Annotated in this window: 52 protein-coding genes, 1 tRNA gene and 2 pseudogenes; 22 read left to right on the top strand and 33 right to left on the bottom strand. The window is 67.4% G+C overall.

Going from position 1 to position 56,385, the window contains the following annotated elements; translation table 11 throughout:
- The 3 genes and pseudogenes from ABD848_RS20835 to ABD848_RS20825 all read right to left on the bottom strand — a co-directional run.
- A pseudogene (locus ABD848_RS20835) lies at positions 1-370 on the bottom strand (hypothetical protein); the annotation flags it as partial.
- A gap of 207 nt (positions 371-577) precedes the next feature.
- On the bottom strand, positions 578-919 hold the full coding sequence (locus ABD848_RS20830) for a DUF6507 family protein (RefSeq protein WP_344975339.1): 342 nt from the start codon (positions 917-919) through the stop codon (positions 578-580).
- Positions 920-976: 57 nt separating this feature from the next.
- On the bottom strand, positions 977-1,330 hold the full coding sequence (locus ABD848_RS20825; protein ID WP_344975337.1) for a hypothetical protein: 354 nt from the start codon (positions 1,328-1,330) through the stop codon (positions 977-979).
- Positions 1,331-1,537: 207 nt separating this feature from the next.
- Here ABD848_RS20825 and ABD848_RS20820 point away from each other — a divergent pair, with 207 nt between their 5' ends.
- From ABD848_RS20820 to ABD848_RS20790, 7 genes are all read left to right on the top strand, one after another.
- Positions 1,538-1,873: a hypothetical protein gene (locus tag ABD848_RS20820; protein WP_344975335.1), complete on the top strand. Its 336-nt coding sequence runs from the start codon at positions 1,538-1,540 to the stop codon at positions 1,871-1,873.
- 27 nt (positions 1,874-1,900) lie between these two features.
- Entirely contained in the window at positions 1,901-2,206 is a 306-nt protein-coding gene (locus tag ABD848_RS20815; protein WP_344975332.1) for a pore-forming ESAT-6 family protein, read from the top strand.
- Positions 2,207-2,333: 127 nt separating this feature from the next.
- A complete protein-coding gene (locus ABD848_RS20810) occupies positions 2,334-3,404 on the top strand; it encodes a TNT domain-containing protein (protein ID WP_344975329.1) in 1,071 nt (356 codons plus the stop codon).
- The gene (eccD, locus tag ABD848_RS20805) at positions 3,401-4,726 is read left to right on the top strand and encodes a type VII secretion integral membrane protein EccD (RefSeq protein ID WP_344975326.1); all 1,326 of its coding nucleotides are present in this window, start codon (positions 3,401-3,403) and stop codon (positions 4,724-4,726) included. Before ABD848_RS20810 ends, eccD begins: the two co-directional genes overlap by 4 nt.
- A gap of 34 nt (positions 4,727-4,760) precedes the next feature.
- Complete coding sequence (locus ABD848_RS20800) at positions 4,761-5,669, top strand: MinD/ParA family ATP-binding protein (protein ID WP_344975323.1); 909 nt, start codon at positions 4,761-4,763, stop codon at positions 5,667-5,669.
- Between the two features lie 801 nt (positions 5,670-6,470).
- A complete protein-coding gene (locus ABD848_RS20795; RefSeq protein ID WP_344975320.1) occupies positions 6,471-6,854 on the top strand; it encodes an ArsR/SmtB family transcription factor in 384 nt (127 codons plus the stop codon).
- The gene (locus ABD848_RS20790; protein ID WP_344975317.1) at positions 6,851-7,489 is read left to right on the top strand and encodes an SRPBCC family protein; all 639 of its coding nucleotides are present in this window, start codon (positions 6,851-6,853) and stop codon (positions 7,487-7,489) included. The genes ABD848_RS20795 and ABD848_RS20790 overlap by 4 nt, the downstream gene beginning before the upstream one ends.
- Positions 7,490-7,916: 427 nt before the next feature.
- On the opposite strand, the gene ABD848_RS20785 is transcribed toward ABD848_RS20790, so the two are convergent.
- From ABD848_RS20785 to ABD848_RS20765, 5 genes are all read right to left on the bottom strand, one after another.
- The gene (locus tag ABD848_RS20785) at positions 7,917-8,318 is read right to left on the bottom strand and encodes a hypothetical protein (RefSeq protein WP_344975314.1); all 402 of its coding nucleotides are present in this window, start codon (positions 8,316-8,318) and stop codon (positions 7,917-7,919) included.
- 503 nt (positions 8,319-8,821) lie between these two features.
- Positions 8,822-9,688 carry a sugar ABC transporter permease gene (locus ABD848_RS20780; protein ID WP_344975311.1) on the bottom strand — a complete coding sequence of 289 codons (867 nt, stop codon included), beginning with the start codon at positions 9,686-9,688 and terminating at the stop codon, positions 8,822-8,824.
- Entirely contained in the window at positions 9,682-10,686 is a 1,005-nt protein-coding gene (locus tag ABD848_RS20775) for a carbohydrate ABC transporter permease (RefSeq protein ID WP_344975308.1), read from the bottom strand. Before ABD848_RS20775 ends, ABD848_RS20780 begins: the two co-directional genes overlap by 7 nt.
- 6 nt (positions 10,687-10,692) lie before the next feature.
- Positions 10,693-11,973: an extracellular solute-binding protein gene (locus ABD848_RS20770; RefSeq protein WP_344975305.1), complete on the bottom strand. Its 1,281-nt coding sequence runs from the start codon at positions 11,971-11,973 to the stop codon at positions 10,693-10,695.
- A gap of 421 nt (positions 11,974-12,394) precedes the next feature.
- Positions 12,395-12,676, bottom strand: coding sequence for a hypothetical protein (locus ABD848_RS20765; RefSeq protein WP_344975302.1), 282 nt, complete (start codon positions 12,674-12,676; stop codon positions 12,395-12,397).
- A gap of 816 nt (positions 12,677-13,492) precedes the next feature.
- On the opposite strand from ABD848_RS20765, the gene ABD848_RS20760 reads away from it, so the two are divergent.
- Positions 13,493-14,350, top strand: a complete 858-nt coding sequence (locus ABD848_RS20760) for a patatin-like phospholipase family protein (RefSeq protein WP_344975299.1) — start codon at positions 13,493-13,495, stop codon at positions 14,348-14,350.
- A 15-nt stretch (positions 14,351-14,365) separates the two neighbouring features.
- Here ABD848_RS20760 and ABD848_RS20755 read toward each other — a convergent pair whose 3' ends face one another.
- The 4 genes from ABD848_RS20755 to ABD848_RS20740 form a co-directional block, all read right to left on the bottom strand.
- A complete protein-coding gene (locus tag ABD848_RS20755) occupies positions 14,366-15,064 on the bottom strand; it encodes an FkbM family methyltransferase (protein WP_344975296.1) in 699 nt (232 codons plus the stop codon).
- 410 nt (positions 15,065-15,474) lie between these two features.
- Complete coding sequence (locus ABD848_RS20750) at positions 15,475-15,867, bottom strand: VOC family protein (RefSeq protein ID WP_344975293.1); 393 nt, start codon at positions 15,865-15,867, stop codon at positions 15,475-15,477.
- Between the two features lie 16 nt (positions 15,868-15,883).
- Complete coding sequence (locus tag ABD848_RS20745) at positions 15,884-16,798, bottom strand: NAD(P)-dependent oxidoreductase (protein ID WP_344975290.1); 915 nt, start codon at positions 16,796-16,798, stop codon at positions 15,884-15,886.
- A 359-nt stretch (positions 16,799-17,157) separates the two neighbouring features.
- Positions 17,158-17,514 (bottom strand): STAS domain-containing protein, encoded by a 357-nt coding sequence (locus ABD848_RS20740; RefSeq protein WP_344975288.1) that lies wholly within the window; start codon positions 17,512-17,514, stop codon positions 17,158-17,160.
- Between the two features lie 691 nt (positions 17,515-18,205).
- Between ABD848_RS20740 and ABD848_RS20735 the strand changes: the two genes are divergently transcribed.
- Both ABD848_RS20735 and ABD848_RS20730 read left to right on the top strand, forming a co-directional pair.
- Complete coding sequence (locus ABD848_RS20735; RefSeq protein ID WP_344975285.1) at positions 18,206-19,021, top strand: SAM-dependent methyltransferase; 816 nt, start codon at positions 18,206-18,208, stop codon at positions 19,019-19,021.
- Positions 19,022-19,200: 179 nt separating this feature from the next.
- Positions 19,201-19,479, top strand: coding sequence for a GlsB/YeaQ/YmgE family stress response membrane protein (locus ABD848_RS20730; RefSeq protein WP_344975282.1), 279 nt, complete (start codon positions 19,201-19,203; stop codon positions 19,477-19,479).
- A gap of 105 nt (positions 19,480-19,584) precedes the next feature.
- Here the strand turns inward: ABD848_RS20730 and ABD848_RS20725 are convergent, their stop codons facing one another.
- The 4 genes from ABD848_RS20725 to ABD848_RS20710 form a co-directional block, all read right to left on the bottom strand.
- Positions 19,585-19,842 (bottom strand): hypothetical protein, encoded by a 258-nt coding sequence (locus tag ABD848_RS20725; RefSeq protein WP_344975279.1) that lies wholly within the window; start codon positions 19,840-19,842, stop codon positions 19,585-19,587.
- Positions 19,843-20,074: 232 nt separating this feature from the next.
- The gene (locus tag ABD848_RS20720; RefSeq protein WP_344975276.1) at positions 20,075-21,004 is read right to left on the bottom strand and encodes a Rieske (2Fe-2S) protein; all 930 of its coding nucleotides are present in this window, start codon (positions 21,002-21,004) and stop codon (positions 20,075-20,077) included.
- Positions 21,005-21,125: 121 nt separating this feature from the next.
- The gene (locus ABD848_RS20715; protein WP_344975273.1) at positions 21,126-21,509 is read right to left on the bottom strand and encodes a hypothetical protein; all 384 of its coding nucleotides are present in this window, start codon (positions 21,507-21,509) and stop codon (positions 21,126-21,128) included.
- A 226-nt stretch (positions 21,510-21,735) separates the two neighbouring features.
- Positions 21,736-23,244, bottom strand: coding sequence for a hypothetical protein (locus ABD848_RS20710; RefSeq protein WP_344975270.1), 1,509 nt, complete (start codon positions 23,242-23,244; stop codon positions 21,736-21,738).
- Between the two features lie 263 nt (positions 23,245-23,507).
- Here ABD848_RS20710 and ABD848_RS20705 point away from each other — a divergent pair, with 263 nt between their 5' ends.
- Positions 23,508-24,749, top strand: a complete 1,242-nt coding sequence (locus tag ABD848_RS20705; RefSeq protein ID WP_344975267.1) for an LCP family protein — start codon at positions 23,508-23,510, stop codon at positions 24,747-24,749.
- A 109-nt stretch (positions 24,750-24,858) separates the two neighbouring features.
- Here ABD848_RS20705 and ABD848_RS20700 read toward each other — a convergent pair whose 3' ends face one another.
- A complete protein-coding gene (locus ABD848_RS20700) occupies positions 24,859-25,065 on the bottom strand; it encodes a hypothetical protein (protein ID WP_344975264.1) in 207 nt (68 codons plus the stop codon).
- 640 nt (positions 25,066-25,705) lie between these two features.
- Here ABD848_RS20700 and ABD848_RS20695 point away from each other — a divergent pair.
- Together ABD848_RS20695 and ABD848_RS20690 are read left to right on the top strand one after the other, a co-directional pair.
- Positions 25,706-26,449, top strand: a complete 744-nt coding sequence (locus ABD848_RS20695) for a TenA family protein (RefSeq protein WP_344975261.1) — start codon at positions 25,706-25,708, stop codon at positions 26,447-26,449.
- A gap of 78 nt (positions 26,450-26,527) precedes the next feature.
- Positions 26,528-27,391 (top strand): hypothetical protein, encoded by an 864-nt coding sequence (locus ABD848_RS20690; protein ID WP_344975258.1) that lies wholly within the window; start codon positions 26,528-26,530, stop codon positions 27,389-27,391.
- Positions 27,392-27,733: 342 nt separating this feature from the next.
- Here the strand turns inward: ABD848_RS20690 and ABD848_RS20685 are convergent, their stop codons facing one another.
- The 3 genes from ABD848_RS20685 to ABD848_RS20675 form a co-directional block, all read right to left on the bottom strand.
- Entirely contained in the window at positions 27,734-28,738 is a 1,005-nt protein-coding gene (locus tag ABD848_RS20685; RefSeq protein WP_344975256.1) for a hypothetical protein, read from the bottom strand.
- Positions 28,739-28,904: 166 nt separating this feature from the next.
- Positions 28,905-29,657: a hypothetical protein gene (locus ABD848_RS20680; protein WP_344975254.1), complete on the bottom strand. Its 753-nt coding sequence runs from the start codon at positions 29,655-29,657 to the stop codon at positions 28,905-28,907.
- 361 nt (positions 29,658-30,018) lie between these two features.
- On the bottom strand, positions 30,019-30,924 hold the full coding sequence (locus ABD848_RS20675; protein WP_344975251.1) for a hypothetical protein: 906 nt from the start codon (positions 30,922-30,924) through the stop codon (positions 30,019-30,021).
- 911 nt (positions 30,925-31,835) lie between these two features.
- Here ABD848_RS20675 and ABD848_RS20670 point away from each other — a divergent pair.
- A complete protein-coding gene (locus ABD848_RS20670) occupies positions 31,836-33,530 on the top strand; it encodes a sensor histidine kinase (RefSeq protein ID WP_344975248.1) in 1,695 nt (564 codons plus the stop codon).
- Between the two features lie 172 nt (positions 33,531-33,702).
- Here the strand turns inward: ABD848_RS20670 and ABD848_RS20665 are convergent, their stop codons facing one another.
- The 5 genes from ABD848_RS20665 to ABD848_RS20645 all read right to left on the bottom strand — a co-directional run bounded on the left by ABD848_RS20665 (position 33,703) and on the right by ABD848_RS20645 (position 39,516).
- A complete protein-coding gene (locus ABD848_RS20665; protein WP_344975246.1) occupies positions 33,703-34,158 on the bottom strand; it encodes a pyridoxamine 5'-phosphate oxidase family protein in 456 nt (151 codons plus the stop codon).
- 38 nt (positions 34,159-34,196) lie between these two features.
- Positions 34,197-34,862: a response regulator transcription factor gene (locus ABD848_RS20660; RefSeq protein WP_344975243.1), complete on the bottom strand. Its 666-nt coding sequence runs from the start codon at positions 34,860-34,862 to the stop codon at positions 34,197-34,199.
- A gap of 213 nt (positions 34,863-35,075) precedes the next feature.
- Positions 35,076-36,539, bottom strand: coding sequence for an amidase (locus tag ABD848_RS20655; RefSeq protein WP_425567630.1), 1,464 nt, complete (start codon positions 36,537-36,539; stop codon positions 35,076-35,078).
- Positions 36,540-36,597: 58 nt separating this feature from the next.
- Positions 36,598-37,578, bottom strand: coding sequence for a D-2-hydroxyacid dehydrogenase (locus tag ABD848_RS20650; protein ID WP_344975240.1), 981 nt, complete (start codon positions 37,576-37,578; stop codon positions 36,598-36,600).
- Between the two features lie 366 nt (positions 37,579-37,944).
- Positions 37,945-39,516 carry a cytochrome P450 family protein gene (locus ABD848_RS20645; protein ID WP_344975238.1) on the bottom strand — a complete coding sequence of 524 codons (1,572 nt, stop codon included), beginning with the start codon at positions 39,514-39,516 and terminating at the stop codon, positions 37,945-37,947.
- Positions 39,517-40,170: 654 nt separating this feature from the next.
- On the opposite strand from ABD848_RS20645, the gene ABD848_RS20640 reads away from it, so the two are divergent.
- From ABD848_RS20640 to ABD848_RS20625, 4 genes are all read left to right on the top strand, one after another.
- Entirely contained in the window at positions 40,171-40,653 is a 483-nt protein-coding gene (locus ABD848_RS20640) for a DUF3830 family protein (RefSeq protein WP_344975342.1), read from the top strand.
- Between the two features lie 64 nt (positions 40,654-40,717).
- Positions 40,718-41,635, top strand: a complete 918-nt coding sequence (locus ABD848_RS20635) for a maleate cis-trans isomerase family protein (protein ID WP_344975235.1) — start codon at positions 40,718-40,720, stop codon at positions 41,633-41,635.
- A 31-nt stretch (positions 41,636-41,666) separates the two neighbouring features.
- The gene (locus tag ABD848_RS20630; protein WP_344975233.1) at positions 41,667-42,419 is read left to right on the top strand and encodes a maleate cis-trans isomerase family protein; all 753 of its coding nucleotides are present in this window, start codon (positions 41,667-41,669) and stop codon (positions 42,417-42,419) included.
- Positions 42,420-42,508: 89 nt separating this feature from the next.
- Positions 42,509-43,216 carry a GntR family transcriptional regulator gene (locus tag ABD848_RS20625; protein ID WP_344975230.1) on the top strand — a complete coding sequence of 236 codons (708 nt, stop codon included), beginning with the start codon at positions 42,509-42,511 and terminating at the stop codon, positions 43,214-43,216.
- A 199-nt stretch (positions 43,217-43,415) separates the two neighbouring features.
- Here ABD848_RS20625 and ABD848_RS20620 read toward each other — a convergent pair whose 3' ends face one another.
- Positions 43,416-44,891, bottom strand: a complete 1,476-nt coding sequence (locus ABD848_RS20620) for an NAD-dependent succinate-semialdehyde dehydrogenase (RefSeq protein ID WP_344975228.1) — start codon at positions 44,889-44,891, stop codon at positions 43,416-43,418.
- Positions 44,892-45,110: 219 nt separating this feature from the next.
- Between ABD848_RS20620 and ABD848_RS20615 the strand changes: the two genes are divergently transcribed.
- Both ABD848_RS20615 and ABD848_RS20610 read left to right on the top strand, forming a co-directional pair.
- On the top strand, positions 45,111-46,376 hold the full coding sequence (locus ABD848_RS20615) for an aspartate aminotransferase family protein (protein WP_344975225.1): 1,266 nt from the start codon (positions 45,111-45,113) through the stop codon (positions 46,374-46,376).
- A gap of 268 nt (positions 46,377-46,644) precedes the next feature.
- Entirely contained in the window at positions 46,645-47,013 is a 369-nt protein-coding gene (locus ABD848_RS20610) for a hypothetical protein (RefSeq protein WP_344975223.1), read from the top strand.
- Positions 47,014-47,255: 242 nt separating this feature from the next.
- Here the strand turns inward: ABD848_RS20610 and ABD848_RS20605 are convergent, their stop codons facing one another.
- The 3 genes from ABD848_RS20605 to ABD848_RS20595 all read right to left on the bottom strand — a co-directional run bounded on the left by ABD848_RS20605 (position 47,256) and on the right by ABD848_RS20595 (position 50,904).
- A complete protein-coding gene (locus tag ABD848_RS20605; RefSeq protein ID WP_344975220.1) occupies positions 47,256-48,200 on the bottom strand; it encodes a 5'-methylthioadenosine/S-adenosylhomocysteine nucleosidase family protein in 945 nt (314 codons plus the stop codon).
- A 44-nt stretch (positions 48,201-48,244) separates the two neighbouring features.
- Positions 48,245-50,005, bottom strand: a complete 1,761-nt coding sequence (locus ABD848_RS20600; protein WP_344975217.1) for a hypothetical protein — start codon at positions 50,003-50,005, stop codon at positions 48,245-48,247.
- A gap of 224 nt (positions 50,006-50,229) precedes the next feature.
- A complete protein-coding gene (locus ABD848_RS20595) occupies positions 50,230-50,904 on the bottom strand; it encodes a hypothetical protein (protein WP_344975214.1) in 675 nt (224 codons plus the stop codon).
- A gap of 270 nt (positions 50,905-51,174) precedes the next feature.
- On the opposite strand from ABD848_RS20595, the gene ABD848_RS20590 reads away from it, so the two are divergent.
- Complete coding sequence (locus ABD848_RS20590) at positions 51,175-51,930, top strand: NUDIX domain-containing protein (RefSeq protein WP_344975212.1); 756 nt, start codon at positions 51,175-51,177, stop codon at positions 51,928-51,930.
- A 256-nt stretch (positions 51,931-52,186) separates the two neighbouring features.
- Positions 52,187-52,259, top strand: a tRNA-Arg gene (locus tag ABD848_RS20585).
- Between the two features lie 65 nt (positions 52,260-52,324).
- Here the strand turns inward: ABD848_RS20585 and ABD848_RS20580 are convergent.
- From ABD848_RS20580 to ABD848_RS20565, 4 genes and pseudogenes are all read right to left on the bottom strand, one after another.
- Positions 52,325-53,587 carry a tyrosine-type recombinase/integrase gene (locus ABD848_RS20580; RefSeq protein ID WP_344975209.1) on the bottom strand — a complete coding sequence of 421 codons (1,263 nt, stop codon included), beginning with the start codon at positions 53,585-53,587 and terminating at the stop codon, positions 52,325-52,327.
- Positions 53,587-53,790 (bottom strand): helix-turn-helix domain-containing protein, encoded by a 204-nt coding sequence (locus ABD848_RS20575; RefSeq protein ID WP_344975206.1) that lies wholly within the window; start codon positions 53,788-53,790, stop codon positions 53,587-53,589. The genes ABD848_RS20580 and ABD848_RS20575 overlap by 1 nt, the downstream gene beginning before the upstream one ends.
- A complete protein-coding gene (locus ABD848_RS20570; protein WP_344975203.1) occupies positions 53,787-55,517 on the bottom strand; it encodes a replication initiator in 1,731 nt (576 codons plus the stop codon). The genes ABD848_RS20575 and ABD848_RS20570 overlap by 4 nt, the downstream gene beginning before the upstream one ends.
- Positions 55,517-56,385: pseudogene (locus ABD848_RS20565) on the bottom strand (hypothetical protein); the annotation flags it as partial. The pseudogene ABD848_RS20565 and the gene ABD848_RS20570, both read right to left, overlap by 1 nt.

The following is a 56,385-nucleotide window of genomic DNA, read 5'->3' as shown; positions in this document are numbered from 1 at the left end:
GCTGGCTGCGCCAGTCCTCATGCTCGACGACGAAGGCCGCCATGTCCTGGGCGTCGGCCTTGAGCGTGTGCCAGCGCGCCAGCAGAGGCCGGATCGCCGCGGCGAAGTCCACCAGCGCCTGGCCCGCGGTCACCGCCGCCGATTCCACCTCGTCGCCGGCGGTAGCCACCGGATCGATCGCGGCCAGCAAAGTGTCGGCCTCGGGGGCGTGATAGACCTCGGCCAACCCCGCCCAGGAGGCTGCGATGTCGTGGCCCGCCTGAGCGATATCGCTCCCGTCGGCCTTGAGCGCCTGGCCCGCCGCCTCGATCGCATCCGGGTCCACATCCGGAATCACGATCTTACTCGGATCGATCACACCCTCGCTCACCCAACAACCTCACAAAGGATTCGACTTATTCATCTGTCATGGGTTATCGCCGGCACACGAAACCGGTCGCCCATCCGAGTGAGAGGGACGCGAACCCGTTCGGGTTCCGTTCCGTCGCGCGCCTTATTCGACAGCGGAGATAGGCACGCCCGGCCACCGGAACAGGCACATAACGCCCCCTACCTTCCGAAATCAGGCTCAGGAATTCTAAAGATCGAGATCAGAGATATCTCCAGCGTTCTGTTGCGCCTCGGCCGCCATTTCCAGATCGCCGTCCAGATACGCCTTGGTCGCGTTCGAGCAGCCGACCACCGCGCTCGACCCTTTGGCGACCATGCTTTTCAGCGTGGATTCGTACTCTTCGGCGAACTCGGTGAGCGCCAGCGTGATCGGGCCGCTGCCGGCCTCGCCGGCGGCGGTCTCGACGTGACCGGCGAACGTGTCGATCAGAGCGACCAGACCGCCTTCCCCGTCGCTGCCTCCGAGCTGTTCGTTCACCTCGGTCATGATGCTGCTGACCTCACCGGCCTGAATGTCCCATCCGGACATGCGCGTGCGCTCCCCTCTCCCCAGCCGCTGCGTGCGGGCGGTTCCGGATGCGTGGTGTCAAGCGATTCGTGGCGGGTGCTGACGGTCGGACGCGGCGAACACGTCCGCTCGAAAGTTGGCGGGCGGGGGCGGCGGGGCAGAGTGACCGGAACCGGTCAGCCTCGCCTCCTCCGCGGTCAGCCGCTGCCGCAGCAGCGCCAGACTCTCGCCGGCGCGAGCGGCATCGCCCTTGGTGTAGCCGGCCAGCCGCGCGGTGAAAGCGTGCAGCCGGGCGCGGGGCGAGCGCTCCGACTGCTCTTGTGACGTGCTGTCTTCCACCTCGCCACTCTGTTGTCCACCCTGGTCGCCAGTGTCGTCGAGCGACGATTGGACACCGTTCCAGTCGGTGGTATCAACCAATTCGAACTTCATGCCTATTATGCCCCGATACGCCCGCCGGACTGACTCCGTATCTCCCGTGCTATCTGCTGTATTATGCATATCACCGGAAGCGCAAGGAAATTCTGCCGCCCCAGCGAAAAACAGTAGCGAACCACGGAAACCAATCGCTCGCCGGGTGCGTCTATGAATCCGGTTATCATCCAACCGCCCGATAGGCGACCGAGGAACAGGTGAACAATGTCACGATGGGACTATGGCGACCAGACGCTGACCACCCTGGCCCGGAATACCTCGGGATCAACAGATGAACTGGGAAGTCTGATCAAGGAGCTGATCAGCGCGGCCGAGCCGCTGGTCGGCAGGTTCAACGGTGCCGGGAAAGCGGCGTTCGACTCGTTCAAGGCGCGTTCGGAGCAGATCACCGCCGACCTCAACGCCGGCCTCGGATCGATCAATGAGGGTCAGTACGGCATGGAGACGGCCTTCTCCTCCGGCAACCAGGCCATGGCCGACGAGGCCCAGCGCAACATGGCCGCGGCCAACTTCGACGCCGCCAAGTTCAAGACCGCCTGAAACCGCATCGATCCGCTAGGAGTCCCGATGAGCGGCACCGGACGCAACAGCTACGACATCGGCGCTTCACAGGAGGCTCAGACCAACATTCACGCCGTCATGGCCCGCCTGGAGAACCTGATCGGCGAGCATGACGTCGACGTGAGTAACGCTATGGCCGATTTCGAGGCCTCCGGCGTTTCCGACGAGTACAGCGCCAAAGAACTCAAGTGGCACAATGCCGGCAACGAGGTCCGAGAGATCATCCGCCTGGTGCGCCAGACGCTGGAGAACAACGACGGCACCGCCCAGACCGCGCTGAGCCGGGCGAGCGCCGCCGTACAGGGCATCTGAGCGGACCCGACTTACGACACACTCCACCCGCGGGAGGGGAACCCCGCCATACGGGGCGCCCCTCCCGCGGCGCGCGGAGGCGGACTCTTCGTGACCGACCGCGTTCGAGGCGTGGAAAGGAACCGGGATGGCACGCGACTACGACAGCCAGCTCCTGGAGTCGGTCGCGGTGCGCCGGCAACGGCTTCGGGAGGCCGTGCTCTTCGGTCGGCAACGCAGTCGCCGCCGGTTGGACGAAGGCGTCGGCAAGGTGATCGCGAGCGTGTGCCTGGCGGCGGTGGCGTGCGCGGGCACGGTCGGGTGGTCGTTCGTCAGCAGCCAGCTCACCAGCCAGCGTGAGGCACGGGAGCAGGCCGAGGCGGGCCCGCCCAACGTCGCGCCGCCGCCGGTACCGGCCGAGTGGGTGGGCGCGCGGGTCACCCTCACGATGCTGCGCGAGGAACTGCGGCGAGCCGAGGTGCCGCGCGACCTCTACGTACTACCGGGAGACCCGCGCCCGCCGGAGGGCACCCTCGCCAGCTACTACCTGCTCACCGAAGACGAAGACAGCTTCTCTGTGGGCATCATCGAGTTCGGGCAGGGACGCACCGGCGCGGAGTTCACCTCTATGAACGAGGCCGCCCGATGGCTGCACCGCCAACTGGTGCTGGAGGAGGCCGAACCCGACCAGCTCAGTGCCGCCGAGGAACGGCAGGCAGCAGCGCGCAGCGCCGAACTGATCGAGGAAGTCGAAGGCAAGCTCGCTGAGGCCAGCGGCGACTCCGTGGCCCACACCCTGGCCGTGGGAGAGATCGTCGACGCTTTCGGCCCCGAGAGTGGCTCGCTGCTCTTCCCGGAGGAGGTGCCCTTCAACGAGCGCGGCCTGCCCGACTACGTGCGCTCCCCCCGCAACGAGCCCGCGGCGGCCGACAGCGAGGACGTGGCGCGGAGCCGCCACCGCTACCGGGTCATCCACCCGTTCCAGGTGACCGCCTCGCTCGCGCCGAGCACAGCCGAACACCCGGGCGGCGGGGTCCGGTTCAGTGTCGAGCCGGGCGGGTTCTCCCGCCCGGTAGAGCTGCCCAGCATCCGTTGGCTGCTGGGCAACGGCTATCTGGAGCGGATCGCGGCGGGTGGGCAGGCAGCCGCGGGTGCGGCGGACGGTTCGGGGGGTGCCGCAGCGGCGACTGGAACACGGCAGGGGCTGGAGGAGCCATGACCGCGTGGAGCAGGGTGACGCTGGTGGGGCCGGAACGCAGAGTCGACGCGGTCCTCCCCGCGCGCGAGCCGATCGGGGAGCTGATGCCCGAGATGCTGCGGCTGTTGGGCGATACGGCGAGTGGCCCGGCACGATTACTGCACCTCACGACGGCCTCGGGAAGCATCCTCACCGGCGACACGACGCTGGCTGAACGCGACGTCACCGATGGCGCGGTCCTGCGCCTGGTCCGTAGCGACGAGCCGCTGCCGGCTCCCGTGGTGCACGAGGTCCCCGAAGCGGTCGACGAGGCGTTGAACGGCCATCCCGGCCACTGGAGCCCACAGGCGGCCCGCTGGACCGCTACCGGCGCGGTCGGCGCGCTGTGCCTGGCGTTGGGGGCACTGGTGTGGAACGGAACGCACGACGGCGCGGGCGCGGCGGTCATGGCGGTACTGGCCGCAGTGCTGCTGGCCGTGGGCCTGGTGTTGGGGGTGGTGGGCCGTGAACCGCTGGGCACCGCCCTGGCCCTTGGCGGCGGCGCTATAGGCGTGCTCGCGGTGTGGTTCACCGCCGACCTGTACGCCTGGCCGGGGTGGCTGCGATGGGGTGGCCTCGCCATGCTGCCGGGGCTGATCGTTCTGGGACTGGGCGTGACCTCGCCATTGGGCAGGGGCGGTGTGGTCGGCGGAACGGTCGCGCTGGCGCTGGCGCTGGTGTGGCTGGGGTGTGGTCTGGCGGGGTTGAGTATCGCCGACACCGGGGTGGTGCTGGCCCTGGCCTGCGTGGTGCTGTTGAGCCTGTTCCTGCGGGTCGCGTTGACCCTGTCGGGGCTGACGGTGCTTGACGACCGGCGTAGTGCGGCCGGCACGGTCGCCCGCACCGATGTGGCCAGCGCACTGGCCAACGCGCACCGCAGCGTGACCGTGGCCACCGCGGCGACAGCGATCGCGGCGGCCGTTGCAGGCTGGGGGCTGGCCACAGAGTTCACGTGGTGGACGGCGAGTCTTGCGGTGCTGCTGGCGGTGGTGGTGGCCAGCCGGTCGCGGATGTTCCCGCTGGTCGCGGAGAAGGCGGCGCTGCTGGCTGCGGCCGTGGTGATCGTGGCGAGTTTCGCGCTGGCCTGGTCGGGTCAGGCCCCATGGGCCGGCTGGCCGGCGGCCGGCCTGCTGCTGGTGACCCTTGTCCTGCCTGTGACGGTGCTGAGCGTGCAGGCCCCGGAGCACATCCGGGCGCGGCTGCGGCGGATAACCAGTCGAATCGAGGCGGTGGCGGTGGTGCTGTTGGTTCCCGTCGCGGTCGGGGCGTTGGGCACCTTCGAGCGGCTCCTCGCCACCTTCTGATCACCGCCGCGGCGTAAGGAACGGGATGCGGGCAATGCAGGTACACACCGGGCGGCGCGGCGGCGAGGTGACCGTCTCCGACACCCGTGGAGATACCCTGCTGCACCGGGTGGGGCGCAGTGTCCTCCGCGCCTTCCGGCCCGCCGATGAGGTGTTGGCCGCCGTAGCCGCCGGCCAGGCGTTGCAGCGGCCGATCACCACTGGCCGTCGGATCGTGGTGACGGGGCCGCGGGACGAGGTCGGCAGGAGCACGCTGGCAGCGCTGCTGGCCATGACCTTCGCACACTATCGCCGCGACCGGGTGCTGGCGGTGGACGCCGCGGCGGGAACGGGCACGCTCGCGTCGCGGCTGGGGGTACGGCCGCGCGTGTCGCTAGGCGATCTCGTCGACACTGCGATCGGTGCGGGTGGCTTCGACGACGTCGAACCGCACCTGGCCGGTGTCCGCGAGCGGCTGTGGGTGCTACCGAGCGAGCGTGCGAACAGCCGGGGTGGCCGGCTCGGAGATCACACCTATTCGGGCACGGTTTTACCGCTGACGCGATTCTTCGGGCTGACGCTGGTCAACTGCGGCTCCGACATGTTCGACGGAATCAACCGGGCCGCGATGCTCAGCGCGCACGCCTACGTGATGGTGGAGTCGGCCACGCGCGAGGGCGCGGCGAGCATGAGCCAGGTAATCGACCGGATGGTCGCTGTAGGAAACCGAGCGTCGGTGGAGCGCACCCTTGTCGTGTTCGTGGCCGGCGCCGCCCGCGCGGACGCGGGATTCGACTTTGCCGCCACCGCGGAGCGGATACGCAACAACGGAGCCGAGGTGACCCGGGTGGGCTATGACCGCCACCTCGCCGAGACCACGGCGATCGACCCGAGGCGACTGGCCGAGAGCACCCACACCGCCGTGACGCGGGCAGCAGGCGAGGCCCTGCGCCTCTCGATGTGACCACCATGTGCGGGGCGGTAGTTGGCCGCGGCCCCGTAGCGGGAGAGCGGCGTGTTCGGCACCGTTCGCGTGGTCGCCGGGTTCACCGGGCCGGAACGTGCCTCCGTCCTGCCGTCATCCCAACGACAGGGCAGCGTCGACCTGGGCAAACGCGAAAAAATCAGTGATAAGCACAAAATATAAACAGCGTGATTGACAACACAAAAAACATACTTCTACTATGGGAGCGCTCCCAAACATCCCCCACGCATGCGAGAGGGAGGCCCGATGCCAGGCCGGCTCGTCAAAGGGCGTGAGCACCCAGCCGCTTCCCCGGTGCCATCCCCCGTGTCTCTCTGCGCTGCGGCTACGCCAGCAGCCCGTGCCGGCCTCTCCCCTGGCGTCGAGGCCACGCTCCCTGCGCGGGGAATCCACTGCTGCTAAGACTTTCCCTAAGCGCGCGGGATCCCCTCCTCTCCCCACGCGCACCCGTGAGCGCCCGCGCCTTCCCCTCACCGGCGCGGGCGCTCACCACTCTCTTGTCACATCAGGACATCGGCGCAGTCGGCCCCTCTTTCCCGACGAGTGACGCGCAACGGCCGGGAAAGGGCATTGCACGTGGCCAGCGACCATCCCCGGGGCGCAAGGGGAGATCTCCTCGACGGATGTCTGGTTGCTGGCCGAGAAGCCCCGGTGTGTCGACAGTCAGGCAGTGGTAAGGACAGCTAACCCTCGACCTGCCGCATGGCGGGTATCAACAGGCTCGCCATACCCTTTTTATAAGCATTGCCTTATATAAGGCAACGTTGATAGCTTGACGGCGTGCATGCGTTCGATGTGCTTGGCGACCCGGTGCGGCGCAGGATTCTCGAACTGCTCGCCGAAGGTGAGCGGACCTCCGGGGAGGTGTGCGCCGTCGTTCGCGAGGAGTTCTCGATCTCCCAGCCGGCCGTGTCGCAGCACCTCAGGGTGTTGCGTGAGTCCGGCTTCGCGACGGTGCGCCCGGAGGGGGCCCGGCGGTTGTACGCGGTCAACTCCGAGCCGCTGCGCGAGGTCGACGTGTGGCTCGACCGGTTCCGACGCTTCTGGACCCCGCCGCTGGAGGCGTTGGCGACCGAACTCGCCCGCGGCAAGCGCGAACGGCGCCGGCACGACTCCGATGACGACTCCGGACGAGAAGCACCGGACCAAGGGGGAAACCGATGATCGACGTCACCCACCAGATCAACGCCGTACGGCGCCGGGTCGGCACGCGCGTACTCGAAGCGGGCGAGGCGCGCGTGGTGACCATCAGCCAGACCTACGACGCCACCATCGATGACGTTTGGGACGCCTGCACCAACGCCGAGCGCATCGAACGCTGGTTCCTGCCCATCTCGGGTGAGCTGCGGCTGCACGGCCACTACCAACTCGAAGGCAACGCGGGAGGCACGATCCAACAGTGTGATCCGCCCAAAAGCTTCACCGCGACGTGGGAGTACGGCGGCGACGTCAGTTGGATCGAGGTTCGGCTGTCGGCCGATCCCGAAGGCGGCACCCGCTTCGAGCTGGAGCACATCTCCCACGTCGACGACGAACGGTGGGCCGAGTTCGGCCCCGGGGCCGTGGGCATCGGCTGGGACATGGGACTCGTGGGGTTGGCTACCCATCTGTCGTCGGGAGCGGCCGTGGACCCGCAAGAGGGCGCGGCCTGGGCCGCCTCCGAGGAGGGCAAACGGTTCATGTCGTTGAGCAGCCAGCGCTGGAGCGAGGCGAGCATCGCCGCCGGAACCGACCCCGAGCAGGCTCGGGCGGCGGCGCAGCGCACCATGGCCGCCTACACCGCCGAGCCCTCCGAGTAACCCGCGCCGCACCGCGACACCCGGCATGGTCACCCTCGCCGCAGGGCAGGCACTGGTGACTGCTGCCCGGCAACACCGGCAACAGTCGTCAACAGCCCCGCGCGGGCCCCGCCTTGCGGAGGGGCCATGGGCGCTTAGGTTGTTGTTTTTCGAAAAGGGCGGCGAGAGTGGACGGTTGGCGCCCGCGGGTGAACCGCCCCCGCGGGCTGGCGAGATCGCGCAGCGATCGAGGCACGAGCCAACGGAGAACGCTCCCCACGGCCCCCGACCCCAGCCGTTCAAAAAACAACAACCCAGCGGCCCCGTCCGCGGAATCTCCCGCATGCCAGCACCCCCTTTCGGGGGCTGGGCCCCCGAGCGCGCGCCGGGAACGTGCCGCCGGTGGTGCGAGCGAGCTATTTTAGTCGCCCTCCGCCGCTGAAGGCGGCTAGGAAGGTTCACCGCCTCCGCGACGCCTGAACAGCAAGAGCAGTCCCAGTGCGACGAGGCCGAGCAGGGCTCCCCAGACCACGTTGGTCAGGACGATGCTCACCGCCCCGGCCGGGGAAAACCCTTGAGCATCGGGGAGGAACACCCGCGCCACGAGGTTCAGGGCGATCGCGAAGACACCGTAGGCGGCGCCGGCGAGAGCGAGGGTGAGCACCGGCTGGGCGACCCGTCGCGCCACGACGACGCCCACCCAGACGATCGCGAGCAGCGCGGTCAATAGGAGTGGTCCCCACGGCCCGGTGCCCTCGTAGACCCCGGCCATGCTCAGCAGTGGCCGCAGAAGCTGCAAAGCCCCGAGCCCGCAGATCAGCCCCCACGGCAGTTTCGTCCCCCACGTCATCGCCGGCCCTTTCCGGTTGGCGGCGCTGGTGCCCGACAGTGCGCTACGGCCGGGAGCCCCTGACCGGGAGCGGTGACCGGCCGGAGTGGTTCGCCTACCCGGAGGCCACGAACCCAAGCGTGCGTGGTTGGCGGGCACGCTGTCCTCCTCCGTGGGAGGACAGCGTGCCTACGCTCGCCGTGGTACACGGAGGGGGTGTGTACCACGGCGAGCGTAGCGGTGCCGGCGGACAGGACGGGAAGGTTGACGTCCGCCGGCCACCGGCGGTGACGAGCCGGGGTCGCCACGAGGAGGCTAGGGTCTGTTTTTCGGACGACTGGGGTGGGGGCTGTGGGGGTGTTCTTCCGTTCGCTCGTGCCTCGATCGCTGCGCGATCTCGGCAGCCTATGGGCGGCAGTGGAGGCGCTCGCCCGTTTTGCCCACCGGCTGCCCTCACCGCCCCACACCGGGATCGACGGCCACACACCCGCCGGCCGCGTTACCAACCTCCCCGAACATCACACCTAGGTCTTGGTGCTGCCGGAGGTGAGGCCGGTGACCAGGTTGCGTTGCACGAGCAGGAATACCACGGTCGCGGGAGCGGCGATCAGCACCGAGGCGGCGCTGAGCATGCCCCACTCGGCGCGGAACTGGCCAACGTACTGTTGTAGCCCGACCGCGAGAGTGTAGTTCTCGTCGGCGGTCATGAACGCGGTCGCGTAGGCCACCTCGCCCCAAGCGGTGATGAAGGCGTAGAAGGCGACCACGGCCAGTCCGGGGCGGGCCAGCGGCAGCACCAGCCGCCGGAAGGTGCCAAACGGGGAGAGGCCGTCGACACGGCCCGCCTCGTCGATCTCGACGGGGATGGTGTTGAAGTAGCCCCGAAGCATCCAGGCACAGAACGGTACCGCCATGGTGAGGTAGGTCAGCATCAGGCCGAGGTGGTTGTTGATCAGTCCCAGCCCTGCCAGCACGTTGTAGATCGGCACGATGAGGATGGCCACCGGGAACATCTGGGTGACCAGCAGCGTCCACATCAGGGGCCGCATCCCGGGGAATCGGAAGCGGCTGATCGCATACCCCGTGGTGGCGGCGACGAATACCGCGAACAGGGTGGTGCCTGAGGCCACGATCACCGAGTTGGCGAACCAGCGCAGGAACGCGCCCGAGGAGAGCACCTGGATGTAGTTGTCCAGGTTGGGGTCGTGGAACAGTTCGATCTCGGTGGTCTGCCACGCGCCGCGCGGCTTGAGGGAGGTCAGCACGATCCACAGCACTGGGAACACCGCGACCGCACTGGCTGCTATGAGGATGGCGTGCAGCCCCACCGACGCCAGCCGGCTACGTTCGCGCCTGACGCGGGAGGCTCCCCGCTTGACGGTGGTCACCATGCCTCCCCTCCCTTCCGAAGCGCCCGTTGGTAGACGAAGGCCATCACGGTGAGCAGCAGCAGGATGAGTATCCCGTAGGCGGCCGAACCGCCGTAGTCGCGGATGCCCTCGAAGGCCATCCGGAAGGCGTAGGTCACCAGCAGTTCGGTGCTGTCACCGGGCCCGCCCTCGGTGACCAGGTAGATCACGGGAAACTGGTTGAACGTCCAGATGGTGCCCAACAGCACCACGGGGGCGCTGACCGACCGCAGGCCGGGCAGCGTGACGTGGACGAACTGCTGCCACGGGGAGGCGCCGTCAACTCGGGCCGCCTCGTACTGTTCGCGGGAGATGGACTGCAACCCGCCCAGTAGCGCCAGCATCATGAACGGCACGCCCAGCCAGACGTTGACCATGATGACCGCGATCTTGGCGGTGAAGGGATCGTTGAGCCAGGGCACCCCCGGTATGCCGATCCCGTTCAGGATCGCGTTGAACACTCCGTAGTCGTTGTTGAACAGATAGCGCCAGATGAAGGCGGTGACGAAGGGAGGCACCGCCCAGGGCAGCACGAGCAGCATCCGGTAGAGCGCGCGCCCGCGTAGGCGGCGGTTGAGCACGCTGGCCAGCCCCAGCCCCAGGCCGTAGTGGGCGGCGACGCATACGACGGTCCACACGACCGTCCACGTCAGCCGAGGCCAGAAGTTACCCACCTCGCCGGTGAGGATGGCGGTGTAGTTCTGCGCGCCGACGAAGTCATAGCTGGGCGGGATCTCGTTCATCCCGATGGTGCGTCCGACGGTGGCTTCGGTCGCGTTGGTCAGCGACAGGTACAGGCCACGGGCGAATGGGTAGCCGATGAGGACGCCCATGACGATGATCACGGGGGTGATCATCGTCCAGGCGTACCAGTGGGTGTCCCAGAGGCGACGGAGTCGGCCGTGGGGGCGGGCGCCGCGGCCACGGGGGGAGGGGTCCGTGGCCGCGGCGGCTTCGCCGGGGGTGTCGAGGACTGTCATCGCCCCTCAGTCCCAGTCGCTGAGGAAGGTCCGGTACTCCTCGGCCACGGCGTCCAATGCCTCCTGGGGGGTGGCTTCGCCGGCGATCGCCGCGGAGTACTGCGTGTTGAGCGGCTCGAACAGCAGCCCGCCCTGCGGAATCCAGGGCCGCGGGTGCGCGCTCTCGATCACCGGCTGGAAGGCGGTGACGATGTCGTTGTTCGCAACCTCGTCACGCTCGTAGGCCGAGGAACGGGTGGGCAGCAGGCCGAGTTCGGCAGCGACCTTGGCCTGGCTGTCGGTAGAGGCCATGAACTGGATGAACAGGTACGAGGCGTCGAGGTTGCCCGAGCCGGCGTAGACGGTGTAGTCGTGGCCGCCGATGGGGCCGCCCCCGCCTTCGGGGCCGGAGGGCACCGCGGCGACACCCAGGTTGTCGGGGTTGTCGGCGAAAGCCGACCCGCTGAGGTTGTCGGTCATCGACCAGGGGCCGTTGAAGATCATGGCGACCTCGCCTTCTTTGAAGGCGGTCTGCATGTTGTTGTAGGTGTCGGTCAGCGCGGGCTCGGAGGCCGCGCCGGTGTCCACCAGATCCAACGCTTGCTCCAGGGCCGCCACTCCCGCGTCGTTGTTGACGGTGATCGCCTGGGCCTCGGCGTCGAGGAGGTCGCCGCCTTGGCTGTAGAAGTGCGGCAGCAGGAAGTAGGAGTCGCCGGCGTTGAGGTAGAAGCCGTCGGCGTCGGTCTCCTCGCTCACAGCGAGAGCGGCTTCCTTGAACTCGGCCATGGTCGCGGGCGGCTCCTCGAAACCGGCCTCGGCGAGTAGCTCCTTGTTGTAGAGCAGTGCCAGCGAGTCCGTGACCTGGGGAACAGCGTAGGTCTTGCCCTCGAACTCGGCGCTGCTGAAGGGCGTCGCCAGGAAGTCTTGGCTGTCTTCGAGGGCGATGGTGTCGTCCAGCGGCGCGAGGTAGCCCAGAGAGGCGAATTCCGGTACCCAGGCGACCTCGGTGCGCATGACGTCGGGAGCGCCCGCCCCGCTTTGGGCGGCGGTCTTGAAGTTGTTCTGCGCGTCGGAAAAGGGAACGTTCTCGTAGTTGACGGTGACCTCTGGGTACTCCTCTTCGAAATCCTCGATGAGTTCCTGGAAGATCGGCGCCTCGTTGGTGGCGTCGGAGGTGTCCCAGAAGGTGATCTCGCCACTGATCGCTTCGGGATCGGCCGTACCCGATCCCTGGCCGCTGTCACCGCTGCACGCGGTGACAGCCAGTGCAAGACTCGCGCTTACCGCGCCCACCTTGACGAACCGCATTGGTTGCTCCTTACCGGTTCACGAAAGTACCCCTCGTGCGTCTGTCGCCCCCGTACGACTGAAGGATTGCGCAGAAACTAGCAAGAAATTTCAGTCTTTGAAACCTCCTTGCAAGCGCCTGTCGGACCAACCCCCAAGGAGACCGCCATGACCTGCAATAACACCAAAGCAACGAGGATGCTAACTCCTTACGAGGTCATTGCAACCGCCCCACGGAAGACACAGCAGGAAAACAAATAACAACCCTCAGCGACGTTTTCGGCGACACCGAAGACGCTGCATAAACACACGATCACAGAGGATCATCACCCGCGTGGGGCGCATCGCCCCCAGGCGAGGAGCGGGCCGAAATGACGCAGGGCGGACCGAGCGGTGCGGCGCACCGCCGAGACCCACGAGACTCGACGGTGCGCCGCCCGCCTCAGGCCGAGGGCGCGATATGGACAGTGCCGTAGCCGGTCACGAACCAGCGTGCCGCGAGCACCTCGTTGACGGGCAAGAACACACGCTCCGAGGGAAGGGTGATCTCTTCCTTGGGAGTCCGGGCGACGAAGCAGCAAAAACCCATATCCGCGACGTCGCAGACCCACCGCCGGGTTTCATGCGGAATATATATCGGCAGCTCATCGGGAAAATCAGCGTTCAAACCCCGCCGACGAGCCTCGCGACGCATTACTTCCAGCGCGTGTTCTTCAAGAGTCACGTGCCTGCCCCCGTTTTTCTATTGCACCATGCCCGGAACCACCGGGACTCAATCCTTCATCTGTCCACATTTAGGACAATTAATCATTCCCTCAGGGACCGACTGATTGCAGTTACCGCAGGTCCACGACGGGAGATTTTGGAGTCTTGGCGGACGCTGCCTCATGGGCCACTCCTAGGGCCGGGGGATGATACCCCATCGACGGTAACCCGGCCGCAGGAAAACGTCAGGATATCCGACCTCATCCGGCCACCAACCGCTCCGCCTCCGCAGAGCGCACGAGGCTTCTCCACTGTCTGCCGCAATCGTGGAGCCAGCACCGTCACGACGGCTCGCCACCGCGTCAGCGGCAGGCCCGGACCCGTGGATCGGCGGCTTCACCCACCCCCGCATCGGGGCGATCGGCTCCGAAACTCCCGGAACACTCGGCAGCGAGCAGCATCGCCGAGATCTTCAGCCGTGACATCACCCCATCTCGGTAGTAACCGGCAGCAGCCCCTTTCGACGCCCCACCCGCTGTGGGGATTTCACGCAGGAAAAGCGTCACGTCGATTGTGGAGCGGGGTGCCAGGTAACCGACCTCCCCACAACCGATCTCCGCGGAGCCATTGTCACCGCATATGGCTCAATTGCCGTAGCGCTCAATCCCGACGGTGACCGGAGTATTAGGCTGAGACCCGCTGACGCTGGATTGACGACGGGCCACGAGGCTCCCCCTCCCCCCGATAGGTCGCCGCACGAACGAGGGCGATACTGCTGCCGGGAGGGGGCCACGCCCCGGCAGACGGGGTGGCTCGGAAGTCGAGGAGGGTATGGATGGAATCGACCGCACTCGTGCTCGGCGGCGGAGGTATCACCGGAATCGCCTGGGAGATCGGGCTGCTCGCGGGGCTACGCGAGGTGGGCATGGACCTGACGACGGCCGGACTCATGGTGGGTACATCCGCCGGATCTGTGGTGAGCTCGCAGTTGGCCGGCGGCCTCGACCCGGAGTTGCTCTACGCCAGCCAGATCGAGCCACCGGTCGAGGGCGCAGAGAGCGCGGCCCCACTGGAGCTCACGCTCCAGACGATGGCGGAGATCGGCGCCCAGGCCACTGATGCCCAGCAGTTCCGCGCCCAATTGGGCGCGCGGGCGCGTACGGCCCCGACGCAGGGCACCGAGCAGGAGCACATCGACCAGTTCGCCTCCAGGCTGGCTATTCAGGAATGGCCGGAGCGCCCCCTGATGATCACCGGCGTCGACGCCGAGTCGGGTGAACCGATCGCCTGGACCCGCGACTCTGAGGTCCCGCTCCTGCTGGCCATCGCCGCGAGCTGCGCGGTGCCTCTCGTCTGGCCGCCGGTGACCATCGACGGCCGCCGCTATATGGACGGCGGGATGCGCTCCCCCACCAACGCCGATCTGGCGGTCGGAGCCGACTCGATCGTGGTGCTGGCTCCCAGCGGTCCCGACACCGCCGTGGGGGTGGGTTCGATGACCCCCTCCCAGGAGGTCGCCTCCCTGGGAGCGGGGGTGCGCTCGCGCATTATCGCCCCCGACAGCGCCGCGCTTACAGCCATCGGCCCCAATGCGCTGGACCCCGCCCGTCGCGCCGCGGCAGCCCAGGCTGGGCGGGCCCAGGCCACAACCGAACTCGCCCGGGAACTGGCCGACCTCTGGCCGGCCGCCTGAGGGGCATGCCCGCCCTCAGCGGCAGCGGAAGAGGTAGTTGCGCACCGGGGCCACGACACGTGCGATTGGGCGCCACGTCGCGCCGTGGAGAGCGTACATCCGGTACCCGCGCTGCGTGAGCCAGTCGACCACGGCCTCGGGGCCGGTCCCGTAGCGGCGCGCGTGGCGCTCCTCGATCTCGATCAGCAGGTCGGGACGGTCGCGCTCGATCGTGACGCGAGCCCCGGTGAGCAGCGCGAGCTCGGCCCCCTCGACATCGGCCTTGATGAAGTCGACCCGGTCGATGCCCGCGCTCGCGCACAGCCGATCCAAGGTGTCCACCTGGACCCGAACGTCGATGTGGGACTCGAACTCGTCGTTGGAGCCCACCCCGTGCGCGCCACTGTCAATGAACGAGCGGCCGGTCACAAGGGAGCCGCGGCGGACCGGAACCCGGATCACCGTCTCCTCCGGTGCCGCCCCGAGTGCGAGCGCGTGCCGCTGCACGTTGCCGCCGGCGCGGGGCCGCAGCACCGCGTTCCACACCGGGTGGGCGAACAGCAACGGCTCGACGCTGTGCACGGTGCCGCGCGGTCCGACGAGGTCGGCCAGCACCGCCGTGTACAGGCCCAGGGCCGCGCCGGCGTCCACGCACACCGCGCCCGACCGTACGACCGACCGCAGCCCGGCCAACTCGGGTTCCAGCCACGGTGTCGTGCGCCCGAGGGTCCGCACAGCGCGAGAGAGCGCCTTGACGCGCAACCGGTCCAACGGTGGGCGTGCGCCCCCGAAACCGCTGCGGGAGGGAGGGGAGCCTCGACCACCGGTGTTTGCGGGGGGTTGGGTCATCTGTTCGTCGGCGCCCCCGCCACCGGAAGCGCCTACCTCCCTACTTCGCTCGCTCGCGGCCGTTGCCGTCGCTCCTTGCCATGGTGGCGAGCCCCACAGCCTCGGCGGCTGCGTGCCGCCGCGCTTCGCCCTCGACCGGTGCGCCCGCGAAGCCAGGTTAGGCCCACGGGCGCGTGTTCCCCGCGGCGAGGAGCCCGCCGCAACCGCTGGGGCTCTCGCAAGTGACGGGAAGAAAGGTCAGATGGCAAAGGTACGCCGCCGCCGGAGGCGCACCAAGGAAGCCGGCGGCGCCGGACTCACGGCTGGGGCCGGTAACGCATCGGATGGTCCTCGGGCACCTGCACCACGCAGATACGCAGGCCGTCAGGGTCGGCGAGCCACATCTCCACCAGCCCCCACGGCTCGCGGACGGGCTCGCGCAGGATGGTGGCGCCGCGGTCGCGCAACTGGGTGTGGGCGGCTTCGATGTCTGCGACTTGGAGCCACAACTGGGTGGCCTCGGGCGTGGGCGCGTGTTCGCTGCGCCCGGAGACCTCCAGGAGGCCACCGCCGATGAAGAAGACCGTGGCTCGCCCGAGTCCCGTGTCGAACTCGCGGTAGATGGCGAGCCCGAGCACGTCGCGGTAGAACGCGCGGCTACGGTCGAGATCGGTGGGGTGCAGCAGAATACGACTGCTGAGTACGTGCACTGGTGTCCCTTCACGCTCACTCGGGCCGCTCGGGCGCGCCGGCGGACTCCGTGGCGAAACTGGCGTAGTATCCGGCCGCCATGTCGCGCTGGCCGTGGCCTGCACGCACGGCACGCTCGAACCTGGCTGCGCTGGCCGCGGCGAGGTCGAGTTGGATTCCACTCTCGCGCGCCGCTTCGGTGATGAGGCGGGCGTCCTTCGCGGCATTTTCGATGGAAAAGCTCGGCGTGTAGTCCTCCTCTAGGATCGCGGTGGCCTTGGCGTGCAGGTAAGGAGTGTCCAGCGGGCCGCCTGCGACAAGGTCGAGGAAGTCGCCGGGGGCGACCCCGAGAGCTTCGGCCAGCGCGACCGCTTCTCCCGCGGCTGAGGTCAACGCCAAGACCCAACTGTTGGCCACGAGTTTGAGCCTGCTGGCCGCACCCGGGTGGGGCCCCAGCCAGCGCGTGCGCGCCCCGATCGCGTCGAACACGGGGGCCAGCCGAGAGCGGGCCGCGGGGTCGCCGGAGGCGAGGATGGTGAGCGCCCCTTGCTCCGCGGGGGCGCGCGTGCCCAGGACGGGAGCGTCGACGAACGTCAGCCCCAGATGGTCAGCGAGCTCCGCCAGGTCGGCGGTGGCATCGACACCGACGGTGGTCGTCTGTGCCCAAATCGCCCCGGGCGGCGCAGCCAGGTCGGCCATGACCTCGCGCACCGTGGTGCCATCGGTAAGCATGGTGACGATAACGTCGGCCTCCGCAACCGCCTCCTGCGGGGTGGCGGCGATCCGGGCTCCGGCGTGGGCCAGCGGCTCGGCTTTACTGCGCGTGCGGTTCCAGACTCGCACCGGCACGCCGGCCTGGGCGATGTTGCGGGCCATGGGGGCGCCCATAATCCCGGCCCCTAAGACCGCGACAGTCGGATGCTGTGCCTGTGTAGTGACCGTTTCGTTCATGCGCCTCTCCTACCCGTACCTCCCCGGCTCTTTGCTGACGTGAACGCTGGACCCACTGGCACGACGCGAGGCGGGAAAACGGCAAAAATCGGACTGTGCATGTTTAACAGCGTGCGCAAGGGTAGCGGGAGTACCGAGCGGTCGTGAGGAACCGACGCCGACGAACGGGTCATTCCGGCGTGTTCCATACTCGGCTCGTCCCGTCACTGGGGGGATGATGGGACCGGAGGTGTTCGGGGGGCCTCCGCGAGGCGACCGCCGTCGGGGTCCGCGCCACAGGCGCGGACCCCCTACCTGTCTTCCGGGGATAAGGGACCGGCGGTGGAGCCGACTGCCCGTGGACAGAGACACCGATGCGTTCAGTGAGGTGCGCCACTGGTCGCGGTGAGCGCTTCGTGGACGCTGCTGTAACGCTCGAAGAGCGTGTCGGCGCCCGCCATCTCGAAGGCTCGGCACACGGTGAGGTGCGGGGTGACCAGCACGAGTGAACAGCCGCTCTCCTCAGCTCGCTGGCGTACTCGCATCAGGGCCACCAGTCCACTGGAGTCGCAGAAGACGGTGCCGGACATGTCCACGACGAGCCGGCGAAGGCCAGCGTCGAGCAATGTCGACAACTGGCTCCACACCTGGTCACGGATGTAGTAGTCGACCTCGCGGGGCATCTCGACGATGGCACCCCTGTCGATGCGGTGCTCGGTCAGCCTGTTGTCGACCATGCCGCTTGGGTGGCACCTCGCTTGCGGGTCAGGTGGCAGGGGCTTCCCCGCCGTTTCCGGATACGTAGGTGTCCAATGGTTCGGCAGCGTACCGGTAATTTCGGGGGTGAGGTACAGCGTGATCGCCTTTCGCATAGCCGCGGCGTGGTTGCGACGTCGAATCCGTTCCCGCCCTGACAGCCGCGAGCAGCGCGGCAACGCGCGGATGTAGCGGGTCGTGATCCATTAACTGGAGCACGTGCTCCAGTAACTCGTCGTCGCTGAGCGCGGCCCAATCCAACTCGCTCCGATCGGTCCGGTCCATCGTGGTTCGGCCCCTATCGGTCTACTCGTCACTGTCCAACCGGTTTACTTATCACAACACCGTCGACTCGGCGCGTCCGCGGCAGCTCGGCTGCCCTCCCGCGGGTGTGGAAGTCGCGGGGGATCGCCACCTGAAACGGTGACCGAGTCGTACTGGACTTTTATCCAAAGCACGGCTGACAAACGTGACCAGGGGATATAACGATCTCGAACGTTGGTGGAGGCCGATCCGGGACATGACGAACCAGAAATACGGACATTAAGGACAAATTAATCAATTAGTACTACTTGTATGGTGAAACCGCAAAGCAGGGTCCACGGGCGGTCTATAGTCGGTGAGAAGATGTGACCCCTCTCTCCCGCAGGAGACCGGATGTCAGATTTTCCTATGAACACCAGTCCCGCCGGCCGGGAAATACCCGATTTGAACACCGGGGTCCCCACAGCGGCCCGCGTCTACGACGTGATGCTCAATGGAAAGGACAATTTCGAGGTCGACCGGGAGGTAGCGGCCGGCAGCCTGGCAATCATGCCTGAGCTGCGAGAGATCGCCATCTACAACCGCGAGATCCTGCACCGCGCGGTGCGCCATATCGCTACCGAGGGGGGCGTCACGCAGTTCCTCGACCTCGGTTCGGGCCTGCCGACCGTACGCAACACCCACGAGGTCGCCCAAGAGGTCGCACCGGACGCGAGGGTCGTCTACGTTGACATCGACCCGATCGTCCTCGCCCACGGCCGCGCGATCCTGGCCGACAACCCTGGCACCACGGTCGTCACCGCCGACATCCGCGATCCCCGCACACTGCTCGAACACCCCGAGGTCACGGGCCTCATCGACTTCGAGCAGCCGGTCTGTGTCATGCTCTGCGGCATACTCCACCACCTGCTCGACGAGGAGGACCCCAACGGCATCGTCGCCATGCTACGCGACAACGTCCCCTCGGGGTCGTACTTCTTCATCACCAACTTCACCCGGCTGAGCGACGAGCCCTCCAGTCTCGACCTGGAGGAGCAACTCCTCGAACAGCTCGGCACCGGCCGGGTACGTACCCCTGCCGAGTTGGTGCGCCAGTTCGACGGGTTGGAATTGCTCTGCCCGGGTATCGTGCCGCTGCCGCTGTGGCGCCCCGACGAACCCGTGCTCGACGCCACGACAGTGGCCGTGCGCTTCATGACCGGAGGTGTGGCCAGAAAACCGTGATGTCCGGCCGGGTGGAGGGCGAGGCCAGTGGGAGCGGATGTCGCCGCGTGCGCCCCGATGAGTGACACCGGCCACCGACGGAAAACACCCCGGCTGCCCCGTGACCGGACAGCCGCATCGGGTAGATGGAAACGGGGAAGGACAGTGAGTAGCGCACATTGCCGACTGGGGGTGTGATCATGGAGGTCACGGGCATCATCAGCGGGCTCATCATCGGTCTGATCATCGGTGCGGTCGCCCGGCTGATCATTCCGGGAAAGCAACGGATTCCGATCTGGCTGACCATCGTCGTCGGTGTGGTCGCGGCCCTCGTGGGCACTGCCATCGCCGGCTTCGCTGGCTACGCGATAACTCCAGGCATCGACTGGTGGGAGCTGATCACCCAGCTCGTCCTAGCGGTGATCGGTATCTACATCGTCGCCGGCCTCTACGCCAGCCGCAGGAGCAGTAGGGCCTGACCTCGCGCCCGGGAGCCGCAACGGCCCTCCCGGGCACCACGCGCTCGGGGCCACCGGTGCCCGCCACAGCCTGTCGACGCCGGCCGGTGAGGCGATCGTGGCCCCTTAGAAAGGCCACTCCACCATGTCGTCCACAGGCCGCAGGGAAATCTTGATGGTGCGGCCCGCGGCGAACCCCGCGAGCCGCGCCTGAATCACGCCGGCCAGAACAGGCAGCGGGCGCCCCCTACGCGTACGGACCCGAAGCTCCACGGTCCCTGCGGCCACACCCTCTCCATCGGCCGTGATGACGGCGTCCACCACATCGGGTATGGCACGAACACGTGAGATGACGTCCTCGCCCGGAAGGTGCGTATGGGCCATCGTGTCTCCTGTCCAGCTAGGGAAAGTCCCAGAGCGTCCCCGGAGGGGGACGCTCTCTTTCCTTGAAGACAACGGAGACACCGCATTCTTACGCCATCGGGCACATGCTCTAAGTCACATGTATCCGCAGGTCAAAGCCGCACTAACGACCTGTTAGCGTCCACAGCGGCGCAGCCGCAGGCCGGCCACGGCTCCACCGGGAACCACGACCGGCCGCTTCAGGTGAGTGAAATCACTTTCCTGCCTGCGCCGTTCCCGAGACAGCGGACCGCTCGATGTCGCGCTCTCGCTGACGTTGGCGCGGCACCATCGCGCCGCCGCGGGAACGCCGCACGCTGACCCGACCATCACGCACCCGGGCTTGCAAAGTGGGCTGGGAAGCGCTCGCCGGCCCTCCGACGACCTCGCCGTCGGAGAGGCGGAAGGCGCTGCCGTGCCAGGGACAGACCAGGCAAGCCCCCCGCAATTCGCCCTGGGACAGCGGTGCACCCATGTGGGCGCAGATGTTCACGAGCGCACTCACTTCGGTTCCGGAACGCACGACGACCACCGGCACGTCGCCGACGGCCGTGGCGGTGGGCCGCCCCTGGGGAAACTCCGCCAGAGCACCGATGTCACGCCACTGACCAGGCAACCGCCCTACAGCGTAGGCGGCCTGGTTGGCTCCACCCGCCATGTGGTAAGCGATGTGGCCGCCGAGAAAGCTCGACACCCCCACCGACGTCAGCCCGGCAAAGGCCAGTGCCCGTCCCCATCCTCGCCGTCCGCGGATACGCGCCAGCGACGACGCCAAGTACAGCCCAAGAGCAGTGCCGTTGGCCGCGGCGTGGACCAGCCCTACTCGCTGGTGGGAGCGGTTCTGGCGAGACCAGTCCGTTGTCCCCGCCAGCGCGGCGGGCAGCGCCGTCACGATTCCCACGTTGATCAGGGCAGTGGCGGCGCGGTGGGTGCGCGGGAACAGGTCGAGCAGTGCCGCCGAGGTCCACGCCCCGATCGGAACCTGCACAAGCGGTGGATGCAGCGGGTGGCCCAGGGGGACGCCATGCAACATGTCGCGGAAGCGCCCCTCAGGTATGCGGTCCACACGATGCTGCACTGCTGTCACAGCTCGGTCCAGCCCCGTCGCCCGTTCGATTCGGTGAATCGGTTCTGCCAGTCTCATGGGCGCCTCCACTACCCTGCCGCTACCGGATGAATCGAAACGGTGTGGCTCAGCTCCGCCGCCCCTGAGAGCGTTCAGGGGCATGCTAGGCGGCGGCGTAGGTGGGCACAGCTTGGTGGTCTCACTTACCGGGGTCGGGCGAAACACCGCTCCGGCGCTGGCGGGCTGTCTCGGGTTCGGTAGCGCCGGAGGGGGCGCCGCGAGGCTGGTGCGTAGCGGGGGACGGCCGTACCGGTGGGTCGTTGAGATCGTCGAACTCGATGAGGACCCCGGCGCGGGTTTCGGTGATCGTGGTGTGGCGCTTGAGGCGCCTACCCGCCACCTTTCCCGCCGCGATGATGCGCTGCCGGTCGCGCTCGGTGAGCGCGTCGATGATGATGCGTCCATGCGTGCGAAGCCCCGTGGTGAGGCGCTCCACGAGAACGGGCTGTTCCTCGTGGGCATGGGAGGCGGGCAACCGGACCGGCTCAGCGGGAGAGCCAGGTGGGTCAGGCGAAAGGGGCATTGGATGTTCGCCTCGTTGCGAGAGCTGGGCGGAGAGGACATGGCCGCGAGGACACCAAGGGGAGCGGTGCACTCAGTCGTGACAGTGAAAGATTCTCGCGTTACCAGGAGTGACCCTAGTAGCCGAAGCCCCCTGGTAAACGGTTGCGTCGGATTTCGTGATCAACTTGCGACCGTATGATTATGTGCTGCTACGAATAGTGGTAACTCGCAGTTCGCGTGCTGTTTCACGAGCCCGGTTCCGTCACTGGACAGGGGGTACTCCCGTCCCCCGCCGCCGGGGTCCACGGCGGGATGTGCACCCTCCAGTCCTTGCCCGGCATGCGGTCGGACACGGTGTAGTTGTCCCAGTCTTGTGCCCACTGCGGCGGCGCTTCGCCCTCGGTCAGCAGTGCGGCCGGCCTGCGGCAGGTGAGAGCACGCAACTGCGCATGAGTATGGGTGGCGTTATGGCCGGCGGGAGCCGCCGACATGCACCCCGCGTGGTAGGCGATGGGGATGGCCTCGGCGCCGGTGAGCACGCACGGCGGGCGCACCCCCTTGTCGGCGAGGAATGCGGCGACCGTCGCGTAACTGCGGCGAATGCCGATGTGGGTGTCGGCCCAATGCCACAGGATGACCCCCTGGATCGCCAGGTGCCCGGTCACCCCCACGGCTAGGGCCACCGCCAGTACCGGGCGGGCTCGGGGTCGCCCCGCCCGCACGAGCGCGAGCGCGCCCAGTGCGGTGGGCAGAAAGAGCAGAGCATAGGTAGGCAGCAGGAACCGGGGAGCGGAGTAGTCGATGAGGAAGAGGTAGGTGACCGCGAGCGACGCCGCGACGGCGAGTGGGAGCCACCCCACGGCGGCCCGGCCGGCGCGCCCGGCGCGCACCACCCCCACCGCCGCGAGCGGGGGCAGGGCGAGCCACCACAGCAGAGCGGGCCAGTGCAACTCCCCCGACACGCACGGGCGGCACAGCAGCGGCCCGTCAAGGGTCGAGGCCACCTGGCGTAGCGAGAACGTGAGCCCGGTACCGCCCTGGATCTCGCTAGCTCGCTCCAGCCGCTGCCCTAGCCCACCAAAAGCGAGGTAGGACTCGACCACCCATGGCACCGCCCCAGCGGCCAGGCCGCAGCAGAGCGCGACCGCCAGCGACGTTTGCCTCCACGCTGGGACGATCGCCATAGCAGTCAGCAGCGCGACGCCGAGCCAGAATGTGTCGCTGGGACGCGTCAACCCGGCCAGGGCCAAGGCCACGGCCAGCCATAACAGCGGTCGCACCCCCCGCCCCGTCACCGGGACACGGGTCGCGACCAGGAACCACCCCACGGCGGCCACCGCAGCCATCGCCAGGTAGTGGTTGGGCATCGCGGCGGCCGTATAGAACAGCGACACCCACAGGCCGGCATAGCCCAGCGCCGCGAGCGGGGCCGCCCATGGAGTGGGCAACAGCCGCGCCCACGGCCAAAACGCGGCGAACATGGCCAACGCCGCGGCGAGGGCGAGAAAGCAGCGCAACGCGACCACCGAACCGGTGGCCAGCACAATCGGCGCCGCCAGCAGGGAAACGCCGCGGGCCCGTGGCGCGCTGAAGTAGGCGGCGGGCCGGCGGGGGTCGTACTGACTGACGTAGACCACCTCGTCCCAGCCCAGAAGAGTGGCCGGTTGGATCGCCACCAACCCCACCACCGCATAGCCGAGACACACCGCCCCCAAAGTGGCCGCGACCGGCCATGAATGACGCTGCGTTTCCATCGGCCCCAGTCTGGTGACCTACGGCGTTGTGGTGAAGCCTCCACACCAGCGCACAGGGGTGCGCGACCGCGTTTTCACGGTGCGTTGACAATCGCACCGCGAGGTCGGGAAATGTCCTCCGCACAGTCGCGCACGACGATTGTCCTAAGATCGGAAGATACCCCCACGGACACGTCCTCTCCGGTGCTGCCCTCGCACCCGGTTGCCCCCGGACGTCTCTCCCGATCCTTTTCACGTGAGCCGATTAGAAGGCGCCCCCTTTCATGTCCACCGAAGACGCAGCCGCCCAAGCCGTATCCGAGCCTCGGCAGCCGCGCCGACGACGGTGGCGACGGATTCTGGCGTGGACCTCGGTGGGCGTGGTGGTGCTGCTCGTGGCGAGTCTGGGCACGGCTTATGCCTACTACCGCACACTGCGCGCCAACATGGTCCAGCACGACCTCGAAACGGCCCTGAACGAGGAAGAGCGCCCGCCCAAGATCGGCGACGACCTCAACATTTTGTTCATCGGCTCGGACAAGCGCACCGGTGACAACGCCAAGTACGGCGGACGGGACTTCGTGGGGGAGCGTTCCGACGCCCTGATGCTCGCCCACATCTCTCCGGACCAGGGGGTCACCGTCGTCAACTTCCCCCGCGACTCCCTCGTCCAACTCCCCGCCTGCGAGCCCTACCAAGGCACCGACGGTACCGAGGGCTACTACGGCATGATCAACGCCGCCCTGTTCCATGGCGGGCCGCCCTGCGCGGTCAAGGCCATCGAGTCGCTGACCGACATCCGCATCGACCACTTCGCCCACCTCAGCTTCGTGGGGTTTCGTGACATGGTGACGGCGATCGGCGGGGTGCAGATGTGCATCCCCCAACCCATGGAGGATGAGCGTTCCCACCTCGATCTCGACGCCGGAGTGCAGGTACTCGACGGGGAGGAGGCCCTCGCCTTCGTACGCGCCCGCTACGAGATCGGCAACGGCGGCGACATCGGGCGGATCGACCGCCAGCAGATGTTTCTGGGGGCGTTGGCCGACAAGGCGACGAGCAGTGACGTACTGACCAGCCCCAGCAAGATGTCGGGGTTGCTGGATGCGATCTCGCGCAACACCCAGACCGACGACGAACTGACGTTGGACCGGATGATCTCCATCGGCTCCACGCTCTCCGATGTCGAGCTGTCGGATATCACCTTCTACACCGTGCCCTGGTGGCCGGCGCCTTCCGATCCCAACCGGGTCGTCTGGGATCAGGAGAAGGCGGAGCGGCTGTTCACGGCCATCAACAACGATGAGTCTCCCGAAGCGGCCGCGTTGGAGACCGCACCGAGCACTCCCTCGACGACACCTTCGGCGCCCTCGTCCCCTTCCTACCCGGCCGAGCCCTCCACCGAGCCTGTGGCAACCACCGCTAGCCCTTCGGCCGGCAACGTCATCGAAGGCCGCGACGCCACCTCCAACCCGTGCGTCAACGGCCTCGGCGCGGGAACTGAAAGCGAACAGCGGCTGCCCTGACCGCGATCGGCCAGACGTTACCGCTCCCGCCCCGGGGGTTGAGGGGCGGGAGTCGGCTCAAGGGAGCCTGCGTGGGAAGTGCTGCTCCGTGGCGGGCGGGCGCGACGGGTTAAGTGTTGGTCCAATTGGTGCAGTCGTCCCAGTTCCACTTGAGCCAATGGGTGTCTTCGCAGACTTTGAAACCGCGGACCTTGTGCCGATCGTTGTAGCGGTAGAGCGGCTGGGGGTGGTCGCGCCTACCGTCCGAGAGCACATGCATCGAGTTGTCGTTCCACACCTTGTAGGCGATGTAGACGGTGTTGCCGTCAACAGCCATATCGTGGACTGAAACCCGGTGCCCGTCCTTGGAAACGCAGCCATGCCCATCGATATTGCGATTCGGATAGTTGGCACCCCAGTGACAATGATGGCCACTGTGAGCATTTGCGGTGCCTGTGGCCAGCAGACTTGCGCCAATAATCATCACGCCGGCGGCAGCCACGGCTCGCCATGTACGCAAAAATTTCACTCCTTTCTAGCGATACCAACATCTTTTCCCGCACCCGCGAAGCAAAAACTTCACTCTCGCAAATTACCCACGGAAAACATTTTTCCATTTCACAAAAAAGCTACTGTCGGAAATATCTAAAATTTCACTGAAAAGAAAGTGACCACCAAAAAGAAAAAGATTTGACATATCCGTCATCCATCGCTTCCGGAGCTTCTGATGGGGATAAAGGTGCCTGTCGCAGCCGTGCGCCGTGATCCTCACCGACACTCGTGCGATTGGTATTTGCCCTAGGGCTGCGCACCCTGCCGGTTGACGATCGCATGCCGGGCCCGGACCTCGACGGCGCGATCGCGGCGACCGTGCCGCGCGGCGCGAAGGATGCGCCGGTAAAGGCTGCATAGGGTCGTTCGCAGCGCTACAACGTCGAGTAGTCCCAACCGATCCGTAACGCACGAGTGGAGGAACAGTGGTCACCTCTCCTGTCGCCGACACCGAGACAGGCTTCACCGCCGAACTCGGCCAGCGCCATGCGGACCTGTTCGCGGCGTTCTACGAGCACCCCTTCCTTGCAGGGATGCGCGAGGGCAACCTGTCCAAGGAACGGGTGCTGCACTACCTCGGCCAGGATCACCAGTATCTGAGCGCCTACATCCGCTGCTACGGCTTGGGGCTGGCCCTGTCCCCCAACCGGGAATGGATGCGGTATTTCCACGACAACATCGCGTTCATCCTCGAGGAGGAGGCCCACCCCCACCACGTGCTATGTGACTACGTGGGAACGAGCTACGAGGAAGCCCAGGTCGATCAGCTCGCCCCGAGCGCGCGAGCCTATATCGACCACATGATGCAAGCCGGACGCGACACCCTGGGGGTGCTGCTCGCCTCGCTGTTGCCGTGTCCGTGGACCTATACGTGGGCGGCGGATCGTTTCCTGCGCGACGCCGGCCAGGACGGCGACCCCAGCAAGAACAACCCCTTCCACGGCTGGTGGGCGTTTTACGCCGATCCCCAGTGCCTGGCCATCACCACCAAGCTACGAGGCATGATCGACGATCTCGCCGACGACACCGGCTGGGCCGAGCGGGAACGGATGGAGCGCGCCTTCTTCCTGAGCTGCCACCACGAGATCCGATTCTGGCAAATGGCCTGGTCCCTTGAGGACTGGACACCCCCGGAAAGCCACCGAACACAAAACACAATCGTTTCGTGATCGTGATCACGATGTGCCGTAACCGCGACGATACATCCGGCTACGAGGTTGCAATGTCAGCAGGTCACGCTGACGGACATGCGCCAAAGCCGAATTGACCGGAGCACACCGTCTCAACGCACTGTCCCGGAAACCCGGCGGAACACGTTCCTCAACACCGAGCTGCGAGAACTCGCCGGACTGTTCCTCGTCGCCGGTGCCGCCCACATCTTCGTGGTGGCGCTCGGCCATCAAACCTACGGGGGGCCACTACTCATCGGCCTGGGCATCGTCGTCATCTGCGCGGCGCTCGGCTACCGCTGGTGGCGGCACAACCGCACCGCCTCTGAACTGACGACAACGCACAGCGGGGACGAGCGCCTGTGGCGCATCCGAGTCGAGGTACGCGACGTGCCCGGAGGACTGGCACCCGTCACTGCGCGGCTCGCCCGACTGGGCGTCGATATAAGGTTCGTTCAGATCCATCCCGGCTACACCGACGTCGTGGACGAGTTCCTCGCCTCGGCACCGGCCAGTGTGACGCCCGAGGAACTGGCGGCAGCCGTGACTCGGGCCGGAGGGCGAGACCCGGTGATCCAGCCCGCGGACATCCACGAACTCAGCGATACCACGAGCCGAACCCTCGCCCTGGTCTCCGGGCTGATCAGCGCGCCTGCGACGTTGCCGGCAGCGCTGCGCGGCCTGTCCGGCGCGCGGGAGGTCACAACGCGCCCCGCGCCGCCCAACGGGATGGGCGCCGACGATATCGCGGGGTCGGTGATGTGCTTGAGCGCCCCCGATGGCGGGGTGCTGGTGCTCAACCGCGACGGCATCGCCTTCACCCAAGTGGAGTTCGCCCGCTGCCGGGCGCTTGCCGACGTGGCCGCACAGCTCAGCGGGGCTCGCAATGCCAGCAATGCCAATGGGGGGAGTAGGCCGGCGGCGCCGGAGGGCACCGAATAACCGCGGCCGGCTGCCCCGGCCGGCGCCGCTGCTCTGCGGTCACCGCGCTGGCGCGGTGACCGCAGAGATCTGCCGCACCGTCTCCCTGTCGTTCATGCCGAGGCGGCCGGTCATGCCGTGGCGATGTCCGCCCCGAACGGCCCCGACCACGGCTCTGTCGCCTCCGCTGCGAACGGGCCCCGCTCCTTGCCCGTGGGTGTTTTCCAGACCGCGATTCCCGCGGCTGCTTCGCGCCGGAGGGAAGCGAAAGAGCTCTGCCATGAGCGGCGCGGGACGCCCACCTCCCCGAAAGGAAGGGGCGCCCCGCGCTGTCATTTCGTGGCGATCGCTGTGGAGGAGCCGCTACAGGACGGAGACGGGCTTGCTGGCGGCCAGGTCGGCCACGCCGGAGAGGCCGGTGGCGTCAGTGGCCGTCCCCACGGGGTCGGTGGTGGCGTGCTCCGCCATGCGCCCGGTGGCCGCGCCGGTCACCGCCGTGGTGGCGCCGAGGGAGTCGCCAACCGCGCCGGTGGGGGCGGGCAGGCTCTGCTGGACGGTGTCCGTGGCCTGCCGCGCGGTACCGGCGGCGCGGTCCGTGGGCAGCGTGTCGGTGACACCGGAGACGGTGTCGGTGACCTGGGACGTGGCGGGCACGGCCCCGCCGTCTTGCAGCGGGGTGGCGACCGAGTTCGCCGTGGTCTCAACGGGTGTGTCGGCAACCGAGCCGACCAGGTCCTGGGGATTGGCCTGCTGCACGCGGGAAGCGCCGTCCTGTGCGGCGCCGCCCGTGACACCGCCGAGAACCTGCGGCAGGTCGCCCAGGCCGGAGGTGTCGGTGGCGGCCATGGAGCGCTGAGAGATGTTGGAGGCGCCCAGCTCTTCGCCGAGGGTGTTGGGCTCGGGCAGGATGCCGCGCACCGGCTCGCTGAACCCGTCGATCGTCAGGTTCCGGCCCACGGGCAGCGGGTCGCTGGACTCACCGTTGGCCATCGGCAGGCGCCCGGCCACCGGCTGGGAGAGGCCGTCGGCGGGAGCGACGGTGTCGAGGTCGACCGGCGTGCTGAAGTTGCGGGCTGTGGGGGCTCCACCGGCCAACTGGCTGGGCAGTTGCTGCGGCTCGGACAGCGCGCCGCCGGTGGCGCCGGTGACGGTGCTGGTGGCGCCCTGGAGCACACCGGGCAGCGGGGCGGTCACCGGGTTGCTCTGCGGCAGGACGCTGGTGGCCTGGGAAGCGGTGTTGTTGACGGCGCCCAGCGGGTCGCCCGGCAGAGGAGTCGCACCGGCGGCACCGGCCCCCATGGCGACGAAACCGGCGGCACCGAGACCGATGAGCAGAGCCTTCGCGGAAACCTTGGCCGAGGTGTACATGCTGGTATGTCCTCTCAAATCGTTATCGCGCCTCACGGAAAGTGCCGTGAACGCTACAAGCTGTGCTGTCAAAGGGGCGCGCTATGGCCCGAACGTGTGCAACGGCCGCAACCGGCACACGGGAAAATCACATGGGTGTCGTGGCGGTCGGTTGGGAGGCGTGGAGCTAGGCCACCGAGATGGGCTGGCCGGCGGCCATGTCGGCGATCCCGGAGAGGCCGGTGGCGTCGGTGGCTTCGGTGACGGTGTCCACCGGGTCGGTGGTGGCGCCCTGGGTGGCCGCATCGGCGGCCCCGGTGGCCGTGTCAAGGCTCTGGTCAACCACACCGGAGGTGGGCAGGCTCTGCCGAACCGTGCCGGTGGCCTGCCGCGCGGTACCGGCGACCTCACCCGCGGGCAGCGCCCCCGTCACCTTGGCCACAGGAGCAGCCCCGGCGAGACCGGACGCGGTCTCGGTGACCTCGGAGACCCCGGGCACGCTCTCCACCGGTGCCGCCGGAACCGAGCCGAGCAGGTCCTGAGCGTTGGCCTGCCGCACGCGGGGGGCATCGTCTGTGACCTCGTCGAGGACCTGCGTCTGGCCCAGACCCAGGTCAGACGTGGCCGGCAGGTTGCCCAGGCCGGTGGCGCCGGACTCACCGTCGGCCATCGGCAGGCGCCCCGACACCGGTGTGCTGAGGTTGTCGGCCATGGGGGTGAGGGCGCCGGTGACGGTGTCGAGCGCGCCGGGCAGCGGGGCGGTCACCGGGTTGCTCTGCGGCAGGACGCTGGTGGCCTGGGAAGCGGTGTTGTTGACGGCGCCCAGCGGGTCGCCCGGCAGAGGAGTCGCACCGGCGGCACCGGCCCCCATGGCGACGAAACCGGCGGCACCGAGACCGATGAGCAGAGCCTTCGCGGAAACCTTGGCCGAGGTGTACATGCTGGTATGTCCTCTCAAATCGTTATCGCGCCTCACGGAAAGTGCCGTGAACGCTACAAGCTGTGCTGTCAAAGGGGCGCGCTATGGCCCGAATCCGTGTACCGGCCGAAGCGACCGGGAGCGACACACGGGCAATCTTCTTGGTGGACATCTTTCGAGGGGGCACCGATGCTTCCCGCTCCCGCGTCTGGGGGGCGCGGAGGTGGGGCTCGGAGTCAGCCGATCGGACTGGCAGGCCGCCGGCTGACGTGAATCTCGTGACCGAGTCCGGGCACGGGACTCACGTCAGCTCCCAGGACAGTGACTGGGACGCGGGCATCGTCCACCACGGTGAGACGGCTGCGAGGACCCGCGTCGCGCTCTAGTCCGGCGCGAAGGAAGGCTCGTCGACCGGGCCGCGAGGGGCGGCGTCGACGGCGGGAAAAGCGGCGCGCATCCGAGCGTGCGACCGGGAAGCGCCGGGAACGGTGGAGAGGTAGCCGGCGACCATACCGCCGGAACCAGCGGTGGACGACGAGCCGGAGCCGCCGACGCCCACGAGGGAGGCCGCGGCCCCAGGGGTGCCGAGGGTGTCGGGCGAGGACGTGTCGTCGGCCGACGCGGCAGCCCGCTCCGAAACACCGGGCGAAGACTGCGGCGCCACCGCCGACGAATCGGCGAGTTCGGCGTTGGTCTGAGAGGCAACTGCGCGCGGCGGAGCCGACGAAGTGCTCTTGGCTGCCGCCCGCGACTCCTCACGGCCGGCGGAGGAGGTGGCAGAGTTGTCCGCGCCGCCCGTGGCTGCGGGCTGTGACGCGGGGGCGCTGTGCTCCTGGGGAGTGGTCAGCTCGGTTACGGCGTCGACCATGTCACCCGGCGCTTGCGCCACATCGGCGACCCGCTCGATGGTGGCAGGAGTGGCCGCGGAGCCAGAGACCGGGGCTCCGGAACCGACGGCCTCGGCGACCTCAGTGACCTCGGAGTCGATCTCGGTGCCCGCGTGGTCGGTGACCTCGCTGACCGTAGAGGTCAGCGTATCGGCGGCTGCCCCTGTGGTGGATTCCCGCTCGCGGGCATCCTGCGTGGACGCTGTCGAGGAGGCCGACTCTTCGGCTCCCGTCGACTCGGCTGCCTGCGGACTGGGAGTAGCGGTGACCGCCTCGACGACATCGTCGACGGCTCCCAGCGCCTCGGCGCTGGCGGGAGCCGCGGCGAGGAGCCAACTGGCGGCCACAAAACCCACCATGAGCAGCAGGGCTCGCACCAGGGATTCCGAAGCGGCGCGCACGGACCGAACGGCGCGACGAGCGCGCCCTTCGCGACCGAGTGACACCACGGCGGAAATCCCTTCACGCTTGACCTCGCTCCCTTCTAGGTGAAGGGAGCTCCTCACAGTTGCCCGCTACGGGGGCTGTTTCACCGCTGAACGCGGAGGGGCAGGGACACTAGCCCGCCGCGTCGCGCGGCCCCGCTCGTGGCGGGTGTGTCGGACCGGGGCGCTACGGAAAGGCCCAGCCGGTGCCGCAGAGCCGGAACGAACACGGGGAGCTTCGTTCCGCCGACAAAAAGTGACGCTAGCACGATCGGCCTGCCGCGCAAGCGGTTCCGAGGAAAATCGGCAGCACGATGCCCGGTTCGCCAGAAAAATGATGCTCTGCACCAGGCCGGAGTGCATTCGATACGCGATCCCGACCCCGCGCCGGCCACGACCTCCCCCGCCCCAAAACGCCGGCGGGCCTTACCGTGTCCGCAGCGAGGCGATGCCATGCACGCCGGCCCCCTTAATAGCCATATGACCGACAAAACACTTAAAACCTAGGATTATTGTCCCAATCGGGACGTTAGGCCCTACACTCCCGTGTCCTTCGTCCTCTTGGGCGGGCTACGCAGATAACGATGTCCTAGGGGCACGCGGGTTGCGCCGCGTCTTCCGGTGCCATTGGACCGCTGGCACCGAAGGGGCATCCGGTGTTCGACCGCGCCGATGACGCACCTGGATGACTCAACCTCCCCAAAGCCCCCTTCCCCCCGGGGGCGTCAGGGTCGGCCCGGCTATGCGCGGAAGCCGGGCCGACCTCTGGACAGGCTTTCTCTCGGGGAGCGCGCGAACGAGTCAGCAGCGACAAAGCCATAAAAGTGCCCATTCCGCAATGAACACGTGGCGTGAGGGGATAACGTGTGTTCCGGAGGTATGGACACATGCCCGAACCCCCCGATCACCCACTGCTGCCACAGATGCGGCTGGATGAACTCCTTACCGAACTGCACTCCCGGCTCGAAGCTGCGCTGACGACACGTGACCGCATGCACTCACTGCTTGAGGCGGTCGTGTCGATCGGCAGCGACCTCGACTTGGGGACCGTGCTGCGCCGCCTCACCGAGGCTGCCGCACATCTGGTCAAAGCGCGCTACGCCGGGCTGGGGGTCGTGGGCGACGACGGCCGATTCGAGGAGTTCATACCAGTCGGTCTCACCCCGCAGGAGTCCGGGAGCATCTCTCGGTTCCCCCATGGGGACGGACTCCTGGCTTTCCCCACCACCGAGCGGCGCTCGCTACGGCTGAACAACCTGCAAGAGCACCCCAGTTTCCATGGCTTCCCCGAGGGACATCCCCCGATGAAGACCTTCCTCGGCGTCCCCATCCAAGTGCGGAACGAGGTCTTCGGCAACCTCTACCTCACCGACAAGCACGACGGCGGCGAGTTCGACGAAGACGACGAAGCCGTGGTGACCGCACTGGCCACCGCGGCCGGCGTAGCCATCGAAAACGCGCGACTCTACGAGGAGACGCGGCTGCGCGAACGATGGCTGGCGGCCTCGACCGAGATCACCACCCGACTGCTCTACGGCGACGCCGCCGAGGAAGTGCTGGGCTACCTCGCCCAACAGGCACGCGAAATGGCCGACGCCGATGTCGCGATCGTCTTGCTGCCCGACAGTGCCGACGAGCACCTTGTCGCCGAGATCGCCGAAGGCTCCGAAGCCACCGAGATCACGGGCTCGTCAGTGGCGATCGCCGACAGCCCGTGCGGTGACGTTTACCAGCACGGCGAAGGGATGACCGTTCCCGACCTACGCGACATCAACTGCCCGATGCTGGGGCATCGAGGCTTCCGGCCCGGCCTGCTCATCCCCCTGGGCACGCCTGAACACACCAGAGGCATACTGCTGCTCGCCAAACGCGGCGTGCGCGCCCCGTTCAACCCGGCGACGCGGCGCATGCTCGACGCCTTCTCGGGGCAGGCCGCGGTGGCACTGGAACTGGCTGAGGCGCGCCGTGACGCTGAGCGGCTGGTCGTGCTGGAGGACCGCGATCGGATCGCCAAGGACCTGCACGACATCGTCATCCAGCGGTTGTTCGCTTCGGCTATGACGCTGATGAGCACGGTACGGCTGATCGACAGCGCGGAGGGAGTCGACCGCGTGCAGCGCACCATCGACGACCTGGACGAGACCATCCGCGAGATCCGGTCGACGGTGTTCGCGTTGCAGAATCCCCCCACACCGCAAGAAACGTCGCTGCGCAATCGCATCCTGGCCGCCGTGGAGACCGCCGGGCGCACGCTGGGCTGCCGTCCGGGACTGGATCTCGTCGGGACCATCGACACATCGGTGCCCGAGGAGATCGGGGAGCACCTGCTGGCGGTGCTGCGTGAGGCGCTGTCCAACGTCGCCCGCCACGCCAAGGCCGACGCGGTCCAGGTGACGGTGCGCGCCGACGACGAACTACGGCTGGAGGTCACCGACAACGGGGTGGGGATGCCTGAACAGGGTCGCCGTAGCGGGCTGCGCAACATGACCGAGCGGGCCGCCGCGCTGGGCGGGGAACTGTCCACCGAAAGCGGGGCCGCAGGAGGCACGACGCTGGTGTGGCGCGTCCCGCTGTCGCGGTGAACCGGCCGGAGGGCCCATCCCGGTTGTGTTTTTTGAAAAGGGCGGCGAGGACAGGTAGTGGGCGGAAGCGAGTGAGCGCCTCCGCTGTCGCCTCAGGCTGCCGAGATCGCACAGCGGTCGAGACACGAGCGAACGGAGAACCCCCGCACGCCAGCCGTCCGAAAAACAGAACCTACTCGGCCTCCTGAGACAGGATGCGGCGCCCGGTGATGACCCTGGTCTGAATGCGGATGAAGTGGGTCCGTTCCCCCGGCGCCCACGGCCGTAGCGGCAGCCGGGCCAACTCGGCGAACTCGGCGGCGTCAGTGACGGCTCGCCCCGTCCCCACGACCATGACCGACCATCCAGTACGGCGGTAGGCGTCGTACTCGTCGACCTCGAAGGCCACGACCGCGTTGAGCGTGGCGCGGGCCAGTTTGGTGTCAGGGGAGGTCCGCACGATGATGTCCCTTCCCACCAGAGCGAAGTTCACCGGCTGTACGGCGGGAAGCGCCTGGTCGGTGAAGACGACGCGGCCAAGCGGCGCGGCAGCCAGCAGCTTGAGACACTCTTGGCGATCCAGCACCTCCAGACCGGCTGTGTCGACGTCGATCCCGCCGCCCCCAGGAAGCTCCCACTCCTCCGCCACAGGTGCCCCCTGCCGGATGTCCCGCCTCTCCATAGCGATCAGCGCCCCTGACCGCGCAGCTCGGAGACGAGGATCGCGGCCTGCGTCCGACGCTTGAGGTCAAGCTTGGACAGCACGCTCGACACGTAGTTCTTGACGGTCTTCTCTGCGAGGTAGAGCCGTTCCCCGATCTGCCGGTTGGTCAGCCCCTCTCCGATCAGGTCCAGGATCTGGCGCTCCTGCGGGCTGAGAGCGGAGAGCGGGTCGGGCTGTTCGCCGCCGCTGCCGCGCAGCCGTTCCATCATGCGGCCGGTGCTGCGCGGGTCGAGCAGGGAGCCACCGGTGGCGACGGTACGCACCGCACCGATGAGGTCGGCGCCGTGGATCTGTTTGAGGACATAGCCAGCGGCCCCGGCCATCACGGCGTCGAAGAGTGCCTCGTCGTCGGCGAACGAGGTGAGCATCAGGCAGGCGACTTCGGGGTGATCCGAGCGGATGTCGCGGCACACGCCGACCCCGGAACCGTCGGGCAGGCGAACGTCGATGACGGCCACGTGGGGCTCGACCGCGGGTAGCCGGCTCATAGCCTGCTCACAGCTACCGGCCTCCCCGACCACGCGCATGTCGCCCTCGCCCTCAAGCAGGGCGGCGACGCCACGCCGCACCACCTCGTGGTCGTCGACCAGGAACAGCCGGATCGGGTCCGGGCTCTCCTTGCCAGTCATGTCGCCTCCAGCGTGCCCCACGTAACAGTCGCCCGTTTCGACGTTAACGTGCGACGGCACCGCCCAGGCCGCCGAAGGTCTCCTTTACCGCGGGACCAAAGTCCCGCACTCGACGCGGCGGATGCGGCGTGGAGTGGGGCGCTTATAGAGCGTGACCAGTGAGACGACGGTCGGGGCGAGCGGCACGGCCCACCGCGGCGCCGGGGGCGACGGTCAACCGAGGGGGGACCACAGGTGCGGCCACGGCCGGATCTTTTCAAAGGCGTGGGCGGCAGCCAACACGCGGGCGTCGCTGTGGCGCGGGCCGACGATCTGTAGGCCGACGGGCAGTTGGTCGGCGGTGAACCCGCAGGGGACGCTGGCGGCCGGCTGCTGGGTCATGTTGAACGGGAAGCTGAACCCGGCCCAACTGGTCCAGCGCCGCTGTGGCCAGCCGGGGGGCACTTCCAAGCCGGCGTCGAAGGCGGGGATGGGCATGGTGGGTGTAAGGAGTAGGTCGTAGCTGTCGTGGAAGCGCCCCATGCGCTCGCCCATGGCCATGCGTGTCCCCATGGCCGCCAGATAGTCCTGCGCTGAGTAGCTCAGCCCCTCCTCAATGATCTCGGCCAGCCCGGGGTCGAGGAGCGCACGCTGGTCAGCCGTGAGGTGCGCGGTAGCCTTGGCGGCTCCGGCGAACCACAGCACGTGGAAGTCCTCGGTGCAGTCAGGCAGGCCGGGGTCGACCTCTTCGACGTGGGCACCGAGTTCCTCGAAAGCCCGCACGGCCGCGGCCACGGGGCGCGCGACCTCCTCTTCGACCTCGACGTATCCCAGCGTGGGGCTGAAGGCGATCCGCATGCCGGTCAGCGGCTGGTCCAAGGTGCTGGTGAAGTCGCCCGGCGGTGGCGCCAGAGCCGACCAGTCGCGGCTGTCGGGGCCAGAGATCACGTCGAGCATGAGGGCGGCGTCGGCCACGGTGCGGGTCATGGGCCCAGAGTGGGCCAGGGTGCCGAACGCGCTGGCGGGGTAGTGCGGCACCAGCCCGTAGGTGGGTTTGAGGGCGAAGGTGCCGGTGAAGCTGGCGGGGATGCGCACGGAGCCGCCCCCGTCGGTGCCGGTAGCCAGGTGGGTCATCCCCATGGCGACGGCCGCGGCGGCTCCCCCGCTGGAGCCGCCCGGGGTCATGGTGGTGTCCCACGGGTTGCGGGTGATGCCGGTCAAGGGACTGTCGGTGACCCCTTTCCAGGCGATCTCGGGGGTGGTGGTCTTACCGACGAGGACCGCGCCGTGCTCGCGCAGCCGGGCCACGGCGGGCGAGTCCTCCTGCCATGACTGGTCAGGGTCGACGGTGCGGGAGCCGCGCAGGGTGGGCCAGCCCTGGGTGAGCATGATGTCTTTGACGGCGGTGGGCACGCCATCAAGGCGGCCGTGGGGGCTCCCCTGGTGCCAGCGGCGCTCGGACTCGCGCGCCGCAGCGCGAGCCTCCTCGGCTTTGACCAGGCAGAAGGCGTTGATGTGGGCGTCTTCGCTGGCGATGCGGTCGAGTACGGCGTCAACGGCTTCCACTGGGGAGAGCTCGCCGGCGGCGTAGCCGGCCAGGAGTTCGGTGGCCGACATCTCCGCCGGCGAGGCGGGGGTATCGCCCTGCCAGGGGGTGGCCGCGCCGGAGGGGTCGGTTCCTTGGGCCTTGATGCTCACTGCGGACCTTCTCTCGTTGGCTGGTCGAGATCCCGCGGGAGCGGGACCACCCGAACTGTTAGGGCCCCGACACGTAGCCGCGCCCCTTGTCGACGACGTTGCGCAGTTCACGACCGTCGAGGAAGCGGGCGAGGTTGTCGGCGAACAGTCGCACCAACTCCTCGCGCCACCCGATGACGTCGCCGGACATGTGCGGGGAGACGATGACACCGGGCAGCTCCCACAACGGGGACGACTCCGGCAGCGGCTCGTCCTCGAAGACGTCGAGGGCGGCGCCGGCGATGGTTCCCTCGCGCAGTGCCTCGACGAGGTCGGCTTCCACCACGAGCTGGCCGCGGCCCACGTTGATGAGGCGGGCGGTGGGCCGCATGCGACTCAAGGCCGCGGCGTCGATCAGGCCACGGGTGGCGTCGGTGAGCGGGGCGGCGAGCACCACGTAGTCGGCTCGGGGCAGCACCAGATGCAGCTCGGTGGAAGCGGTGACGGTGCCGAAGTCGGGGTCGGCCGTCCGCGCCGAGCGGCCGACCCCCTCGACGGTCAGTCCGGCGGCGCAGAGCTGGCCAGCGATGGCCCTGCCGATGGGGCCGGTTCCCACGACCAGAGCGTGACGGCCACCGATCGGCTCGGTTTCGCGGTGGCGCCAGGCACGCTGCCGTTGCAGGTCGTGGGTGCCGGGAAGGTCTTTGGCCAGGGCCAGGACGAGGCCAAGGACGTATTCGGCGATGGGACGGTCGAACACGCCACGGGAGTTGGTGAGGACGACGTCGCTGTCGACCAGGCCGGGGAACATGAGGTTGTCCACTCCGGCGGTGGCCGCGTGGACCCAGCGCAGCGTGTCGGCCTTGTGCCAGGCGGCGGCCACGGCCTCGGAGAACAGTTCCCAGACGAACAGCGCCCGCGCGCCGGGCAGCACGTCGGGGAGGTGGTCGGCGGTGGTGTAGCTGACCGGACCCACGCGGGGGTCGGCGGTGAACAGTTCGGGCCGGGGCGGCAGATCGGCACCGTGCAGGACGACGAGATGGGGCGAGTCGCTACTCACCGGACAGCCTCCCAATGCCAGGTGGGCGGGTACGGAATTGGCAGCCGCGTCGCCGTCGCCGGGACGCTCACTCTCCCGAGGGTCTGCGACGAGACCGGCGGCGGGGGACGCACCCGAAAGATGCCGACATGGCGACGCCGTGCCCGGCTCTGGCCAGCCCACTCATGTCGGCCTCCCCACCAAGCGAGGTCCCACTACCTCGACGCCAGTGACACGCTAGGGAAGCGCCAAACCGATTGTCAACAATCTTCAATCTCGCTATCGGCTGCCTCACCGTGACTGCTGCCCCGAAGATGCAACCGCCACGGGGCCAGTGGCGGACCCCGTGGCTGAAGACGGAGGCGAGGGCCCTGCGGGCGCCCCAGGTCAGCCTCCCTTGCTGTCGCGCCAGGAGGCCAGCAGGTGATCCAGCGCGTCGCGGGAAGGTTCGGCGGCTTGCGTGGCAGCGGCGGGAGCGCCGTAGCGCGCCCCGCGGGACGGAGGCGCCTGCTGGGCGGTGCGGGGCGCACGGACGACCGTGGTGGGCTCGGTCTTCTTCTCGGCGGCTCCGGGGGCACCGTAGCGAGCGCCGCGGGAGGGAGCGCGGTGGCGCTTGCGGAAGATGCGCTTGCGGCTGTGCTGTGGTTGGGGGTCCTCCGCCGGCTGCGCGGACTCGCGCGGGTGGAACTCCACCGGCAACTCGACCAGGCCGTGCACCGACAGCGAGCTACGCCAGCGCAGCCGCTGCGGGTCGACCGCCAGGTGGAGGTTGGTGAGCTGGTTGACGACGGTATCGATGGCGATCGTGGTGATCTCGCGCGCCAGACTCTGCGCGGGACAGCCGTGCGCCCCAGCGCCCCACATCAGGTGAGCGCGGTTACCCGCCAGCGCCATGACGTCGCGCGCTTGCCAGGCCGAGACCGCCGGATCGGCATGGGCGGGGGCGAAGCCGAGCAGCAGCGCCTCCCCCGCCTTGATGTCGGCCTCCCCCAGCCGCAGATCGTGGGCCGAGAAGCGGCTCGCCGCGGTCTGCAACGGCGGGTCGACCCACATGACGTAGTCGATGAAGTCCTCGGCGGGCAGGGTGACACCGCCGTAGGCCGCCGTGATCTCGGGATCGGCGAGCAGCCGGCGCAGGGCGTTGCCGATGAGGTGGGTCGTGGGCTCGTGCCCGGCGGCCCACATCAGCGTGAGCTCTTCGGCCGCCTCCTTGTCGGTGAGGTTGGAGGGGTGTTCAAGAAGCCAGGAGGTGATGTCGTTGCCCGGGGAAGCGCGTTTCCGGGCGACCAAGGCGGCGAAATAGGCGTGGATCTGGTTCGTGGCCCACTGCACGCTCTCGGGGTCGCCGTCCCACAGAGTGGCGCTGAGGTCGGCGAGCAGGCGACCGTATTCGTCGTCGAGACCGAAAAGTTGGTTGAGCACCAGGGCGGGCAACGGGGCAGCGTACTCCCCGATGAGGTCGGCGGTGCCCTTGGTGGCGACGTTGTCGATGAGTTCCGAAGCGATGCGGTTGATCGTCTCGGTCACTTTGGGCGCGTGCAGCCGAGTGAGAGCGTCGACGATGGGGGCACGCAGCCGGCGGTGTTCCGGGCCGTCGCCGGCCAGCGTGCGCTGCGATTGTCCGGCTGAGGGTTGCGGCATCTGACCGTTATGCGCATACGGGCAGCGACTCGGATCGGCGGAGAAGCGGCTGCGGTCGCGCAGCGCGTCGAGGTTTTCGTGGTAGCCCAACAGCAACCAGCCACTGACGCCGGGAAGGATCTCGACGGGGGCTACAGCACCGTACCTGGCGCGCAGCTCCTCCCAGAGCGAGTCGTGCTCTCCGGATTGGGCCGCCGCGTAGAGCGGCACGGCCCGAGGACGGTGTTCCCCTTGGGTGCGTGGCGGGGACGGCGGCATCTGTGGTGGCGCGACTGGGTGCTGAACGGTGGATACGGCGTGACTGGGATCGTGGCTCACAGCGGACTCCCCGGACGTGAACTGCCGGACAGGATGGTGAGAATAAAAAACTCATGTTTCGGCCATGAGTCATGCACGAATTACCCCCGATCCCACCAGAAATATGTTTGTCGGACATCCGGCATTGGGGAAGAGCCCTTTATTGTGTGAGCTGGGATAACGTTGATTTACCCAGTTCAGACACAGGTGTGATCTAGCTCTCGACTATGGTGATCATCACGCCACAGGAGAGCTACCGTCAGGCCACCGCGAAGAATATCGAGAGACGGAACGCCGGCCTCCCACGCCCCCTTACTCCAGAGGCCGCGTCCTCGCCGCCGCAGAGCTTATCCGGTTCACCGAAACAGCTGCCCCCGTACCCTCATTACTACCAAGCGTAACAAAAGTGTAACGCCTGTTCCGCCAGCAAATCATTGACACGCTAGGTAATGATCGTATGATTGTCAACAATCCGCGGTTACACCGCAGGGGTCACGAGCGACGATGTCGTTCCTGGTCTCGCCCCCTTTCGGCGAGGTCCACACCGGTTATGCCGGCGGGTCCGGGGTGGCTCCGGCATGCCGGTGGCGGTCCGTCACGGCCGTCACGTAATCGCCACCCCCGTAACTCGACCCCGCCGATGCAGAAGGGGCCAACCCGACGATGTCTAAGCGCATGACCATCAGCCTGGCGAAGCGCGGCGTGAGCTGCGTGGCCGAACTCCTGGAAAAGGACGCCCCCCGCACATGTGCGGCGGTCTGGAACGCGTTGCCGCAGGAAGGCGACATCTACCACGCCAAGTACGCCCGCAACGAGGTGTACGCGATGGTCCCGCGCTTCGCCGAAGAGGAGCCCGGTCAGGAAAACCCCACGGTCACTCCCATCCCGGGAGATGTCGTGTATTTCTCCTTCGACGGCGGCATGCTCGACCGCCAGTTCAAAGAGGAGAAAGGCATCGACCAGCTTCCCGGAGTCATCGACCTGGCGATCTTCTACGGCCGCAACAACCTGCTGCTCAACGGTGACGTCGGCTGGGTCCCGGGCAACGTCTACGCCACGATCGTCGAAGGTCTGGACCGCATGGCGGAGGCATGCCACGACGTGTGGCGCTCGGGCAGCGTGGGGGAACGCCTGGTCTACCGCAGGCTCGAACAGTAACCCCGTTCGGCAACGCCCCAAAACGGGATCGATCTGGATGAGGAACGAAGGAGGTGAGTGACCAATGCGGACCGATCGGCCGAGCAGCCACACGTTCGACGGCACCGAACGGGGAGAGCTGGTCAACACTGCGCTAAGCATCGCCGAGGACACGGAAGCAACGACCACCCTGCCCGCCCGCGCACCGACAACGGTCGCGGATCACAGCCGAACCGGCGACCTCGACAACGTCATAGAGATCCACGGCCTGCCAGAGCCCCCCGGACAGTCGGGGGTCGGAGTCGTGGCCCCCTTCGACTTCGCCCTCGATCGTGAGCTATGGCGGTGGGCCCCCGACGACGTCTCCCTGCACCTGACCCGGCTCCCTTTCGTCCCCGTGCCGGTAACCGTGGACATGGCTTCCTCGCTGAGCAACGGCGAGAACGTACGCCGCGCCACCCGAGATCTGCTCGCCCCCGAACCGCTGGCCGTGGGATATGCCTGCGCCTCAGGCAGCTTCGTTGACGGCATCGACGGCGAGCGACGGCTCCACAACAGCATCCTGGAGGCGGGCGCCCCGGCCGCGGTCACCACCTCCGGGGCGATGGTCCAAGCGCTCGAGGCCCTCCACGCCCGCCGGATCGCCGTCGTCACCCCCTATGTCGACAGCGTCACCGACCGGCTGTTGGGCTACCTCGGCGAACACGGCGTCGAGACGGTCTCCAGCGTCGGCCTGGGGCTGCTCAACCACATCTGGAAGGTGACCTACTCGGAAGTAGTACAGGCGGTGCGCGAGGTCGACCACCCCGAGGCCGAGGCGGTCTACATTAGCTGCACCAACGTGCTGACCTACGACATCATCGCCCCCCTGGAACGGATGCTCGGCAAACCCGTCCTCGCCGCTAACCAGGTCACGATGTGGGGAGCGCTCCGGGCCATCGGCCGCGACCCCGTCGCCCACGGGCAATGGCTGGTGGAGGCCACGGGACGCACTGCCGCCTAGCAGCACCGACCACGACGACGAAGGAGGGCCATTGGGGGCCAGTATCGGGTTCCTCTACCCCGGCTACAGCGCTGAGGACGACTACCCCGCCTTCCAGGAGCTCCTGGGCGGCGACGTCACGCTGCGGCTGGTGCACACGCTCATGCGCGAAGACGCCCACCGGGTCGACGCGCTACTGGACGTGGGCGGCGCCGACGTCCTCGAAGCGGGCGCCCACACCCTGCGCGAGCAGGGCGTCGACGCCATCGTGTGGGCCTGCACCAGCGGCAGTTTCGTCTTCGGCTGGGAAGGAGCCAAGAAGCAGGCCGACGGGGTCGGCGCGGCGGCCGGTGTGCCGGCGTCGAGTACCTCGTTCGCGTTCGTCGACGCCGTCAACCACCTTGGTGCCGGCCGGGTCGCGATCGCGGCGACCTACCCCGACGATGTCGCGCAGCGGTTCGTGGCGTTCCTGGGAGAGGCGGGGCTGGAGGTGACGTCGATGGCCAGTCGCGGCATCGTCACAGCCGCGGAAGTGGGCGAGCTGGCCCCTGCCGAGGCTCTGGAGTTCGTGGCGATGAACGACCATCCCGACGCTGAGGTCGTGCTGGTGCCCGACACCGCGCTGCACAGCGCTGCGCTGTTGGAACCGCTTGAGGAACGCCTCGGCAAGCCCGTGCTCACAGCGAACCAGGTGAGCGTGTGGCAGGGGCTGCGCCTGGCCGGGGCGACCGGGCCGCGGCCAGGACTGGGGACCCTGTTCAGCGCTGGTGTGCCCGCCGCCTTGGCCACCGAACCCGACAGGTGACCCCAGTGCGGCAGTGAGCGTGCGAAACCGGCGGTTAGGGTCGAATAACCCCTAACCGCCCTCCAATTCAACACAAGCGCAGGGATGCCATGAATTCTTCAGGTGATCTCGAACCCGTCCCCCGCGAGTCGACCGCTGCCCTCATCGCCAACCAACTGCGTGCGGCCATCATGTACGGTTCCCTCTCCCCTGGCGACCAGCTCGGCGAAGCCGACCTCGCCAGCCGCCTGGGCGTGAGCCGCGGGCCGCTGCGCGAGGCGACGCAGCGGCTCGTCCAAGAGGGACTGCTGCGCAGCGAACGCCACCGAGGCCTGTTCGTCGTCGAACTCACCCCTGAGGACGTGCGCGACATCTACACGGCGCGGCTCGCGGTCGAACGCTGCGCATGTGGGTTGATTATGCGCGGCAACCGTGGCGAAGCGCTGGCGCGGCTGACGGCGGCGCTCAACGAGCTGCGCGAGACCGCCGCAACAGGCGACCGGGTCGCAATGAGCGAGGCCGATCAGACGTTCCACCAGACGCTGGTGAGCTGCTCAGGCAACTCGCGGCTGGAACGCATGGCACAGACACTGCTGGTCGAGACGCGCATGTGCCTGACCGTCATGCAAGACAGCTACCCCGAGGCCAACGAGCTCGTCGAGGAGCACCAGAAGCTGGTCGACGCCATCTCCGACGGCGACGAGGAGCTCCTGCTGCGCCTTATCGAGTCGCACATGCTCGACACGGTGGAGCGCATCAACAACAAAACGACCGACAGCAGCGGCGGTTCCGGCGGCCCCCACGACACCACCGACTGAGCCTTCGCGAAAGGGAGCCGGCGACGAGCGGTACCGGCTCCGCCGGGCGTAGCCGCGGCACGCTCGGCCCGCCCCAGTGCGTGAGCTGCCACGACCACCGCTCCGGGCCGTTCTGGACACCACCGCCGAAACAGCATGTGGCTGTTGCCCCCGTCCGGGGGCAACAGCCACACCCACCTCAGGGAGTTATGGGGCCGCGCTAAACGTCGATACCGGCGAGACCGACGTACTTCGTCTCCAGGAACTCGTCGATGCCGACACGGCCGCCCTCACGGCCCAGCCCGGAGTGCTTGATCCCCCCGAACGGGGCGGCCGGGTTGGACACGATGCCCTGGTTGAGCCCCACCATGCCGGTCTCCAGCGCCTCGCAGACTCGAAACGCCCGCCCCAAGTCCTGGGTGAACACGTAGCTCACCAAGCCGTACTCGGTGTCATTGGCGTCGGCGAGCGCCTCATCCTCGGAGTCGAAGGGGATGACCGGCGCCACGGGGCCGAAGATCTCAGTGTGGGACAGTTGGCTCTCCTGAGGCACATCGGTCAACACCGTGGGCTGGTAGAAGTAGCCTTCGCTGGCGCCGCGTTCGCCGCCGACGAGCACCCGGGCGCCGCGCCCCACCGCGTCGTCGACCAGACTCTGCACCTTCTCCCGGGCGCGGGCGTCGATCAGCGGACCCACCTGGACCCCTTCCTCGGTGCCGCGGCCCACCCGCAGCGCGGCCATGCGCTCGCCCAGCCGGCGAGCGAACTCTTCGGCCACACCCGACTGCGCGTAGATCCGGTTGGCGGCCGTGCACGCCTCCCCGATGTTGCGCATCTTGGCCTGCATGGCGCCTTCGACCGCGGCGTCGAGATCGGCGTCGTCGAAAACGAGGAACGGCGCGTTGCCCCCCAGCTCCATGGACGAGCGCAGCACCTGCTCGGCGCTTTGCTCCAGCAGCTTGCGCCCCACACCGGTGGAGCCGGTGAAGGACACCTTGCGGATTCGGCCGTCCCGCAGCAGCGGCTCGGTGACACCGCCGGCGTCGCTGCTGGGGATGACACTGAGCACTCCCTCGGGCAGCCCCGCCTCGGCCAAGATGGCCGTCAGCGCCAGCGCCGACAGCGGGGTCTGCTGGGCGGGCTTGAACACCATCGTGCAGCCGGCCGCCACGGCAGGGCCGATCTTGCGCGTCCCCATGGCCATGGGGAAGTTCCAGGGGGTGACGAGCATGGAGGGACCCACCGGCTGGCGCATGATGAGGAACCGGGCCTGCCCGTTGGGAGATGTGGCGAAGCCGCCCTCGATCCGCACCGCCTCTTCGGCGAACCAGCGGAAGAAATCAGCGGCGTAGGCGATTTCTCCCTTGGACTCCGCCACGGGTTTGCCCATCTCCAACGTCATGAGCAGTGCCAACTCGTCCTGGCGCGCCATGATCAGCTCGTAGGCGCGGCGCAGGATCTCCCCCCGCTCCCGCGGGGGATACTTCGCCCACGACGCCTGTGCCGCAGCCGCGGCGTCTAGCGCGGCGAAGGCGTCGTCGGTACCGGCATCGGCGACCTCGCACAGCACCGAACCGGTCGCGGGGTCCTCCACCTTGAAGGTGGCGCCCGACGTCGCGTCGCGCCACTGTCCACCGATGGAGAGCTGCTTGGGCACCTGGTCGACGACCTGTGCTTCGCGATCTGCCGAGGTCATTCTCAACGTCCCCTTCCGGGCTGCGCATTGCCACATTGCCCACGGCCGCGCCGGGCGCGCTTTTGCTTCTACGTCTGCCCGCCCGACCGCGTTCGATAACGGCCATGACGGGGTATCAGGCGGCGTGACCACACAACCGATCTACCTGGACATCACCCCAGAGCGGATGATTCCATAGCTTCGTCGATTGTCAACAATCCTACGAAATGAGGTCTGAGAATGGTTGAGCAGTCGGCCCGGCTCTCTCCGATCCTGAAGCAGGCAACGCCTGTCCTGGCCACGCGCGGTGAGGGCGCCTACATTTTCGACGAGGACGAGCGCCGCTATCTCGACTTCACCGCCGGCATCGGAGTCACGAGCACCGGCCACTGCCACCCCAAAGTCGTGGCCGCGGCCCAACAGCAGGTCGCCACCCTCATCCACGGGCAGTACACCACCGTCATGCACCGGCCGCTCCTGCGGCTCACCGAGCGCCTGGGATCGGTCCTGCCCCCGGGGCTCGACCGGCTCTTCTATGTCAATTCCGGTAGCGAGGCGGTGGAGGCCGCGCTGCGGCTGGCGCGCCACGCCACGGGCCGACAGAACGCGATCGTGTTCCAGGGCTCGTTCCACGGCCGCACCATGGGGGCGGCGTCGCTGACCACCTCGGGCACCAAGATCCGCGCCGGGATCGGCCCGCTGATGCCCGGCGTCGCGATCTCGGCCTTCCCCTACGCCTACCGGCTCGGCATGAGCGAGGAGCAGGCCACCGACTTCGCGCTACGCGAGCTGGACTACCTGCTGGCGACCACCAGCTCGCCCAAGGACACCGCCGCCATCTTCATCGAGCCAATGCTGGGCGAAGGCGGGTATGTGCCGGCACCGCCGGCGTTCCTGGAAGGACTGCGCGAGCGCGCCGACCGGCACGGCATCCTGCTCGTCCTCGACGAGGTGCAGACCGGGTTCGGGCGCACCGGCCGCTTCTGGGGCCACGACCACGCCGGCATCCGCCCCGATGTCGTCATCACCGCCAAGGGCCTGGCCAGCGGATTCCCGCTGTCGGCCATCGCCGCCCCGAGCGAACTGATGGAACGGGCCTGGCCCGGATCGCAGGGCGGCACCTACGGTGGTAACGCCGTGTCGTGCGCCGCTGCGCTGGCCACCCTCGACGTCATCGAAGAGGAGGGGCTGGTCGACAACGCCGCCACCATGGGTGCGCGGCTACAGAAGGCGTTGAGCCAGGTCGCCGACGAGCACCCCGTCATCGGTGACGTGCGCGGCATGGGCCTGCTGGTCGGCAACGAGTTCACCACCCCCGACGGCGCCCCCGACACCGCCACCGCCACGCGGGCGCACCAGGCCGCCGCCGACCGGGGCCTGCTCCTGCTCACCTGCGGCGCCTACGGCAACGTCGTCCGGATGATCCCGCCGCTGATCGTCACTGGTGAGCAGGTCGACGCCGCCGTGGAGATCTGGGCCGAAGCGGTGGCGGCGGCCACGTCCTGACCACCGGCGCACCGCGCCGCGGCCCCGACCGTCTGCGGGAGCACCCGCACACCGGGGTCGCGGCGAACGCTGTCGGAGCGCCTCAGTTTCGGAGAGGCACCTCTCGCCCACCAAGGCCCCCCAAAAGGGCCAGACCAGGCCGGTATCCGGGGATGACACCATGAGCGCGTCACATCCGGGAAAACCTTCCTCCTCCCCTTCATCACCAAACCATAAAGAATGTGAGGCAAAGCACGCTCCCTCCGACGCTCCCACCTACCCTGAAAAAATGCAGCGCTCAATCACGCCCCACCCGCGCTCAGGACTGACCGGCCTCGGCCTCGCGCTGGCAGCGGGCTCGATCGGCTGGTTCGCCACAGGCGAGATGACGCTCGGACTTGCGTTCGCCGGCCTGGGCGCGTTGATCTTGTCCTATATCTGGGCCATCTCCACAGCCACCGGGACCTCTCGCGAGCACAAGGCGGCCACCACTGAGGACGCCGACCCTTACAACGATGACGCCTTCCCGGTCACCCGCATGGGAATCGGCAGCGCGTCGATGTGGATGGCCTTCTGGCACCGCGACATCCCCGGCCCGGCCATGCCCCAAGAAGAGTGGGACGATCAGCACAACCGGCGCGGCGACAACCCCGCCTAGTTTCGTCTCCAGAGGCTAGGTTCCCCGCGCTGCACCGTTAGCTGGAGCGCCTTGACCTCGCCGGTCGTGGCTGGCCACGAGTGTCGGATGTTGATCGCGCGCCGGGAGGGGCGCCCGGCTCTGCCGCCCGGGCGTTCGCCCACGGCTGCCGAACGCGCCGGGCTGAGGCCGCGCTCTCACCCCGACGCGCGAACGGTGTCACCAGGTTGCCCGTTGCAGGAGCGGTTCACCCCGCCGAAGGGCTACCTGCCGCCCGACAGGGCAAACGTATCGAGGAACTCGCAGGCGAAGGCTGCGGCCGTACGAGCTGCTACAGGTTGCCAGTATGCGTCATTCCTCTCATCTTTACCGGTCAACAGGTCCGAGATGCCACGGACCACCAAAGCGTCGACCCCTGCGCTCATATAGGCGCTCTGCAAAAAGCCGTACCCCTCCATCTCCACGGCTGTGGCGTCCCCGCAGTAGGCGCGCAACCGCTGGCGGGTCAGTGCCTGGTCGTGAGCCACTAGCTTGCCGCCGGCGGCAAGTGGTTTGACCAGCGCGCGCGGCCGTGGCATGTCCGGGGGCAGCACCGTGCGGACCCGCTGCTGCCATTCGTCGCTACGAGCCACGTCCATTGCGCGTTGCACGCAACGGTGGGAGGGGGAGGCGGTCTTCATGCGGGGCTGGTAAGAGTTCTCGAGCTCCTTGGCCGACTCGTAGTCATAGATCGCGTCAGCCACGACGACGTCACCGAGGCGCACGTCCTTGAGGCCACCGGCGACACCGACGAAGAGGATGACGTCGGGGGCGAAGGCCGAGCGCGCCCGCTCCAGGTGCACCCCTGCCCCCACGTTGCCCGGCCCGGCCTGGGCCAAGGCGACGCGCCAATCCTGCCGCTGTCCACGCAAGAATCCGATCTTGTAGAGGGTGTCTTTTTCAGTGTGTTCGTCGAAGGGGGCTGAGAGGTGCTCGGCGACCGCGCGGAACTCCTCCTCGATCGCCGTCACCACCACCGCGGTTGCCAGCCGGCTCTCGCCCGCGGAGACGGTGTCCGGGGTTCGCTGCCGCGGCGGTGAAGGCTGCGAAGCCGAATCGCCGTGCTGGACAGCCTGAGAATTGCTCCCCGCGGCCATCGGCCCCGAAAACGTGTGCTGCCCTCCGTCGAACACGAAGCCGCCGCTGTTGTCCCGGTCCTGGTTGCTCATTTCTTCTTCGTCCGTTCTCTTGTGCGTTGAGGCGGGAGCTGGCTCTATCCAAGTTTTGGTTTCGGCACCTGGATGGCACCGGCCCCTTCTCCAGCGGCCATCGGTCCGGAGAAAACGTGACTTCCCCCGAAGTACTGGAACCCTTGGTTGATGTGCTGTACGACGCCTTCGAGGTCGCTGGTCTCGTAGTCCGCCTCCTTAAGCACCGGTATAAGGGCCTTGAGGACTCGCTCCTTGACCGCGGAATTGAAGCGTCGCACGTCGTGGGATTGGAAAAGCTGTTCGTAGCGTGATTCCGACCCCAACTCACGAATACTCAGCCGAGGACCGTGATCGATCGCGATTTCTCCCGCTTCGATATCGGTCTCGTAGTTGTCCTTGTTCTTCTTTGTCCGGCTCTGGGAACGCCACCACTCCACGAACTCGCTGACACTCGAAGGGATATCGCTTCCTATGTTGGCCAAGGCGGCCTTGGTGACGTTTTCCCACGAATCCAGCTCATCGAGAGAACCGACGATTCCGTCGATCATGCGGTAGCGACGTGCGATGGGAGGCATAACGTAGGTCTCGCCCTCCAGCCGCAGCGAGCCCCCCTGCACGGTGAGCCGCACGAAGATCGTCACGACGATCTGACACTCCCACATGTTCAGGCTGATCTCTAGGAAGTGTCTCGCTCTCTCGTGGGAGGCCCGAATGAGCCCTTGGACCCACTCCGGGCTGAGCTGGGGGGTTTCCTGTTTCTCCTCTGCGCCGTCGGAGGAGATCAGAATGTTTTCGAGCAGCTTCTTAGGCCTGTCGTTACGTACCGCTGAGACGAAAACACAGTCATTTACCTCGAGGCCCCTGTAGGCGTTTTCTGGTGACTGCTCGCCCTCCCCGAGCCGGTGGACCTCACTCTTTACTCCCTCGTAGAGAGCGCTCACCAACTCCTCAGCCAAGGGCTGTGGCTGATCGTCCTTTTCGGTCGCCCGGCTCAGCTCCATCGTGAACGGCCATGAGTCCAGTGGTATACCAGCACCGACGAACGGCATGAAATCGCTGTAAAAAGTAACCGGAACCGAGCCACGGTTGCCGTGTTTCGGGCCACTGAACGACTCCGGACTCGTCTTGCTGTATATCTGGAAGATTTTCAACATCCTCTTCCGGTGGAGCCCTACCCCCACCGAGAAGAAGAGGGCGAGTAGGAAAATAAACGCAACGGGCGCGGGGATTATGTTTCCAAACGCCACGCCACTGTCCTGCACGGCGGGGTTCGTACTCTCCAATCCCCCAGCATATCCCCCAGAAGGAGACGGACTCGAGGGAACCATCATCCCAAATAACCACGATACAACAAGCGGGACAGTCGTCACGAACGCAAACAGCAGAATGATATAAACAATCGCTTTGTTTAATATCGAATCCCGACGACCTCCCAAAAAAGAGATACTCCCCATCCACCACCGCACGAGCATGAGCATGAATATTATGCTGTACCCGAAGAGCATAATCGAAAAGTTGAATATCAGAAACGGCAAGGGCACTAAAAGCATCCACACGCCGGCTTTTCCGGTTACCTCCTGTGCCCGCTGACATTCCTTTACCACCGCATACGGATCTATTCCAGGCTCACGCGGAGTCTGTCGATATTCATGCTCAACGCGCTCGCCGATCACGAGTTCGCGGAAATTACGACTGACCCAGGCCGCGGCTCGAAGGTGGGCGGTCGCCCTGACTCCCGGTGGACCGGCCGCCCAATCCACTTCATTCCATCCCGGGATTTTTCCGCCCGCCAGAGGGGGCTGCTCGTTGTTTATTTTGGACACAGTGCGCTCCTCACAGCTATGTATCAAGGGAGTGCCGATGCAGGAACCTGAAGACTGTCAGGTCATATGGAATACTATTTCCTCCAAAAAGGGAAGAGTTTTCCCAAAAAGAAAGTTCGCAATTCTCCTTTTTTGTGACACTGATCATCATTCGACGCACATGGCTCTACACCGAACAGAAGAGATAAAAGAGGGTGATTTTCGGTTTTTTCGTGGTTGTGGGCTCAGGAAGGCTCCGCCGCCTCGCCGCACGCCGGCCGACTGTGACGCCATGCGGCGGTGAAGAGCGACAGCGCGAAGTCGTACAGGTAGCCCGGTCTCCGTGCGACGAGGCACGGTGAGTTCCTGCCGTGCTCGCCGCTTCGGTACAGCGTGATGTAGGCGAGTCTGTCGGTGGCGATAACCCGCCACAGGTTCGGCAGATTGTAGAAACGCAGCGCGACTTTCTCGTTTTCTTTGGTCGCCTGCCGTAGGTAGGAGGTATTGGCACGTACTTGTTGCGTGAGGACCCCCCGTCCAAGACCGGGGTCGAGATCGCGGAGTTCCTCCTCCCGCCGAGTAAGCCAGGAGTATTCCGCGCTGTCGGGGTCCGGCAGGAGGATCTGCACGAAATCCAAAGACGCGTTCTCTCCTGACCAGATCGGGATGAACGCATCTCGGGTCAACTCGTTACCGCGCCCCGCCATCACCTTCAGCCAACTCGCGCACCCCACCTCCTTTTCCACTTCCGAGTTGGCTGCCTTCTGGAACTTGTGGATACGTTGCAGCCCCAACCCCGTCAGGCGAGAGAAAGCCACAAGAATCCATTGGGGAAGCGAACCAGAAAGGAGCCATCCCCCCGCCAGCGTCGCTGCCGTGGCCGCGAGCGAACTCACTATGCCGAGCAAGAACTCTGTCAAACTCGCCTCCTTACTCCCCTGAGCCACAGCACGGCCGCGCGGTGACACGTCGCTGGATCTAGACCGAAGTTGGTTCGCCGGTGCCACACGGGGAGTGTGGCCACTGGAGCCGATACCGGCGGAGGAGACCAGTCGTCACGGCTGCCGGGCAGCAACCCATTGCAAGGAGGACAAGATCACTCATGTCCACTCCAACTCCCTTGTTTAGGTCACTGCAACCTTAACTAGGGGGAGTATTTAAGTCAATGCGACCTTTAGTAGGTTGGAAAGATGACTGACAAGCCCAAACGTGAGGGCAGGGTGCTCCCAGCGGTAGTGACGGTAGACCTCGTGATCTTCACAGTGCGTGACGATGCGCTCCATGTCCTGCTGATCGAACGGGGCAAAGAGCCGTTCTTGGGAAGTCTGGCGATACCGGGCGGACATGTACGCGACAACGAGACGCTGGACGAGGCCGCGGGCCGCGAGCTTTCCGAGGAAACCCAAATCGACAGCGAACAGCTACATTTGGAACAGCTCCACAGCTACGGTGCTCCGGGCCGCGATCCCCGCGGACGGGTCATCACCGTGGCCTATCTCGCTCTCGGGCCAAACCTGCCTACCCCTATGGCCGGAACGGACGCTAAGGCCGCCTACTGGGTCCCGGTCGACTCGGTACTCAGCGGCCATAACAAGCTCGCGTTCGACCACGCGGACATTCTGGGGGACGCGTTGGAGCGTGCCAGGTCCAAGCTTGAGTACACCACTGTCGCGACAGCCTTCTGTGCGGAACCTTTCACTGTCAGCGAGCTGCGGCGCGTCTACGAGGTGGTTTGGGGGTTCCCTCTGGACCCCAGCAACTTCCGGCGCAAGGTAACCCGGGCTGCCTCATTCATCGAGCCCACCGGCGAGCGGCGGATCGCGGAGACCGGACGCCCCGCTGCGCTCTACACCCGCGGCAAGGCACAGTTCCTGTCCCCACCTCTGCTGCGCTCCATTGACGCCACTGCTGCCCAGGGAACAACCGCGCCCCCTGTCCAGCAGTGAGCCACGCTGCACCAGGCACCAGGAACGAGATTCACCGCTACGTGGCCTTACACTCCTGACGTCCTGCCTCCGGAAGGATCGTGCAGGGAAACGAGCGAGTCTCCAGCAACCGACTACTTTCCGTCATGCCCCAAAGAAGAGCCCCCAGTTCGCCCTCACACGAATCATGTGCTCAAAGCCTGCTGTGCGCCGTGATAGAGTCGGAGACGTCTTCAGGGGGATACCCCCTAACCCGGGGGAACGCGCCTGATGACATGCACTCGTAGCTCAACGGATAGAGCATCTGACTACGGATCAGAAGGTTGGGGGTTCGAATCCTCCCGAGTGCGCCCAGGTCAAAGGCCGGTTCCGATCTTGGAACCGGCCTTTGTGCTAACAGGTGTGCTAACACGCGCTACAAGGCGTCCCGCAGCGCTTGGGCGAAGGTGTCGGCGGCCGAGGCCATCTGTTCATCGATCACGTGCGCGTAGACCCGAAGCGTGATCGCCGGGTCACCGTGCCCCAGCCGAGCCGCCACCACATGCACCGGAACACCGGACAGCAGCAGCGTCGTGGCGTGGATGTGGCGCAAGTCGTGCAGCCGGACGCGCGGCAGCGGCTCAGCCGGTTTCGCCTCTCCCCGAGGCGGGTTGTTGTAGCGGTTGACCATGGTCGACATCAGCGAGGACACCGTGTCCGGATGCACCGGCTCCCCCCAACCGGTGGTGAACACGTGATCGCCGCCACCGCGCCAGGCGTCGCCCAGCGTCTCCCGGTCTTCGGCCTGCCGTTCACGATGGGCTTTGAGGACGGCCACCGTGTCGGCGTCGATACTGACCACACGGGAGCGCCCGCTCTTGGTCGTGCCCTCGATGCGCTCCCCCTCGATGAAGGACGCCGACCCCGCGATGCGCACCTCTGCGGCGTCCAAGTCGACATCGGACCACCGCAGGTGCAGCAGCTCACCCCGACGCGCCCCCGTGTAGGCCGCCACGTGGAAGAAAGCGTGCAACCGGTGGCGACTGGCCACCTCGGTGAGGAAGACCCGCAGTTGCGCCGGAGTCCACACCGCCCCCGGTTCCGTGGGGTTCTTGCGTGGCCGCTTGGCCCGCTCCACCGGGTTGGACGCCAAGATCTCCTCGACCTCGACAGCGTCGCGAAACGCCCGCCGCAGCACGGCGTGAACGTATTCCACCGTGCGCGGCGAGAGGCCCTTGCCCTTGCGCCCACCGGTTGCCGAGAGTTCGCGGTAGAACTTGGTCAGCGTGGCCGGACGCACCGCTTGCAACCGCATCTCCCCCAGACGCGGCACGATGTAGTGCTCGATGAGGTAGCGGTACATGTGCAGCGTCTTGGGTTTGATCTCGACACTGTGGGTTTCGATCCACTCGGCCAGGTACTCCCCCACTGTCACGCGGTTGCGGTCGATGTACTCACCCCGCCGAGCCTTGACGCGCGCCTCATCCCGCGCGGCCTTGGCCTCATCCTCGGTGGCGAAACCGCCCACCCACTTGGGCTTGCTCACCCCGGTTTCGGGATCGCTCACGCGAATCACGTAGGACCAGGTCTTGCCCCGTTTCATCACCCCGTCGCGCAGCTTGGGGGAAGCCTTGCGGTTGGTGGCGCCGTCGTCGCCGGAGTCGTCCGGGTCAGGGGTGGCGATAGCTGTCTTGGGCATCAGGCAGCGACCTCTTTCGACTCGGCAGGGGAGTAAAGGGAGGAGACGTAGGAGTTGAGCGCCTCCACGGGAACCCGCCGAGAACCGTCGATACGCACCGAGCGCAGCACGCCGGAGCCGATCAGCTCATAGAGCTTGCTCCGCGAGATCGCCAAGGCCCGCGCCGCTTCAGGAACCGTGAGCAAAAGCCGTTGCTGAGTCATGCCGCCTTCCCGGTTGCCGAAAGTTCGGTGAGTCTGGTCTGTCGTGCCGCTTCCAGTTGGGCGCGCCGGTTGAGGGTGTCGCCGACGGCGCGTAAGAGCCGGTGTTCGCGGGGAGGGACGTCGGGGTCAGTGGGGCGGGCGAGTTCCCACATCTCGCGGTTGCCGGACAGGTGCAGCGGCACCGCAGTACCGCCTGAGGCGCCCGAGGAGGACGCCGAGGGCGAGTCCGAGTCGTCGGATTCCTCGCTGGGGTCGTGGTCGGGGTTGACGCCGAGCTGCCGGAGGACCCAGGCCAGCCGGTCAGCCCGATGGTCGGCGAGGGTCTTGTTGGACCATTTGCGTGAGACCAGGACGCGCCGTCCGGCGTAGCCGAGGTGTTGGCGTTTGTGAGCCTTGGAGCGGCAAAAGCCCGGGCGCATGCCGGCTTTGGCGTTGGCCGGCTGAATCCCGTAGCGCAGCCAGTTCGCACACGTGGGCGAACAGGGTTCGAAGCGCAGCGCCTCAACCAACCGATCCACGTGGCGCTGTTGGGCGTCGGTGTCCACGGTGTGGCACTCGGCGACGTCTTTGGTGAGGTATTTGGCCAGGTAGCGCACACACCGGTCGGCATCCGGCGATCCGGCCACCACGCCTTTGGCGTCGACCTGGCGGCCGAAACGGCACACGTGCATGGGTTGGGCATCCGGGTCGGCATCCAGGGCGTCGAGGGCCTCATCCCAGGTGGGCAGGACCTCACCCGTGGCCGGGTCGAGATAGGTTTCGGCCGCTTCGTCCCAGATGGGCAGGTGCTCGCCCTCGTACTTCACCGTGTCGGCGGTGGGCCACCACACTTGGTGGTAGGTGGCTGCGGCGATCTGGCGCAGTTCGGCGCGGGGCAGGGTGCCGCGGATGGCCATGTGCAGATGGGGCGCTAGGCGTTTTTGGGGTTCGACGGCGGCGAAGTACTGCACGTCGAAGCCGGCCACCCGCCGCAGGTTCTGCACGAACCGATCGATGAGCTTGGAAAAGTGCAGCGCATCGCGAGCCGCGCGCCGGTAGTCATAGGAGCCCGGGTCGACCGGCGTCCCATCCGAGCGCACCCGCCCGTAGGAGTCACACGTGAGGGTGACGAACAGCGAGGGCCGAAACGTCGTGCCCGTGGCAGGGTCGTGGAAGGTGCGCCCGAGGGTGCGCCGATTCATCGGCCGCTTCGGTAGATCGGGGGCGTCTTGGCGCCGCTTGGTCGAGCGCACCCGCCGCGACCGCCCCGCACCCGCCGAGGCCGAGGATGGGGTGAGCGAGCCCCGCAGCCCCGAAGCCGCGATCTGGCTATCCAGCTCGGCGATGGCCCCATCCACCTCAGCCAAGTGGTCGGCATCGACCGCGCCGGAGGCCGCCAAGTGGTCGCGTTCAGCCGTGATCTGGGCGCGTTGTTCGACCCAGGCCCGCTGCTGCCCGCTCGGCTCATCCGGCTCAACGGTCGGTTCTTCGGCCAGGTGCCAGCCCTCTTCACACTGGCTACGCCGGATCGAGCGCTTGCGCCTGGCACAGGCGGGACAGCGCGATTCCAGCGTGGCGCCGCAGGGCACGTCGACGATCTCCGAGGTGCCGGTGTCGAGGTTGGTGCGCCGCAGCGAGACGGGCCGGATGCAGACGCCCTTGTCGGCGGCGACCTGTTCGGCCACCTCACGCGCCAACGGCTGGGCCATCCGCTCAGCCCGCGTGGACTTCCCCGTCGGAGTCGGCATCACTGACCCCCCTGATCCGCGCCCGTATCGCCCGGCGTGGCCACGTCGGCCGGAGCCGTCGAGGTGGCCGAGTCGGCCAGGTCGGCCGTGCCACTGGCCACGTTCCCGGAGCCGGCCAGGGTGGCCAACGGCGCCGTATCCCCCGAGGCGGCCGAACCGGCCGGGGTGGCCGGGGTGGCCGGGGTGGCCGAGGCCGTGTGGGTGGCTGTCATGTGGTCGATGTCGCCATCGGAGACGTAGGCCGCGCGCACCCGCACCGGGGCGGGCGAGCCCTCCAACCGGACGAAGGCCACCCCGGGCATGTCGGGGTCGATCAGGTGGGCGTTGGCGCCGCGTTCGCGTGCGCCTTCGCCCAAGACCATGTCGACTTGGGAGGCTTCGTCCAACCGCAGGGCGATCTTGTCGGGGAACAGGTTGCGCAGGTTCAACACCTCCTTGCGCGGATCCTGCAACGCGGCCAGCACGGCCAGGCCGACCGAACGGCCCTGGCTGGTGAGGGTGGCCAGGGCGTTTTCGGCGCGGCGCCGCACGTCACGATCCGGGTGGTAGGCGGTCAAAAACGCGACCTCATCGACCACAACCACGATGAAGGGGTCATCGACACTGGGCGTGTGGCCCCGGCGAGTCCCGGCGTAGCGCGCGGCCCGGTCATGCATCGTGGCCACCGCCCGCTCCAACAGCTCCAACGCGGCTTCGCCGGTGTCGGCGTAGGCCGCGAACAGCGGCCGTCCGTAGGACAGTTCCATGCGTTTGGGGTCGATGGCCCACACCTGCGCTGTGCCCGTGCTGAGGGCGGGCAGCATGGCGCGGATGGCCGACCAGATCACCGAGCCCTTGCCCGATCCGGTCACCCCGATGGTCAGCACGT

This window comes from Salinactinospora qingdaonensis, assembly GCF_039539445.1.
Classification (GTDB): Bacteria; Actinomycetota; Actinomycetes; order Streptosporangiales; family Streptosporangiaceae; genus Salinactinospora; species Salinactinospora qingdaonensis.
The sequence above is the reverse complement of the archived record's forward strand: the minus strand, read 5'-3'. Positions and strand labels throughout refer to the sequence as shown.

Excerpts from the sequence above, each read along its gene's own strand:
- ABD848_RS20830 (WP_344975339.1), bottom strand. The coding sequence starts at position 919 with ATGTCCGGATGGGACATTCAGGCCGGTGAGGTCAGCAGCATCATGACC.
- ABD848_RS20570 (WP_344975203.1), bottom strand. The coding sequence starts at position 55,517 with ATGCCGACTCCGACGGGGAAGTCCACGCGGGCTGAGCGGATGGCCCAG.
- ABD848_RS20715 (WP_344975273.1), bottom strand. The coding sequence starts at position 21,509 with ATGCCCCTTTCGCCTGACCCACCTGGCTCTCCCGCTGAGCCGGTCCGG.
- ABD848_RS20680 (WP_344975254.1), bottom strand. The coding sequence starts at position 29,657 with ATGTACACCTCGGCCAAGGTTTCCGCGAAGGCTCTGCTCATCGGTCTC.
- ABD848_RS20690 (WP_344975258.1), top strand. The coding sequence starts at position 26,528 with ATGCGCCAAAGCCGAATTGACCGGAGCACACCGTCTCAACGCACTGTC.
- ABD848_RS20810 (WP_344975329.1), top strand. The coding sequence starts at position 2,334 with ATGGCACGCGACTACGACAGCCAGCTCCTGGAGTCGGTCGCGGTGCGC.
- ABD848_RS20730 (WP_344975282.1), top strand. The coding sequence starts at position 19,201 with ATGGAGGTCACGGGCATCATCAGCGGGCTCATCATCGGTCTGATCATC.
- ABD848_RS20660 (WP_344975243.1), bottom strand. The coding sequence starts at position 34,862 with ATGACTGGCAAGGAGAGCCCGGACCCGATCCGGCTGTTCCTGGTCGAC.
- eccD (WP_344975326.1), top strand. The coding sequence starts at position 3,401 with ATGACCGCGTGGAGCAGGGTGACGCTGGTGGGGCCGGAACGCAGAGTC.
- ABD848_RS20725 (WP_344975279.1), bottom strand. The coding sequence starts at position 19,842 with ATGGCCCATACGCACCTTCCGGGCGAGGACGTCATCTCACGTGTTCGT.
- ABD848_RS20775 (WP_344975308.1), bottom strand. The coding sequence starts at position 10,686 with ATGACAGTCCTCGACACCCCCGGCGAAGCCGCCGCGGCCACGGACCCC.
- ABD848_RS20735 (WP_344975285.1), top strand. The coding sequence starts at position 18,206 with ATGAACACCAGTCCCGCCGGCCGGGAAATACCCGATTTGAACACCGGG.
- ABD848_RS20590 (WP_344975212.1), top strand. The coding sequence starts at position 51,175 with ATGACTGACAAGCCCAAACGTGAGGGCAGGGTGCTCCCAGCGGTAGTG.
- ABD848_RS20770 (WP_344975305.1), bottom strand. The coding sequence starts at position 11,973 with ATGCGGTTCGTCAAGGTGGGCGCGGTAAGCGCGAGTCTTGCACTGGCT.
- ABD848_RS20580 (WP_344975209.1), bottom strand. The coding sequence starts at position 53,587 with ATGCCCAAGACAGCTATCGCCACCCCTGACCCGGACGACTCCGGCGAC.
- ABD848_RS20820 (WP_344975335.1), top strand. The coding sequence starts at position 1,538 with ATGTCACGATGGGACTATGGCGACCAGACGCTGACCACCCTGGCCCGG.
- ABD848_RS20620 (WP_344975228.1), bottom strand. The coding sequence starts at position 44,891 with ATGACCTCGGCAGATCGCGAAGCACAGGTCGTCGACCAGGTGCCCAAG.
- ABD848_RS20825 (WP_344975337.1), bottom strand. The coding sequence starts at position 1,330 with ATGAAGTTCGAATTGGTTGATACCACCGACTGGAACGGTGTCCAATCG.
- ABD848_RS20800 (WP_344975323.1), top strand. The coding sequence starts at position 4,761 with ATGCAGGTACACACCGGGCGGCGCGGCGGCGAGGTGACCGTCTCCGAC.
- ABD848_RS20610 (WP_344975223.1), top strand. The coding sequence starts at position 46,645 with ATGCAGCGCTCAATCACGCCCCACCCGCGCTCAGGACTGACCGGCCTC.
- ABD848_RS20605 (WP_344975220.1), bottom strand. The coding sequence starts at position 48,200 with ATGAGCAACCAGGACCGGGACAACAGCGGCGGCTTCGTGTTCGACGGA.
- ABD848_RS20670 (WP_344975248.1), top strand. The coding sequence starts at position 31,836 with ATGCCCGAACCCCCCGATCACCCACTGCTGCCACAGATGCGGCTGGAT.
- ABD848_RS20790 (WP_344975317.1), top strand. The coding sequence starts at position 6,851 with ATGATCGACGTCACCCACCAGATCAACGCCGTACGGCGCCGGGTCGGC.
- ABD848_RS20785 (WP_344975314.1), bottom strand. The coding sequence starts at position 8,318 with ATGACGTGGGGGACGAAACTGCCGTGGGGGCTGATCTGCGGGCTCGGG.
- ABD848_RS20700 (WP_344975264.1), bottom strand. The coding sequence starts at position 25,065 with ATGGCTGTTGACGGCAACACCGTCTACATCGCCTACAAGGTGTGGAAC.
- ABD848_RS20640 (WP_344975342.1), top strand. The coding sequence starts at position 40,171 with ATGACCATCAGCCTGGCGAAGCGCGGCGTGAGCTGCGTGGCCGAACTC.
- ABD848_RS20615 (WP_344975225.1), top strand. The coding sequence starts at position 45,111 with ATGGTTGAGCAGTCGGCCCGGCTCTCTCCGATCCTGAAGCAGGCAACG.
- ABD848_RS20745 (WP_344975290.1), bottom strand. The coding sequence starts at position 16,798 with ATGAACGAAACGGTCACTACACAGGCACAGCATCCGACTGTCGCGGTC.
- ABD848_RS20780 (WP_344975311.1), bottom strand. The coding sequence starts at position 9,688 with ATGGTGACCACCGTCAAGCGGGGAGCCTCCCGCGTCAGGCGCGAACGT.
- ABD848_RS20685 (WP_344975256.1), bottom strand. The coding sequence starts at position 28,738 with ATGTACACCTCGGCCAAGGTTTCCGCGAAGGCTCTGCTCATCGGTCTC.
- ABD848_RS20710 (WP_344975270.1), bottom strand. The coding sequence starts at position 23,244 with ATGGAAACGCAGCGTCATTCATGGCCGGTCGCGGCCACTTTGGGGGCG.
- ABD848_RS20720 (WP_344975276.1), bottom strand. The coding sequence starts at position 21,004 with ATGAGACTGGCAGAACCGATTCACCGAATCGAACGGGCGACGGGGCTG.
- ABD848_RS20635 (WP_344975235.1), top strand. The coding sequence starts at position 40,718 with ATGCGGACCGATCGGCCGAGCAGCCACACGTTCGACGGCACCGAACGG.
- ABD848_RS20705 (WP_344975267.1), top strand. The coding sequence starts at position 23,508 with ATGTCCACCGAAGACGCAGCCGCCCAAGCCGTATCCGAGCCTCGGCAG.
- ABD848_RS20625 (WP_344975230.1), top strand. The coding sequence starts at position 42,509 with ATGAATTCTTCAGGTGATCTCGAACCCGTCCCCCGCGAGTCGACCGCT.
- ABD848_RS20575 (WP_344975206.1), bottom strand. The coding sequence starts at position 53,790 with ATGACTCAGCAACGGCTTTTGCTCACGGTTCCTGAAGCGGCGCGGGCC.
- ABD848_RS20815 (WP_344975332.1), top strand. The coding sequence starts at position 1,901 with ATGAGCGGCACCGGACGCAACAGCTACGACATCGGCGCTTCACAGGAG.
- ABD848_RS20760 (WP_344975299.1), top strand. The coding sequence starts at position 13,493 with ATGGAATCGACCGCACTCGTGCTCGGCGGCGGAGGTATCACCGGAATC.
- ABD848_RS20740 (WP_344975288.1), bottom strand. The coding sequence starts at position 17,514 with ATGGTCGACAACAGGCTGACCGAGCACCGCATCGACAGGGGTGCCATC.